The following is a 57,671-nucleotide window of genomic DNA, read 5'->3' as shown; positions in this document are numbered from 1 at the left end:
GGCTCTGTTTCCAGTCGCTGACCTGCGACGCAGGCAACCAACCATCGCTGCGGCCATCGGTGGCGGCACCGACACGCACCCACGGGCTGCCGTCGACATCCTTGCGCTGGTAAACGTAGAGCACGGAAAACGCCGGCAGGGCTTTGCCCGGCGCGCTGCCGGCGTCAGCGGAAAACTTGGCGCCCGGTTTGCTCAACACGCGCTGAAACAGGGTCTTCTTGCCCGCCATCAGCAACGGACGCTGGCCGCCATCAACTTCGGCTACCGCGGGTGGCGGCGTGACTTGCGGCACCACCGCAGCCGGCGGCTTGGCAACAGGCTCATCGCTGCCACTCAACCACCAGTAACTGGCACCACCGATGGCCAAGGCAACCGCCACCGCAACCGCCGCCAGCGCCAACACCGGGCCACGGCGCTGTTCGGAGACGGCGTTGTGTTGCGTTGGGGTCACCACCGGCTGGCGCACGACAGGTTGCGGCTGCGGCTTATCGGTCGGAATATCGATGGAGACCGGGGTCATGCCCGCCAGGTCGAAGCTCAACGGGATAGGCAGCGGTCGCACCAGGGTGGCCTCCGGCGACTCTGCCGGCAGGTTATCCAGCGCCGCCAGCAACGCCGCCGCATCCGGGAAACGTTCCGCCGGGTCCTTGGCCAACAGCTTGCGCAGCACCTCCTGGTAGCGGCCATGGTGCACCGGCAGTTCCGGCAACGGCTCGGTCAAGTGCGCCAGCGCCGTGGACAGCGCGTCGGTGCCGTTGTACGGCAGTTTGCCGACCAGGATTTCATACAGCACCACACCCAACGCATACAGGTCGGCCCGGCCATCGATTTCCTGGCCGCGCGCCTGCTCCGGGCTCATGTAGCTCGGCGTGCCCACGGCGAACCCGGCCTGGGTGAACTGGGTGCGATCATCCAGCGACTTGGCGATACCAAAGTCGGATAGCACCGCCGTGCCATCGGCGCGGAACAGAATGTTCGCCGGTTTCACATCGCGGTGCACCAGGCCCTGGGCATGGGCATAGCCCAGCGCCGAGGCGATCTGGCGGATCAGCGTGACGCCCTGCTCCGGCGTCATGCCGGCCGCGATGCGCTCCTTGAGCGTACCGTTGGGCAGGTATTCCATGGCCATGTAATACAGCTCACCGACATTGCCGATGTCATGGATGGTCACCGTGTGCGGGTGCGACAAGCGCGCCAGGGTCTTGCCCTCGCGCAGGAAACGCTCGCAAAAACTCGGGTCGGCCGCCAGCGCCGCCGCCATCACCTTCAATGCCACCTTGCGCTCCAGCGAGCGCTGGGTTGCCAGGTACACGCTGGCCATGGCGCCTTCGCCAATCTCGCCTTCGATGTCATAACCGGGGATGACGATGTTCATGGCGATACCTTCACGACGATGGCGGTGATGTTGTCCGGCGCCCCCCGGTTGAGCCCCAGGTGCACCAGGCTGCGCACGATTTCATCTGGCGCGTCGTGGCTGAGCACTTCGCGGATCTCATGGTCTTCGACGGTCTTGTTCAGGCCGTCGCTGCACAGCAGGTAGCTGTCACCGGGGGCGATCAGCAGGTCGACCACCGCCAGGTCCAGGTGGGCTTCCACGCCAATGGCGCGGGTGACGATATTGGCGCGCGGATGGGTGCGGGCATCGGCTTCGCTGAGCAGGCCGCTGTCTTGCAGGTCCTGGACGTAGCTGTGGTCGCGGGAGATGCCTTCGAGCACGCCGTCGCGCAAGCGGTACAAGCGACTGTCGCCGGCCCACAGGCACACGCCGCGCAGGCCACGGGCGGCCAACAGCACCACCGTGCTGCCCATCATGGTCACGCCACGGTTGGCGGTTTCTTCGCGCACGGCCGTGTTAATGCGAAGCAAGTCGTTGCGCAGCGCCGCCGTGTATTCATCCAGGGAGCGCCCCACCGGCACGCTGCGCAGGCTGTCGACGATCAGGCTGCTCACGTAGTCCCCGGCCGCATGCCCGCCCATGCCGTCGGCGACCACCCACAGGCGGTTTTCCGGCAGGTCCAGGCAGGCGTCTTCGTTGACCTGGCGGACCATGCCCACATGGCTTTTGCTCGCGGATTTGTACGTCGACCCCATCTACACCACACCTTCTTGTCCGAGCAAAAACTGCGCAAAATCGCTGGCGGCAGGCAGGCCCTGACACCGCAACAAACCAGGGGAAATACGTTGTGAACCACGGCCCCACCACAGGCTGGCGCCTTCGCAGGCCTGTTCGGCCAGTGCGCTCATACGCCCGTGGGACACAGTGGCGGCCACCCGCTGCAAGCCGGCGAAACGGCTGCCCACGGCACGCGGCTCGCTCGGCGGGAAACCCAGGCCATCGAGGCCTTCATTGAAGCTTTCGAAGGTGGCACCGGAATCCAGGGTGCTGAGCAACAGTGCTTCGGCCTGTTCGAACCAGCTGTCCGGACCACCCACCAGCGAGGCAGGGTTGGTGTCGTGATCGAGTAACGCCACCACCGCCAGCGGGAAATAGCGCCCCACCCGATCGATGCTCGGCATCACCACGCCTGCCGCCGCGTCCGGACCGCACACGCCCGGTGCCAACACAAAGCGCCACAGCGGGCTGACCAGGTAGGTGTTGAGCCAGTCTGCGCCGAGGCTGTTCTGACTGGCGAGCAAACCCGCCGCCAGCCAACTGTCCCACGGGCCGACAAAACTCTGAGGCAAGGCGCGGCTGACAAAGTCACCGCGGCTGGCCAACTTGCCGTAGAAGCCCAGGGTCGTCATAGCCGCTCCGGCAGGCTGAAGCCACTGAGCACGCGGCTCTTGAACGGGTTGAAGGCGCTGTTGGCGCGCAGTTCGTAGGCGATGCTCGCACCGTCGACGCGCAGGCGCAGGTTGAAACGGTCCGGCGAATTACCGGCGGTGAGGTCCGACTGTTCCAGCAAGCGGAACCAGGCCCACGGTCCGTCCAGCGTCACACCCGAACGGCCACTGGCCGACGGCGGCATGATGGAGATACGCACCACGCCAATGCTGCCGGGGTTCGGCCATTGCATCGCCACTGGGCGGCTGGGGCCGTGGTCGTAGCTCAATTGCTGGCCGTCGAGGTCAAGCAGGAACTGAGTGATGGTCGGGTCCATCGACACCGGCTTGAGTTCGAAACGCACGATGGGCTGGGTACCACCCGAGCGGAAGAACGCATCGCGGATCGTCGCTGCGCGCTGGAAGGTTTGCAGCACGCCCGGAGCAATGCCGAGCTTCTGCGCCGCGCCCGGCTGCCAGCGCCAGGTCTGCGCCGAGGTGTCCACGTAAGGTTGCAGGTATTTGCGGAAGTAATTGTCCATCACCCCGCCCACGCCGAAGAACTGCCCGAAGTCATCCAGGGTGGCATCCCGCGCGCTGCCGGGCGACATCGGGTAGCGGCCGGCCAGGGACTGGCGATACACGTTGACCACTTCGCTGACCCAGGCCGCGTTCAGCTGGTTACGCACGCCGCCCATCATGCTGTTGGTGGTGGAGTTGACCACCGACTTGACCATGCCCTGCACCAACGGTGGCTGGCGCTCTGCGTTCAGGCTGACCCGCGTGGCCGCAGCCGCCGCCTGGTTCTTCGCCTCGCCGAGCAACGCATCGCCGCTGGCGCCGACCATGGCGCTGACCTGCACATACAGTGCATTCATATCGGTGAGCAGGCCATCGATGGCCGCCGGCTCGCCTTCGTTCTTGCTGACGATGCTGTTGAGCTCGGCAAAATGCGCGGTCACCGGATCATCCGCCGCAGCAGGTGCATTGGCGGTCGGTTGCTCCTGGCCGAGCAAGCTGCCCAGGCGCTCCTTGAGCTTGTCGACGCCACCTTCTACCGGCACGCCTTTGGCGGCCAGTTGGCGCTCTTCGGCTTGCAGGTCGGTTTCCTTGGCCACGGCCACCAGCAGTTTTTTCAGCGGCGAGCTCGGGCCGGAAATCACCCGCAGTACGTCGGCCGCCTGGGCCACGCTGGTGATCGGCACGAAGTCGATGTCCGCCAGCAACGCATCCCACTGGCGCTGGTAATCCTGGAAATACAGGCGACGCACATCGGCAGCCAGGCTCACCACGTTCTGCTGGTCGGCCTGTGCATTGCCCAGCACCCATTGCTCTTCGGCGAGGGTGCCGGTCTGGTTCAGGCTGCTCAGCAAAAACGCCTGGCGATAGCCCTTGGCGGTGAAGAACCCACTCAACGGCTCGCCAAGCGGTTTGCCACTTTTGCGGCTGAACACCAGCGCCGCGTCACGGCCGGCAGCTTCGTTGAGGCGGAAGTCCGGGATGCCTTCGGGCAGTTTCTGGCGCTTGACCCGGTCATACACACGCTGGGCTACCGGCAGTTGTTGCAACTGACGACGCAGGTCATCGATCAGGCGTGGGTCGAGGCGAGCACTCGGTGGGTGGCGTTCGAACAGCGCCTGCAAGTGCCCGGCCAGTGCCTGGCGCTGATCGGCCGGCAGGTCGCGGGGCAGGTTGCGGTCCCAGTCGAGAGCGATCCAGGCCTTGATGAAATCCGGGTCGTAATGCTCGGTATCCGCCAGCATCAAGTAAGCCTTGAGGCCTTCGTAGAGGAAGTCGGAATTGCCGCCGCCGTGCAGTTGCTCTTCGATGCGCGTCACCAGGCGTGGCGCGAACACGGCGATCAGCAGCTTGCGGTAGACACTGGCAGACTCGGCTTCGAGCATATCGCCCTGGTACAGCCCCAGGCCCTCGGACCAGCTCGGCGAGTCGCCCGCCAGGTTCTTCACGGCGTTGAGCAACGGCAATACGGCGAGCACTTCACGCTGCGCCGGGCTCAGGTTCTGCACGGTCTGGCCCAGCGGTGCGACCTTCTGGTCGACCTGGGCGATATAGGCCTGGTTGGCGCGGTAACTCACCCACCACAGGCCGCTGACCACCACGACCAGTGCCACGGTGGCGGCCAGCACCCCGCGTGCAATCCACTTGCGCCGACGCTCGACCTTCGGGTTCACTCCCACCAAGCCACGCTCGGCAAACGCCACCGCAGTGAAGAGTTTTTCGATGAAGTAACTGCGCCCGGTGCCGCTCTGGCGCGCCAGGTGCTGGCGGTCCAGGTTCATGCTTTGAGCCATGGCGCCGATCAGGCGGTCGATCGGGCTGCCTTCCTGGGTACCGCTGGTGAAATACACACCACGCAGCAACACGCGCTCTTCAAAGGCATTGGGCTTGAACACGCCTTCGAGGAAGCTTTGCAGGCAATCCTTCAATGCACCGAACTGCTGCGGGAAGCCGTAGATCAGGTCGCGCCGCGCCGGGTCGCGTTCCTGTTGCAGGCGTTCGACCAGACGTTCGTTGAGGCGCTGTTCCAGCCCGGCGAACTCGCTTTGCAGGTGTGCCAGCGGGCTGTCGCTGTTCTTGCCGTCGTCCAGGGCAAAGGTCATGCCCCACACCTGGGCGCGCTCTTCCTTGCTCAGGTTGTCGAAGAACTCCATGAAGCCTGGCACCAGGTCGAGCTTGGTCAGCATCAGGTAGATCGGGAAGCGCACGCCCAGTTGGGTATACAGCTCCTGGATGCGCAGGCGGATGGCGGCGGCATGGGCGGCGCGCTCGGCGTCGGTGCCGAGCAACAGGTCCGACAGGCTGATGGCGATGAAGGCACCGTCGATAGGCCGGCGCGAGCGCTGCTTTTTCAGCAGGTCGAGGAAGCCCAGCCACGCGGCTTTATCCACCGTGGAGTTGCTGTCCTGGGTGGTGTAGCGGCCTGCGGTGTCGAGCAATACCGCCTGATCGGTAAACCACCAGTCGCAGTTGCGCGTACCGCCGACGCCGCGCACGGCACCGGCGCCCAACTGTGCCGCCAGCGGGAAGTGCAGGCCGGAGTTGACCAGCGCCGTGGTCTTGCCCGAACCCGGCGGGCCGATGATCACGTACCACGGCAGCTCGTAGAGGTTGCGGCGTTCATCGCCACCCAGCTTGGCCTTCTTCAGCAGCGCCAGGGCCTCGTCCATGCGCTGGCGCAGGGTGCTGAGTTCTTCGGCGGTGGCGACGCTGTTGGGGTCTGCCGGGGTTTCGGCGGCCAGGCTGCGCATCACTTCGGCGGCCTGGCGACGGGCCTGGATAATGCGGAACACGCGGTAGGCAATCCACACCGCGAACACCAGGATGATCAGCGCCCAGCGGCGCCCTTCCGGCACCAGCACGTCGAGCAACGGCCCGACAAACCAGATGATCAGGCTCAGGGCGATCAGGCCCAGCACGGGAATCACCCAGCGAATCATGAAACTGAAAAACGCCTTCACTCGACGCCCTCCGCCAATACGGTGATTTCAACCCGACGATTGCGGGCGCGGCCTTCTGCGGTGGCGTTGGTCGCCACCGGCTCGGTGTCGCTTCGGCCCTCGGCGCTGAAGCGATCTGCCTGGCCAGTCTTGGCCGCGAGGATTTCCAGCACCGACTTGGCCCGTGCTTCCGACAGCGCCCAGTTGGACGGGAAGCGCAGCGTGGCAATCGGGCGGTTGTCGCTGTGCCCGGTCACCCGCACCTGGCCCTTGACCTTGCGAATGGCGTCGGCGATGCGCAGCATCAGCGGTTGGTAGTCATCGACAATGCTGGAGCTGGCGGACGCAAACAGCTCGTCGCCACGGATGGTCACCACTGAACGGTCGACCGCATCTTCCACGGCAACGCGCCCGGCCTTGATGTCTTCCACCAGGAAACCGGCCAGGCGTGGGCGCTCGATGACTTTGGGCTGCGCCACCGGACGGTCGATGGCCTGCACCGGGATTTCGCCCAACGCGTGAATATTCTTGAACACCGGCTCGGCATCCGACGCCAGCTTGAGGCGCAAGCCAAACAGCAGCGCCAGCAACAACGCCACGCCGATGGCCACGGCGATCCATGGCGGCATGAATTGCGCCAGGCGATCCCGCGCCACGGTCACGCCGCGCCAGTGCGGCGACAGTTCACGTTCGTGTTCGCCACGGGCGCTGCGAATGGCGGCAGCCGTGCGTTCACGCAGGGTTTCCAACTGACTGCGGCCGTCGTTCATTACGCGATAACGGCCTTCAAAACCCAGGCACATGCACAGGTACAACAGCTCCAGCAGGTACAGGCGTTCCCGTGGGCTTTGCAGGCAGTGGTCGAGCAACTGGAAGACTTTTTCGCCGCCCCAGGCTTCGTTGTGTACGGTGATCAGCAGGCTCTGCTTACCCCAGTCACTGGTGCTGCCCCAGGGCGTGCTCAACACCGCTTCATCCAGCGCGGTGCACAGCGCGTAACGAGCCAGCAGCACTTCATTACGTGCAATACCGGCCGCTTCGGCACGCTCTTCGAACTGGCGCAGGTAGGCCAACAACTGCGCGCGCAGGCTGGCCGGCGCCGGGTGGGCGATGGTATTGCGCAGGCGCGTCAGCAGGGCCAGCAAGGGGCCGGCGGCACTTTCCAGCGGGTTGAGGCCCTGGCTTTTGCCGGTGAGCATTGGCGCGGCTGGCATGGCCAGCGGCGACGGTTCGGCACGCACAGGTTCCGGCGCCCGGCCACCCGGACGCGGCATGAACTGGGTGCGGTCATCATCATTGGGATGCATCGCGGATTATCCTCGGATCGCCCAGAAGGCCAGGTTCAAGCCCGGGAACTGCCCGGCGATATGGAAGGCGAAGCCACCGGAGTTGCCCAGCTGTTGCCAAGCCTCGCTGCCGCGATCCAGCTCGTAATAGGTCGAGCCTGCGTGGTACGGCAATTGGCGCGGCGCCACGGGCAGAGGCAACAGGGTGATGCCCGGCAGTTGCAGGTTGACCAGGTCGCGGATGTGCTCCACCGAACCAACCTTGCTCTGCTGGCCGAAGCGCGCGCGCAGGGTTTCGCCGGGGACATCGGCACGCACCACCAGGATGAAACTGGCGTTGTCGAGCAGGGTCTTGTCGGCCAGCATCGCCACGTGGACGCCGTAGGCTTTCTCGACAATCGGGATTGGCGTGGCCTTGCTGTCGATCAGCATCGACAGCGCTTCACGCAGCGCGGCCATCACCGGGGCAAAGCTCAGGGCCAGGTCGTCGTGCTGGTATTGCGGGTATTCCTGGGGACGGCGGCCCGAGGTCGAGAAGGTCGAGAACTCACCGGCCAAGCTCACCAATTCACTGAAGAAGCGCTCCGGGTGCAGCGGGCTCAACTGGCTCAAATGCTGGATCAGCGGTTGGGCACGGTTGACCAGTTGCAGCAGCATGAAGTCGGCAATCTCCGACGCGCCACCGGCGCCTGACGCGACTACCCGCCCCGCCAAGGCTTCGCCACGCTGGTGCAGCAAGCCGAGCAATTCACTGCGGAACGCGGCCAGCGGCTTGCTCGCGGCGACGTCCAGGACCGGCGGGATGTAGGTGTCGTCGAGCACCAGCGCACGGTCGGCGCGCTTTTCCTTGATGCGTACCAGGCCGATGGCGGCGTAATCGCTGATGCCATCCTGGGCGGTCAGCAGGCGCAGGGCGCGGGAGCCCACGGCCACCGGAGCGCGGTTTTCGAACGGTGCGTTGTCGTCACGCACTTCACGGACCTGGCTCACGTAACGCGCGGCTTCCAGGGCTTCGCCTTCCTCCACGGTATCGCGGGCGCCAGCACGCTTGAGCGGCAGGGCCAGGTACACCAGGCCGTCGCGCAGGTTGTCGTCAATGTTCAGCGGGCTCGGCGCCAGGTCGTCCTGGGGGATGTTGAACGGCGTACCGTCTGGCAGCAGGCCGCGTGCCGACACGATTGCCAGCTTGCCCTGGGCCAGCAGGCCCTGGTCGATCAGCAACTCGGAAAAACCCCAGGCGCCGGCGGATAACGGACGGCTACGGGCGTCGATCAGGTTTTCCAGGTAACGGTCATGCTGCTGGAAGTGCTGCGTTCCGATGAACATGCCTTCCGACCAGACCACGCGATTGTTCCAGGACATGGGGGCTCCGATTGCTTCTTATTGGGCAGGGCTGGATGGGGTGACCACGACGTCAGCGCGCACGGCACGTACATCGAGGCTGATCTGATATTCGGTGTATTGGCGCGCGGGCACGTTGATCACCGTGCGCCATTGCGCGCGGTCCAACTCGCGATAGCCCACTAGCAAACCGATCTGGCGCGTGGACGGGTCGAGGTCGCGCTGGATGCTCAGTTGCTCGCCGGGTTGCACCATCACTTCGTCCTGGTCCAGCAGGTCCAGGCCCAGGGTCGATTGCGCCCGATCAGCCAGGGCGAAGTAATCGGAGCGGGCAAAGGTGGCGGCGTTTTTCAGCTCGAAGATACGCACCCGCACCGGGGCGGCCTGGCCGTTGGCGCCGGGGTTAAGCCCGCTGATCGCATGAAAGTGCAGCTCGACGGCGGCGGTATCCGCGTCGGCCTCGGCGGCTGTTTCGGGTTTGGCGGCGTCTTTGGCACACGCCGTCAGCAGCAGCAAGGTGGCGGCTGCGAGTAAAAATCTGGGAATCATCCTGCGTCCTCAATGACGTACTTAGCTATCCGTTAATCCATGTGTTGCGGCGCGGTTTTACCGACGCTGTCGTGCGCTGTGCTCTTCGTAGGCCCGGCTGAATTCGCGGCCGAACAGGTCCTGGAAATCTTCCTGGGCCTCGCGGGAAATATTGCTGTAGAGCTCGGTGAACTGCTGCCAGTACTGCGCCTGGCGTGAGCCGTTGAAAATACTTGAGAGCCCGCCGGGCTTGCCCATGCGTTCTTCCAATTGCGCCGGTTCGAAGCGGCTGAGCAAGTGTTTGATCGCCGCTTCCACGCCGGCCATCACTGCCAGCTGGTGGGCACGCAGGTCGTTGAAACTGTCGCGCACGGCGAGGTCCGGTGCCATAAACGCCTGGTTGCCGTGACGAAGCAAAAGCAGTAACGCTTCGTCAGCATTGGGGGCGAATTTCAACGGATTGTTTTCCGCGGGCTGGATCATCGTTTGCTGCATGCGGAACTCGCCTTTGAGGCTGGCACGGGCACGCAACACGTCGATCAGGCCTTCGACCATCAGGCGGTAGCTGCGACCGATGCTTTCCATCTGGGCCTCGGCCTGGGCTTTGTCCAGACGCAATTGGTCCAGGCCCGCGCCGCGCAGGAAGGCTTGCAACAGATCGGGTTGTTGGCTGTCTGCCACGGGGAGCACAGGCTCGACCACGGGTGGCGACGGGATGACTGGCTGTGGAGTCGGCGGTGGTGGAGAGAGCGGTGGTGGAGCACTGACAACAGGTGCAGGCGCATCGCCAAACAGGTCCCAGTCTTCGGGGATCACCGCGCCCGACGCCACAGGCGGCTCGGCCACAGGCATGGCGACTGGCGTCGGCGGGCGGAAGTCGTGCTGCTCGGAAGGTACGTGGTCCGGCGCGGTGGGCGGTGGCACGGCAGTGGGGCTGAGGAAATCAAACAGGTCCGGCAGCGTGTCCATCGAGGACGCCCCCTGGAACTGCGGCGCAATCACCGGCGTGGCGACTGGCGTGGGCGTGTTCACCACAGCGCCCATCAGCGCTTCAAAACTGTTCGGTGCATCGCCGGCAAACGGCTGGCTGTCGATGGCTTGCACATTGAAGTCGATGCGCGCCTGGATCTCGTAATCGCCGATGCGGATCAGTTCACCATCTTGCAACAGCTCACTATTACCCCGGCGCATACGAATACCGGCTTTAACCAACTCCACACCATTTGTGCTGTTATCGGTTAAATAATAACGGCCATCTTTGTATTGAATAACGCAATGCTGCGAGGACACCAGGCGCTCTGGATCAGGCAATACCCAGTCATTATCCGAGCTGCGGCCGATAGCCATCGCGCCCTGATTCATGGACTTTTCGGAGCACTGCCCAGGGGTAATCTTGTGATAACTAGTGATAGTCAAACACAGCGACATCTTGCCTCCTTGCTGATACTTCGCGCGCGGTCGATTCCCGGGACAGCGCTTCCCGGGATATCCCCATCAGGTCGAGCAATCGACCATCTAAAACCTGCCAATGCCAGCATGATCGCTGATCTTAACTGGGCTCTATGACAAAAATCCTGTCCCGGTGCGTCGTTCGACCCACCAGTCGCACAGGTTGTTAAGCACCGCACATCTGTCACAGAGGGCGAATAGCTTACCTTGACAAGCCCTAAGTACTACACCAAAAATGCACAACTTCTTGAATACCAGTGATGGCACATTAGTGGCATCTTGCTTATATGACCAAGAAAACATGCAAAGTTCCTCGCGCAACTAATGCATGAATTGCCCGCCTTCTAACGGGCTGATAGGGAGATCAAATTCAGTGGATGTGCCGTTGCTGCTCACCGCCGTTTCCGCGACTTCGCCCTGTGGCGAAGACATGGAATATGACGCGCAATTTCTGCAATTGGAGCGTGATGCCAAGGGCCAACCCGAGCGCAGCATGGGCGACTCCATCCTGCCCGCTGAACCGCCGGAATGGCGCAGCATCCAGCAGCAAAGCCTCGACTTGCTCGCACGCAGCAAAGACCTGCGCATCACTCATTTCCTGTTGCAAAGCGCCCTCGCCCTCCAGGGTGTGGCCGGCCTGGCCGAAGCCCTGACGCTGATCGACGCCCTGCTGCGCGACTACTGGGCCGACCTGCACCCGCGCCTGGACGCTGACGACGATAACGACCCCACCGTGCGCATCAACGCCCTCACCGGCCTGACCTGCGACACCAACATCCGCCTGCTGCGCGAAAGCATCCTCACGCGCTCACGCACCTTCGGCCCGGTAACCCTGCGCGCGGCGCTCAACGCCAGCGGCCTGTTGAGCTTCCCCGATGAACAACTCGGCGCCCAGCAGCTCAATGCCGCGTTCCTCGACAGCGACCCCGAGCAATTGCAAGCCACTCGCGACGCCCTGGTTGCAGCGCGTGCAGCGTGCGAAGCGATCGAACAACAGGTCAACGATCAGGTCGGTTCCGCCCAGGGCGTGGACCTCAGTGCCTTGAAGCAACCGCTCAAGCAGGCGTTGCAGATACTCAACCAAGCGGTGCCAGGCACCGCCGGCAGCAGCGAACCCGAGGCCGTCAGTGACGACAATGCCCCCTCGGTCGACTTCGCCGCCGCCCCCGCAGCACCGCGCCCCGTTGGCGATATCGCCAGCCGCGACGATGTGCTGCGCAGCCTCGACAAGATCCTTGCGTACTACACCCGGCACGAGCCTTCGAGCCCGCTGCCGGTGCTGTTGAACCGGGCCAAGAATCTGGTACACGCCGACTTCGCGGCCATCGTGCGCAATCTGATTCCCGACGGCATGTCCCAATTTGAAAACCTGCGTGGCCCGGACGGCGAGTAAGCCGCCCGATTGCGCAGTAACAACACCGTCGCTCAAGCGACCAGGAGCAGCAACGTGGCGAAGCAAAGTTCTCAGAAATTCATCGCGCGCAACCGCGCGCCTCGAGTGCAGATCGAGTACGACGTCGAGCTCTACGGCGCCGAGAAAAAGGTCCAGCTGCCCTTCGTGATGGGTGTGATGGCCGACCTCGCCGGCAAGCCCGCCGAGCCTTTGGCGCCGGTGGCCGACCGCAAGTTCCTTGAAGTGGACGTCGACAACTTCGACTCGCGCCTCAAGGCCATGCAGCCGCGCGTGGCGTTCCACGTGCCCAACGAACTGACCGGCGAAGGCAACCTGAGCCTGGACATCACCTTCGAAAGCATGGACGACTTCAGCCCGGCCGCCGTGGCGCGCAAAGTCGACTCGCTGAACCAACTGCTCGAAGCCCGCACCCAGCTGGCCAACCTGCTGACCTACATGGACGGCAAGACGGGCGCTGAAGAAATCATCATGAAGGCGATCAAGGACCCGGCACTGCTCCAGGCACTTGCCAGCGCGCCCAAGCCTGCAGGGGACCAGTAATCATGACTGACAATACCGCCCGCGAAGGCACCCAGATCCTGGGGACCCAGACCGAAGAAGCCAGCGAGTTCGCCAACCTGCTGCTGCAGGAATTCAAGCCAAAGACCGAGCGCGCCCGCGAAGCCGTGGAAACCGCTGTGCGCACCTTGGCCGAACAGGCCCTGGCGCAAACCGATTTGGTGTCCAATGACGCGATCAAGTCGATCGAATCGATCATCGCCGCCATCGACGCCAAACTGACCGCCCAGGTCAACCAGATCATCCACCACCAGGATTTCCAGCAGTTGGAAAGCGCCTGGCGCGGCCTGCACTACCTGGTCAACAACACCGAGAGCGATGAGCAGCTGAAGATTCGCGTGCTCAACATCTCCAAACCGGACCTGCACAAGACCCTGAAGAAATTCAAGGGCACTGCGTGGGACCAGAGCCCGATCTTCAAGAAGATGTACGAAGAAGAATACGGCCAGTTCGGCGGCGAGCCGTACGGCTGCCTGGTAGGCGACTACTACTTCGACCAGTCGCCACCCGATGTCGAACTGCTGGGCGAGCTGTCGAAAGTCTGCGCCGCCATGCACTCTCCGTTCATCGCTGCCGCTTCGCCGACTGTGATGGGCATGGGCTCGTGGCAGGAACTGTCGAACCCGCGCGACCTGACCAAGATCTTCACCACCCCGGAATACGCGGGCTGGCGTTCGCTGCGTGAATCGGAAGACTCGCGCTACATCGGCCTGACCATGCCGCGCTTCCTGGCGCGCCTGCCGTACGGCGCCAAGACCGACCCGGTGGAAGCCTTCGCCTTCGAAGAAAACACCGACGGTGCCGACAGCTCCAAGTACACCTGGGCCAACGCCGCGTACGCGATGGCGGTGAACATCAACCGTTCGTTCAAGCACTACGGCTGGTGCTCGCGCATCCGTGGCATCGAGTCCGGCGGCGAAGTGGAAAACCTGCCGGCCCACACGTTCCCTACCGATGACGGTGGCGTGGACATGAAGTGCCCGACCGAAATCGCCATCAGCGACCGCCGTGAAGCGGAACTGGCGAAGAACGGTTTCATGCCGCTGCTGCACAAGAAAAACACCGACTTCGCCGCGTTCATTGGCGCGCAGTCGTTGCAGAAACCGGCCGAATACGATGACCCGGACGCCACCGCCAACGCCAACCTGGCCGCGCGCCTGCCGTACCTGTTCGCCACCTGCCGTTTCGCCCACTACTTGAAGTGCATCGTGCGCGACAAGATCGGCTCCTTCAAAGAGAAGGACGAGATGCAGCGCTGGTTGCAGGACTGGATCCTCAACTACGTGGACGGTGACCCAGCGCACTCCACCGAAACCACCAAGGCCCAGCACCCATTGGCTGCCGCCGAAGTGATCGTGGAAGAAGTGGAAGGCAACCCGGGTTACTACAACTCCAAGTTCTACCTGCGCCCGCACTACCAGCTCGAAGGGCTGACCGTGTCGCTGCGCCTGGTATCGAAGCTGCCTTCGGCGAAAAGCGCATAACCACGAATGAGCCGGCTCTTCTGTGGGAGCCGGGCTTGCCCGCGATGCACACGACGCGGTCTGCCAGTCAGACCGCGGCGAAGCAATCGTAGGCAAGCCAGCTCCCACAGAACAGCATTGCCCATTGGGCTTAAACAAATATCGTGGCTGAGTCCACACAGGGAGAAAACATGGCTGTTGATATTTTCATCAAGATCGGCGACATCAAGGGCGAGTCCATGGACAAGGCCCACAAGGACGAAATCGACGTGCTGAACTGGAGCTGGGGCATGGCCCAGTCCGGCAACATGCACGTGGGCGGTGGCGGCGGCGCGGGCAAGGTGAATATCCAAGACCTGTCGCTGACCAAGTACGTCGACAAGGCCTCGCCGAACCTGATGATGCACTGTGCCAGCGGCAAGCACATCGACAAGGTCAAGCTGACCGTGCGCAAGGCCGGTGGCGAAAGCCAGGTCGAGTACATGGTGATCAACCTGGAAGAAGTGTTGGTCACCTCGCTGAGCACGGGCGGTTCGGGCACCGATGACCGCTTGACCGAGAACGTCACCCTGAACTTTGCCCAAGTGATGGTCGACTACCAGCCACAGAAAGCCGACGGCACCAAAGACGGCGGCGCGATCAAGTTTGGCTGGAACATCCGTTCCAACACCAAGCGCTGATAGCCCTGGCGGCCGTGGCTCCCCGCCACGGCCCCAGGCCTCCCCGCTCAACAACCGTCCCCCTCACACCCCGTCCGTGGAGCTGCTTTGGTGGTAACTGAAATCGCTTCCCGCGACCGTCTGCAACCGTCCCTGCTGGACCGGCTGACTGACGACGACCCGACCAACCCCAAGGAAAGCGCCGACAAACGCGTGCTGTCCCTGACCCAATTGAAAGCCTCGGTGCTGCGCGACCTGGCGTGGCTGCTCAACACCACGTCGTTGCTCGATGCCGATGCCACGCTGCACACCCCGGCCGGCACTTCGGTGGTCAATTACGGCCTGCCGGCGCTGGCAGGCAACAGTGTTTCAAGCGTGGATATCAAGGCCCTGGAAGCCCTGATCTACCAGGCCATCGCCACCTTTGAACCGCGCATCCTGCGCCATACCTTGCGGGTCAAAGCCCGTGTCGGCCATGGCGAGATGAATCACAACGCCCTGAGTTTCGAAATCGAAGGCGACCTGTGGGCCCAGCCGGTGCCGCTGCGCCTGTTGCTGCAAACCGACCTCGACCTGGAATCCGGCCATGTGCGTGTGGTCAACGCCGACCAGCGGAGACGCCCATGAACCCGCGCCTGCTGGAGCTGTACAACCAGGAACTGCACCACGTGCGCGAAAGCGCCGCGGAGTTTGCCAAGGAATACCCGAAGATCGCCAGTCGGCTGACCCTGTCCGGTATGGACTGCGCCGACCCGTACGTCGAACGCTTGCTCGAAGGCTTTGCCTACCTCTCCGCCCGCGTGCAACTCAAGCTCGACGCCGAGTACCCGACCTTCACCCATAACCTGCTGGAAATCGCCTACCCGCACTACCTGGCGCCGACGCCGTCGATGACCGTGGTGCAATTGCAGACCGATCCCGATGAGGGCTCCCTGACCAGCGGTTTCCCACTGCCCCGCGACACGGTATTGCGTGCCGCCCTGGGCCGTGAAACCCAGACGTGCTGCGAGTACCGCACTGCACACCCGGTGACGTTGTGGCCGCTGCAGGTCAGCAGTGCCGAATACTTCGGCAACCCCGCCGCCGTGTTGGGACGCCTGGCCGCCAGTGAGCCGAAAGCCAAGGCTGGCCTGCGCCTGACCCTGCGTACCGGCGCCGAATTGCCCTTCAACAGCCTCGACCTGGATAACCTGCCGCTGTACCTCAGCGGGGCCGACGAGCAACCCTTCCGCCTTTACGAGCAACTGCTGGGCAATGCCTGTGCGGTGTTTGCACGCAAGCCGGGTGGCGATTGGGTCGAGCGCCTGCCGCAGGATGCGTTGCGTTCCCGGGGTTTTGACGACGCTGACGCCGCCATGCCGGTGGTCGCGCGTGCCTTCCAGGGCTATCGCCTGCTGCAGGAATACTTCGCCCTGCCCCACCGCTACCTGTTCGTCGAGTTCGCCGAGCTGAGTCGCGCAGTCAAACGCTGCGACGGCCAGGAGCTGGAACTGATCGTGCTGTTCGATCGCCACGAACCGAGCCTGGAAGGCAGCGTTGGCGCGGCGCAGTTCCTGCCGTTCTGCACCCCGGCGATCAACCTGTTCCCGAAGCGCGTAGACCGCATCCACTTGTCCGACCGGGTCAACGAACACCATGTGATCGCCGACCGCACGCGGCCGATGGACTTCGAGATTCACTCGCTGAGTGGCATCACCGGCCATGGCACCGGGCCGGAGCAGCCGTTCTTGCCGTTCTATGCGGTGCGCGACCCGTCGCGCTATGGCCGCGACCAGGCCTATTACACCGTGCGCCGCGAGCCGCGCGTGCTGTCCAGCGACCAGCGTCGCAACGGCCCACGCTCCACGTACGTGGGCAGTGAAACCTTTGTCAGCCTGGTGGACAGCGGGCAAGCGCCCTACCGCCACGACCTGCGCCAACTCGGCGTGACGGCGCTGTGCACCAACCGCGACCTGCCGCTGTTCATGAGTGTTGGCAACGGCAAGACCGACTTCACCCTGGCCGACAGCGCACCGGTATTGGCCGTGCGCTGTGTCGCAGGCCCGAGCCGTCCCCGCGCCAGCCACGCCCATGACGCCAAGGCCTGGCGCCTGATCAGCCAGTTGTCGCTCAATTATCTGTCTTTGAGCGAACAGGGCCAGGGCGCTGCGGCCTTGCGCGAACTGCTGCGCCTGTATGGCGACAGCAACGATGCAGCGCTGCAATTGCAGATCGAAGGCCTGCGCGACGTCAGCAGCAAAGCGGTGACCCGCCGCCTGCCGATGCCCGGCCCGATCGTGTTTGGGCGCGGGTTGGAGATCACCCTCGAATTCGATGAAAACGCGTTTCGCGGCACCGGCGTGTTCCTGCTCGGTGCGGTGCTGGAACGCTTCCTGGCACGCTACGTGTCGATCAACAGTTTTACCGAGACGGTGATCCGTACCACCGAACGCGGCGAGATCATGCGATGGAAAGCCAAGCCCGGACGTCGTCCGACCCTGTGAGTACCCTGGATGCGATGCATCAGGAGCCCTGGGAATACGATTTCTTCCAGGCGCTGCGCCGTATCGAGTGCGAATCGCCAGACCTGCCGCGCCTGGGCCATTCCCTGCGCCTGGCGGATGACCCGTTGCGCCTGGGTCAGCAGGCGGATTGCACCTTCGCCCCGGCCACGCTGGCGTCGGTCGACCCCGGTGGCGACGGCAAGCCGGCGCGGCTGGAGCAATTCTTCTTCGGCCTTGGCGGCCCCAATGGCCCGCTGCCGCTGCACATCACCGAGTACGTGCGCGAGCGTCAGCGCAACAATGCCGACAGCACCAGCAAACAGTTCCTGGATGTGTTCCACCATCGCCTGCTGAGCCTGTTCTACCGGGCCTGGGCTGAAGCAAGGCCGACGGTCAGCCACGACCGCCCGGACGATGACTACTGGTCTGCACGCCTCGCCGCACTAAGTGGCCGTGGCATGCCAAGCCTGCTGAATCAGGGGCTAATCCCGGATACCGCGAAGCTGCACTACAGCGGCCACCTCTCGGCGCAAACCCGCTACCCGGACGGCTTGAAAGCCATTCTCGGCGAGTACTTCGGCCTGCCGGTGGAGATTGAAGAGTACGTCGGCCAATGGCTGGAGCTGCCCGAGCGCAGCCGCGTGAGCGTAAGTGCCAACCGCCTGGGCGTGGACTTTTGCCTGGGCAGCTTTGTGTGGGACCGCCAACACAAATTCCGCATTCGCCTGGGCCCGCTCACGCTGGATGACTACATGGGCATGCTACCCGGCCACCAGCCGTTCAACGAGCTGGTGGCCTGGGTGGCGGAGTACCTGGGCCACGAACTGGACTGGGACCTCAACCTGGTCCTGCAACAACCCGAAGTCCCGGCGCTGCAACTCAATGGTCAGTTCCGCCTGGGCTTCAATACTTGGCTCGGCAAGCCCGAGCATGACGCCAACGACCTAATCCTGGCCCGGCATTACGCCGATCACGCCACCACCTCAAGGAATCCAGAGCATGGGTGAAATCAGTCGCGCCGCACTGTTCGGCAAACTCAACAGCGTGGCCTACAAGGCCATCGAAGCCGCCACCGTATTCTGCAAACTGCGGGGCAACCCGTATGTGGAACTGGCCCACTGGTTCCACCAGTTGCTGCAATTGCAGGACTCGGACCTGCACCGCATCATCCGTCAGTTCAACGTGGAGCCGGCGCGCCTGGCCCGTGACCTGACCGAAGCGCTGGACCGTTTGCCGCGTGGCTCGACGTCGATCACCGACCTGTCCTCCCATGTGGAAGAAGCCGTGGAACGCGGTTGGGTCTACGGCAGCCTGATGTTTGGTGAAAGCCAGGTGCGTACCGGCTATCTGGTGCTCGGCATTCTCAAGACCCCGAGCCTGCGCCATGCGCTGCTGGGTTTGTCTGCCGAGTTCGACAAGATCAAGGCCGAGGCCCTGAGCGAGCGTTTCGACGAGTACGTCGGTGATTCGCCGGAGAACGCGCTGAGCGCCAGTGATGGTTTCAACGCCGGCGCCGTGCCAGGTGAAGCCAGCGGTGCCATGGCGCCGAGTGCGATGGGCAAGCAGGAAGCGCTCAAGCGTTTCACCGTGGACCTGACCGAACAGGCCCGCAGCGGCAAGCTCGACCCGATTGTTGGCCGTGATGAAGAGATCCGCCAACTGGTCGACATTCTTATGCGTCGTCGCCAGAACAACCCGATCCTCACCGGTGAAGCCGGGGTGGGCAAGACCGCCGTGGTCGAAGGTTTCGCCCTGCGTATCGTCGCCGGCGACGTGCCGCCAGCCTTGAAAGACGTGGAACTGCGCAGCCTCGATGTAGGCCTGCTGCAAGCCGGCGCGAGCATGAAAGGCGAGTTCGAACAGCGCCTGCGTCAGGTTATCGAAGACGTGCAGGCCTCGCCCAAGCCGATCATTCTATTTATCGACGAAGCCCACACACTGGTGGGTGCCGGTGGCGCCGCCGGCACCGGTGACGCAGCCAACCTGCTCAAGCCGGCCTTGGCCCGCGGCACCTTGCGTACCGTGGCCGCGACCACCTGGGCCGAGTACAAGAAACACATCGAGAAAGACCCGGCCCTGACCCGTCGTTTCCAAGTGGTGCAGGTGGCCGAACCGTCGGAAGACAAAGCGCTGCTGATGATGCGTGGCGTGGCGTCGACCATGGAAAAGCATCACCAGGTGCAGATTCTCGACGAAGCGCTGGAAGCCTCGGTGAAACTGTCCCACCGCTACATCCCGGCGCGCCAGCTGCCGGACAAGTCCGTGAGCCTGCTGGACACCGCCTGCGCTCGCGTCGCCATCAGCCTGCACGCGGTGCCGGCGGAGGTGGACGACAGTCGTCGTCGCATCGAAGCGCTGGAAACCGAGTTGCAAATCATCGCCCGTGAGCATGCCATCGGCATTGCGATTGGTGCGCGCCAAACCAACACCGAGGCGCTGTTGAGCGCTGAGCGTGAGCGTCTGGCGACCTTGGAAAGCCGCTGGGCCGAAGAGAAAACGCTGGTGGATGAACTGCTCGCCACCCGTGCAACCTTGCGCGAAAAAGCCGGTGTGGTGGACAGTGGCAACGATGAATTGCGCGCACAACTGGTCGACCTGCAACAGCGCCTGAGTACCCTGCAAGGCGAAACCCCGCTGATCCTGCCCACGGTGGATTACCAGGCCGTGGCCTCGGTGGTCGCCGACTGGACCGGCATCCCGGTGGGCCGCATGGCGCGCAATGAATTGGAGACGGTGCTCAACCTCGACCAGCACCTGAAAAAACGCATCATCGGCCAGGACCATGCCCTGCAGATGATCGCCAAGCGCATCCAGACCTCCCGCGCCGGCCTCGACAACCCGAGCAAGCCGATTGGCGTGTTCATGCTGGCCGGCACCTCCGGCGTGGGCAAGACCGAAACTGCCCTGGCCCTGGCCGAAGCCATGTACGGCGGTGAGCAGAACGTCATCACCATCAACATGAGTGAATTCCAGGAAGCCCACACGGTGGCGACCCTCAAGGGCGCGCCACCGGGTTATATCGGCTACGGCGAAGGCGGCGTGCTGACCGAAGCCGTACGACGCAAACCCTACAGCGTGGTGCTGCTGGACGAGGTGGAAAAAGCCCACCCGGACGTGCATGAGATCTTCTTCCAGGTGTTCGACAAGGGCGTGATGGAAGATGGCGAAGGCCGGGTGATCGACTTCAAGAACACCCTGATCCTGCTGACCACCAACGCCGGCACCGAGCTGATTTCCCATGTGTGCAAAGACCCGGCGAACATCCCTGAGCCGGAAGAAATCGCCAAGGCTTTGCGCCAGCCGCTGCTGGAAATCTTCCCGCCAGCTCTGCTCGGTCGCCTGGTGACGATCCCTTACTACCCGCTCAGCGACGAGATGCTCAAGGCGATCACCCGCCTGCAACTCAACCGCATCAAGAAGCGCGTAGAGACCACCCACAAGGTGACTTTCGATTACGACGACGCGGTGGTCGACCTGATCGTTTCGCGCTGCACCGAGACCGAAAGTGGCGGGCGCATGATCGACACCATTCTGACCAACAGCCTGCTGCCGGACATGAGCCGTGAGTTCCTCACGCGCATGCTTGAAGGCAAGGCGCTGGCGGGTGTACGTATCAGCAGCCGGGATAATGAATTGCACTACGACTTCAGCGATTGACCTGTCGAAATGTGATTAAAACTGTGGGAGGGGGCTTGCCCCCGATGGCGTCGGGTCAGCCAGAAATTTCTAACCTGATACACCGCTATCGGGGGCAAGCCCCCTCCCACACTTGATTCGGTTTCTTCAGTTATCAAGTCATTTACGGGTTAACCGATGCTATTCAACCAAGCCTCACGCCTGGCCAAAATCACCAGCCCCCTCGGGCCGGATGTGCTGTTGCTCAATGAAATGGGCGGTGGCGAGGAGCTGGGCAGGCTGTTCAACTACGAGCTGCAACTGACGTCCCTGGACGCCAACATCGACCTCAACCAGTTGCTCGGCAAACCCATGAGCGTGGGCCTGCAATTGGCGGACGGTGGCGAGCGGCACTTCCACGGCATCGTCGCACGGTGCAGCCAGAACATCGATCAGGGCCAGTTCGCCAGTTATCAGGTGACGCTGCGCCCTTGGCTGTGGTTGCTCAGCCGTACCTCCGATTGCCGGATTTTCCAGAACCTGAGCATCCCGCAGATCATCAAGCAGGTGTTCCGTGACCTGGGTTTTTCCGACTTCGAAGACGCCCTGAGCCGGCCATACCGCGAGTGGGAATACTGCGTGCAGTACCGCGAGACCAGCTTCGATTTCGTCAGCCGCTTGATGGAGCAGGAAGGTATTTACTACTTCTTCCGCCATGAGCAGGACCGCCATGTACTGGTGCTGGCCGATGCCTACGGTGCCCACACCACGGTGCCGGGCTACGCGTCGATCCCGTACTACCCCAAGGACGAGCAGCAACGCGAACGCGACCATATGCACAACTGGCACCTGGCGCAGGAGGTGCAGCCCGGCTCGCTGGAGCTCAACGACTACGATTTCCAGCGCCCCAGCGCCAGCATCGACGTACGCTCGGCCATGCCGCGCCCGCACACCGCCGGCGACTACCCGCTGTACGACTACCCCGGCACCTACGTGCAAAGCGAGGACGGCGAACACTATGCCCGCACCCGCATCGAAGCGCTGCAAACCCTGCATGAACAGATCGAGTTCAGCGGCAATGCCCGTGGCCTGGGTTCGGGCCATTTGTTCAGCCTCACCGGCTTCAGCCGCCAGGACCAGAACCGCGAATACCTGATCGTCGGCTGCCGCTACTACATCGTCCAGGAAAGCCTGGAAAGCGGCGGCGGTTCGGGCTCGGCACAGTTCGAAAGCAGCCTCACCTGCATCGACGCCCAGCAGAGCTTCCGCCCGTTGGCCAGCACCCACCGCCCTATCGTCAAAGGCCCGCAGACCGCGCTGGTGGTCGGCCCCAAAGGCGAGGAAATCTGGACCGACCAGTACGGCCGGGTGAAGGTGCATTTCTATTGGGACCGCCACGACCAGTCCAACGAAAACAGCTCGTGCTGGATTCGTGTGTCGCAATCCTGGGCCGGCAAGAACTGGGGCTCGATGCAGATCCCACGGATCGGCCAGGAAGTGATTGTGAGCTTCCTTGAGGGCGACCCCGACCGGCCGATCATCACCGGACGGGTCTACAACGCCGAGCAGACCGTGCCTTACGACCTGCCGGAAAACGCCACCCAGAGCGGCATGAAAAGCCGTTCGAGCAAGGGCGGCACGCCGGCCAACTTCAATGAAATCCGTATGGAGGACAAGAAGGGGTTGGAGCAGTTGTATATCCATGCCGAGCGTAATCAGGACATCGTGGTCGAGGTGGATGAAAGCCATTCGGTGGGGCATGACCGGAATAAGAGCATTGGGCATGACGAGGTAGTAACGGTCGGCAACGACCGCGTGCGTGCGGTCAAGCATGACGACATGCTCATGGTGGGGTTCAGCAAGACCGATGCCATCAGTAAAAGCTATCTGATCGAAGTGGGTGAAAACCTGCGTCTGGTCTGTGGCAAGAGCGTGCTGGAGCTCAACGCCAGCGGGCAGATCAACCTCACCGGCGTGCAGATTAACGTGTACTCCGAAGGCAGCTCCGAGATCAACACCGGGGGCAACTTGCACCTGAACATTGGCGGTAAGGGCGGCACTACGCCCATGGGCCAAGGGGTCAAAGGCGAAATCGACGCTGCCGTCAATTCCATGTTTCCAAAGCCGCCTTCCGGCCAATAACGAGATCCTAGTTTCATGACCTATCGACTCAATGAACTGCAATTCACACTGCCCAGCGATGAGGTGCAGGATGCGTCCGTCAATATCCTGAAGTTCGCCGCGCTAGGCACATCGTTGATCGTCAGCCGTAGCCTGCTCGGCGATGGTGAAACACTGCAAAGCAACTTCGAAGGCCAACTGGTCAAACTCGAGAAACAGGTGCAAGACTTGCGCTACCAACCGGCGCAGGTAGTTCGCGTGGGCGCGGCGCAGGATGTCGACGCCATCGAAGTACATAACCAGTTCAGCAAGGGCGCCGAGCGTATCTATCAATACCAGTTGGCGCTGGTTGTACCGGGCACCCAGCAGATGCTTGCCCTGAGCTATGTCAAAGCCCAGCCTCTGGGCGACGCTGAAAATGTCCACTGGGCAACGATCAAAAACACCCTGCTGCTGAATCCGAAGCCTTGAAGCCCTTCCTCCATGTCTGACGCACTCTGGGCGGCACGCCTCGGCGACAGCCTGCTACATACCTCGGTTATGGCCGACATCCTGGGCGGCGTGCTGGAAATCGCAGCCAATATCGCTATTACAGCGGTAGCCACTGCTGCGATCGTGGCCGCGACCGGTATTACCGTCGTTACCGGCGGCCTCGGCTGTTTTGTGCTCGGCGCGGTGGTGGGAATCATCGTCGGTATCGGCATGAGCAAGACGGGGGCGGACAAGGGACTGACAAAGGTTTGCGACTGGATAGGCAACGCGTTATTTCCGCCGGTGGTGATGGCGACGATCGCCACCGGCTCACACAACACCTTCACCAACGGCATACCGTCTGCACGTGCCGCTGGTGCTATCGGTCCGGTTAGCTCGCAACTCGCCGAAGGTGGCAGTCCCGAAGAAGCCAGCTACCTGGACATGGCCAAGGGTTTTTTCTCGCAGATGTGGCGCCCCACAGTAGCGGTTCCTGCGCCAGGCGCAGTACCCAAGCCGCTGGATATCGTGATCTGCACCAAGCATCCGCCGATGCCGCCGCAGTTTATTGCCGAAGGCTCCAGCAAGGTCACTATCAACGGTCAGCCAGCCGCCCGTAGCGGTGACCGCAGCACCTGCGATGCTTCGATTGTCGAATCGGGGATGATCTCCAGCAACGTGCGCATTGGCGGTAGTCCGGTGGTGGTCCGCGAGATTCGCAGCGGCAAGACGCCGGGTGTTGGGTTGGCGGTGACAGCACTGTTGATGCTGCGCGGCGGTGGTTCGAAGTTCTTCAGCAAGCTGCCGTGCATGGTGGTGGGCGGACTGGTGTCGTGGGGCACCAGCCAGGTTACCAACGCCATTTCCTCTGCAGTGGTTGGCTCGCCCAACCCGGTGCATAGCTCGACGGGCGCGAAAATACTTGATGGCGAGGACGACCTGGACTTCGCCTTGCCCGGCCTTCTCCCTATCGAATGGCAGCGCTACTACAGCAGCCGAGACGAACGTCGAAATGGCCTGTTCGGCGCCAGCTGGAGCGTGATCTACGAAGTGTTTGTCGAGATTGGCGCACACCCCGAAGGTGGCGAGCGACTGGTCTATACCGATGAGCAAGCGCGCCAGATCGACATGGGCGTGATCCCGCTGGGTGGAGCTGTATTCAGCGCCGGTGAAGGCTTGAGCGTGCGGCGCAATACCAATGGCCAACTACTGATTGAAAGCGTTGATGGACTCTATCGACTGTTCGAGCCAACGCCAGACACCCCTTCGCAACTGCGCCTCAGCCAGTTAGGGGATCGCAATGACAACCGCATTTTTCTCGATTATGACGCCCAGGGTCGGCTGAACCAATTACGAGATACTTTCGATCATGTGCGCGTCGAGTTGGGCTATAGCCAACAATGGCCGGCGCGGGTAGAGCGAGTCGATCGCGTGTACCCCGATCACAGTCGAGAAACCCTCGTCAGCTATGCCTACGACACTCGCGGCGACCTGGCCGAAGTTCGCGACGCCGCCACAAACGTGCAACGTCGCTTCGCCTATGACGCTGGCCAGCGCATGGTCGAGCACCAACTACCCGCCGGGCTACGTTGCTACTACCAGTGGGAATGCGTGGACGATAGCGAATGGCGTGTGGTGCGGCACTGGACCGACGAAGGTGACGAGTACCGATTCGACTATGACCTGTCGGCCGGTGTGACCCATATTACAGACGGCTTGCAACGCGTCAGCACGCGCCGCTGGAACCCGCAGTACCAGATCACCGAGTACACCGACAATCTGGGGAAGACTTGGCAATTCGAGTGGAACGACGAGCGCCAGTTGCTCGGTGCAATTGATCCTCAAGGCGGTAAATGGCAGTTCGGCTACGATGAATCCGGCAACCTGTGCAGCACTCAGGATCCGTTGGGGCGTATCGAATCCACATTGTGGCTGGAGCATTGGTCGCTGCCCTTAGTGGAGACCGATGCGGCAGGCCACGCGTGGCAATATCAGTACGACCAACGGGGTAATTGCGTCAGTGAAATCGACCCCTTGGGACATGTCACACGGTATCGCTACGATAAGTTTGGTCAGGTGGTGGAGATCATCGACGCCACGGGCAAAAGCAAAACTCTGCGTTGGAATGAAACCGGACAGTTAATTCAGCATGTCGATTGTTCGGGGTACCCCACAGCGTTTGAGTACGATCGCCAGGGCCACTTGCAGGTAGTCATCGACGCCTTGGGCGAACGGCAACGTTATCAACACGATTGCCAAGGCCGCTTGCTGCAAACTGAATTGCCGGACGGTCGCACCGAGCTGTACCTGCGCGACACCAGCGGTCTGTTGATCGGCTGGACCGACGCTGCGGGTCACACCACTCGCTACCAATACGGCCGTCGCGGGCAAGTGCGCCAACGAATAGATGCCCACGGCAGGCAAATTGAGTTCCGCTACGACGCCTATGGTCGGTTACAAACCCTGACCAATGAAAACGCGGAAAGCTACCGTTTTGCCTGGGACGAGGGAGACCGCCTCACGGAACAGCAAGACTTGGACGGCAGTGCTCGACGTTATGACTATGATGCGTTGGATAATCTGGCTGCCTTAGAGTACGTTCCCTCGAATGAAGGACTGGCAGTGCCGTCCCCTATCGTGCATCGCCTGGAACGCGATGCGGTTGGTCGCTTGCTGGTGAAAGTTACCGATGATGGCCGTACCGAATACGCCTACGATCCGGTGGACCAGCTCACCGCCGTCACTTTCACAGGTAATGATGAAACCACCCAGGCTTTGGCCTTTGCCTACGATCCGCTTGGTCAACTGATTACCGAACAAAGCGCCGCCGGCAGCCTGAACCATCACTACGATGAACTCGGCAACCTGATCCAGACCCAACTGCCCGATGGCCGCTGGCTCAATCGCCTGTACTACGGCAGCGGTCACCTCCACCAGATCAACCTCGACGGCCGCGTCATCAGCGACTTCGAGCGCGACCGCCTGCACCGCGAAGTGCTGCGTACCCAAGGCCAGATCACCACGCGCAGCGAATACGATCGCAGCGGCCGCCTGCGCTCACGGATACGCCGCCCCAATGGCCAGCCCACGCAACTGCCGGCCGCCCAGCAAAAACACTTCGACTACGACCCGGCCGATAACCTGATCGGTCGCCTGGAACGCGACCGCGACAAGCATCGGGACCAGCGTCAACTGCTGCACTACGACGCGACCGGTCGCATCATCGCCAGCCAGGACAACGCTCAAGGCCAGCAGGAAACCTTCGCCTACGACGCCGCCGCCAACTTGCTGGACGGGCCGCCATCCAGTGCAGGGCTGGTCGTGCATAACAAGCTGCTGACTTATCAGGACAAGCGCTACCGTTATGACGGTTTTGGTCGAATGATCGAAAAACGCAGCGCTGCACGTGGCTTGCAACGCTTCGCCTACGACGCCGAGCACCGGTTGATCGAAGTGCGGAGCCAGAAGGAAGGACGGGAAACGGTTGTGAAAATGACCTATGACCCGCTTGGCCGGCGCATCGCTAAAACCGAACATGACAACAACGGCTACGCGCTGGGTGAAACCCGATTCGATTGGGAAGGTTTGCGCCTGTTGCAGGAGCATCGGCATAGCCAGACCAGCCTCTACATCTATGAAGAAGACAGCTATGCGCCGCTAGCCCGAGTGGATGGGACGGGCGAGCATCAAAGTGTGCGCTACTACCACAACGACCTGAACGGGTTGCCGGAGCAACTGACTGAAGCCGACGGGAAGACAGTGTGGCAGGCGCGGTATCGGGTGTGGGGGAATACGGTTGGGGAGATGCGTGAACCGTACTTTATCGAAGAGCAAAATCTACGGTTTCAGGGGCAGTATCTGGATCGAGAGATCGGACTGCACTACAACACGTTTCGGTTTTATGATCCGGATGTGGGGCGGTTTACGACGCCGGATCCGATTGGGTTGGCGGGTGGCTATAACCTTTACCAATACGCACCCAATACCTCCGGGTGGATCGATCCGCTTGGCCTGCTCAAAGAAGGCGAAGTGGCAGGTTACGGTGCAAAGGCCCACAAGAATGATGGACTGGAAGCACACGAGATTGTCCGCAATAAATTTCTGGAAGAAAAAGGTATCGCCAAAGGTCGGCGTTATAAAGGCAACCCGTCGATTGCCCTCTCTCCCGAGCATCACGACATGGTGCATGCCGAGGAGAATCGTTTGCGGCGCGCTCGTGGGATGGGACCCAATCAGATGCTTAAGCGCGGGAAGCTGGAGATTCGCCTCATGTCCCAAGCCATACACAACTCACTGGTCAAAACCGGCATCATCACGCAACAACAAGCCAGGACCGCGAGGCGCTCTGCCGCGTCATTCGCCAAACGAAAAGGTTGTTTCTAAAGGATCACGGGCTATGGGTATCAATCAAATTATTCTCTCAGAGCAAGACCATAACCTTGGACAAATAGGCGGAGGTGCGTGGCTTACAGACCTTGATCTGTGGCCTAAAGACCCGCAATCCGGTCAGCTTATGCTGCCGGTGATTACGATGACCTCAACGTTCTTGGACGTTCCATTCATACCCTCCGGGATGGCGCTTACGGTGTTCGTCTCCGTTGAGCGAGTTGACGAAACGTACACACGGTCATCTATACGCAAGTTGACTGTCCATCAACAAAGCGAGATGGAGAAACTTCAACTTGGCCATAGCAAAGTTCTGCTTCACGCACTAGCGACTTCCGAACTCACACCCGTTACGTTGGTTGATCCGATTCCGCGAACGTACATTGCCCAGCAGCCACTGACTTCCAAACAAATGGAGGAAGAACTGGAAGACTTGGACTGTGGCGCCGGTATCAGCAAGGCTCTCGGGCGCCCCGCGTGGTTGCAAGACCCTTTGTATGAAAGCCCTCGCTACTATTTTTTGGCTCAGCTAATCGACGCTGACATCGCGAAAATAAGTCCTAACCACGAAGGGATATTCGGTGGTGGTATCGGCTATATATTTGCCGATAATCGAGCGAAAAAGATGAAAGAGGGAGATGTGGGTGGCTATTTCCTCGTTCAATTTACTTGAGTACACAGCACATGAAACCATCAACAGCCCTCGGATGCTTCCTGTAGTCATGTTCACTACGCTAGCAAAAAACGAGCACCGATCAAGGCTCGTTTACCGAAAGACAAGATCATATTGTGCTCAATCCCAATCTTCAGTTAACGGGGCTGGCCCTAGCTTACGCCTTCGCCTAGCGTCCATCGGCTGGAACGTGATGCGGTTGGCCGGCTCGTCGCCAAGACCACCGACGATGGCCGCACCGACTACCACTACGACGCGGTGGGCCAGCTCACGGCTGTCACCTTCACCGATTCGCAGGGCAATGCCCAAGCCCTGGGCTTTGCCTACGACGCCCTCGGCCAACTGCTTTGCGAGCAGAGTTCGGCGGGCAACCTGCAACACCACTACGACGAACTCGGCAACCTGATAGGCAAACTCGACCAACAATCCGCTGCGCAACACCGCCAGTTGCTGCACTACGACGCCACCGGCCGCATCATCGCCAGCCAGGACAGCCTGCACGGCCAGCGTGAAACCTTCGCCTACGACGCCGAGCACCGGCTGATCGAAGTGCGCAGCCAGAAGGACGGACGGGAAACGGTTGTGAAAATGACCTATGACCCGCTTGGCCGGCGCATCGCTAAAACCGAACATGACAACAACGGCTACCCGCTGGGTGAAACCCGATTCGATTGGGAAGGTTTGCGCCTGTTGCAGGAGCATCGGCATAGCCAGACCAGCCTCTACATCTATGAAGAAGACAGCTATGCGCCGCTGGCCCGAGTGGATGGGACGGGCGAGCATCAAAGTGTGCGCTACTACCACAACGACCTGAACGGGTTGCCGGAGCAACTGACTGAAGCCGACGGGAAGACGGTGTGGCAGGCGCGGTATCGGGTGTGGGGGAATACGGTTGAGGAGGTGCGTGAACCGTACTTTATCGAAGAGCAAAATCTACGGTTTCAGGGGCAGTATCTGGATCGAGAGATCGGACTGCACTACAACACGTTTCGGTTTTATGATCCGGATGTGGGACGGTTTACGACGCCGGATCCGATTGGGTTGGCGGGTGGCATCAATCTCTATCAATACTCACCGAATCCCATCACGTGGATCGATCCACTGGGCTGGGCACCGGCAAAACCGGGTGACATTATAGATTATGGAAAAAGCGCACCTGGCTTCGAGAAACATCACGGGATACTCGATGCGTGGTCCAAGCACAACATCAAGGACTACGTATCTCGAAACGGCCAGACACCAACCGTAGTGATGACTGTAGATCAACACAATGCGACCAAAGAGGTTGCTAAAGACTGGGTTCAGAAGAAAACCGGGAAACGGGGCTTTAAAGGTTTCGATTGGAAGAAGGTATCGAAATTCGAAATACTCAGACTTTCCAACAAAATGTTTAAGGCCGCCGAAGCTAAAGGTTTCCCGAAGGCTTCACGCGGTTTGTACAACAAAGCAATGAAAAACTACCTGCGGAAGGGATGCGGAAGATGAGCCTGAGTAAAATCGTTGATTTGATAGAGAATTCTGACTGCACGACAGCACCTTCTACTGGGTTGCCGAGTAATCTCGTCCCCGATGACTTGGCCGATTTTTATAAGCATTACAGCAGCGCTGTTTTCTATCCAAAGGCACAGTACAGCTTTACGATTCAGGCGCCAGAGCTTGAACGTTCCGACTTTGTCGTCATGAACGAAGACTTGGAGGACCCAGACTCCGCTAACTGGTACGCGCTGGTTAAATGTGAAGATCAAATAATTTCAATTGATCTGACACCCGGCCCGCAATTTGGCTATTGCTACGACTCATTCTGGGACAGTTACCCGACGGCCGATGAGAGCACACTGATCGCAAAATCATTTACTGAACTGGTTGAGAAAATCATTAAATCCGGAGGTAAAAATCTATTCTGGATACCAGGCCACACTTGATAGTGAGCCCAAACAATAAAGGGGACGGATCTATTTAATCCGGATAGAGACTGTAAATAAATCTGACCCCTTAGGTCGCAACTCAAGCAGGTCGCTGCGGGAAATAATATGTACCTATTAGAAATCAGTGAAAATTATTCAGAAATTTACTGGTTCAAATACGACCAGAAAAAATCTCCCGACCACCTATTGTTTATTAGTGGAGAAGAGCAATCATCAATTGCTACCACCCCAACCTTTAGAAATAAAAATAAGATCAGCGCATCTCGCTTAATGTCCTTCGATCTTCTTCAAAGTGACACGCTTGAATTTGTAAGCGAGGCAATGGCCAACGTACTGCGCAAATTCCCGAAAGACGCTCAGCTTTTTCCTGCCAGCGTTTATCTAAAAGAAGAAAAGCTGGAAGGTTACTATGTATTCAATGTGATCCAGGTACTTCCTTGTATTGATTTGAATAACTCTCTATATGGTCCCATGTTCAGCTTTATGCCGGATGGTCCTCTGAAATTCACCACGCTTCAAAGTCTGCCACCTGCTACCTTAGGCAATCACCATATCGTGAGAGCTAAGGAAAGTTCACAACGCATCTTTGTTTCCCAGCAGTTCAAGCAGCAATGCGAAGCATCCCAGCTTAAAGGTCTTCGATTCGTAGACTGCTCCAAAGGTATCCAAGTCTGAACAATAAAGGGGACAACAATAAATGGGACGGATCTATTTAATCCGGATAGGGACTATAAATAAATCTGACCCCTTTATCTTTATGACCCCGATATCGGCAGATTCACTACAGAAGACCCGGTTGGATTGCTGGGCGGCATTAACCTCTATCAGTACGCCACCAACCCTCTGGGCTGGAGTGACCCACTGGGCTGGTGCTCGACGAAGCTAGGCAAGAACATGGGGCTCGCAAAGGTGACGGTATGGCCAACCATCACCTGATACCCGAGGAGCTGATCAAACACAAAGAGTTCGGCAAAATGTTCTCCAGGCTGAAAAAGATAGGTTGGGACCCGGATGGCGCCTCCAACGGTGCTTTCCTGCCAGGATCAAAGGACCTTGCCGCTAAAACGCAGCTTCCTGGACATTGGTCGAACCATAACAAGTACACCGATGCTGTCAGGGACAGGCTCAGGAGCTTGAACAAACAACAAGCCGGGTTATCTGATATGGACCTCGCACTGGAAGTCTCGAACATCCAAAAATGGGCGAGCGGCGGGCTGCAGAATGGCCTCTTCAAAACTGATGCAGTTACAGGACGACTTTTATGACCGGCGCCAGCGCTGATTTCTTCATCGTGAACTACCACACCAACGGGACGGATGCGCCCAGCTTCTTTGAGTCGGACTGGACTCCTGGCGTCCCGGAGTTTCATTACCCTTCAGAAACACCGGATGAGAGTCAGTTTGCTAGCGCTTATAAAGTCAAGGCCAAGATCAAGGAGTTGAAAGCGGACCTCATGATTGAGGAGTTGCTGGCGACAGATGCCGTCTTGAACATCTGCGCAACGCTCGAAATTCCTCATATCACGCGTCAGGTCGAGATAGAGTTAAAAGGAAAAAAAACACCTGAAAAACGCTACAACCTTTTCGTTCCGACCGCCCGACTCAGCCTGCTTGATCTTGAGCATTCGGTATTCACCATCGACCGCGACAAATACACCGGCAAACTCAAGACACCAGAAGAAAGTGATGTACCCGCTATCGTTTTTGAGTCCATCGAATCATTCAAGATAAAACCGGGTATTCATCAACACCTGTTTCTATGCACGGATATTAACGAAACGGTCTGTTCGGCTGAATTCAAGGCGATGTTCGAATCCAAGGCGCTCTTTGGGCTAGCGTTCACACCGTTGGATGCCACTTATAAATTTGATCCTTGGGGGGAGTTGTAACCGGGAGGTTACTACTGGCCAGACATTCTCCAGCCTACAAAAAATGGGCACCCGACCCAGTCGGCGTGCCCATCTCTCCTACCACCCCGCCCCCTTCGAGACGGTAACGCTCTTACGCGTTAACAGTGTCTTTCAGCGATTTGCCTGGCTTGAACGCAACCGTGTTGCTGGCCTTGATTTTCACCGGCTCACCGGTTTGAGGGTTTTTGCCAGTGCGGGCGCCGCGATGGCGTTGCAGGAAGGTGCCGAAGCCAACCAGGGTGACGCTGTCCTTGCGGTGCAGGGCGCCGGTGATTTCTTCGAGAACGGCGTTGAGGACGCGGTTGGCCTGTTCTTTGGTGAGATCGGCTTTTTCAGCGATGGCGGCTGCGAGTTCTGGTTTACGCATAAGTGAAGCCTCTTTGACGGTTTTTTGTTGTTATGTCCGTGCTGCTCTCTTCTGGAGCAGCGCCCAAAGCGCCGCAGGCTCTACTCTGCGGCAGACGGGAGTGAGGATGGCATGCCATCGGACGCCGCGCCAGTCTAGCGGCGACCTTTCTAGTGGGAAAAACGTGCTTAATCCGACAGAACGACCGGTATTTACGCCAGCAACGGCGGAAGTTCTTTATTGAGGGCCAGTTTTTCCATCACCGCAGTGCCGGTCAGTGCGTAACCCAGCAGACGGCCACTGGCATCGCGGCACAGGGCCTTGATGTCGGCGCCCTCGCCTTCCACGCTCCAGACGCCTTCGGTTCCGCGTGGCGGTGGCGAGACCACCAGCGGGCAGACCGGCGTCTTGACGGTCACCGGCATCGGGCCGTAGCTGACGGCGGTGGCGTTGCCTGCCAGAGTCTGGGCCAGGGCGCGGGCGCAGCTCATCAGTGGCATTACGTACAGCAGATTAAGGCCGTCAACCTCGGCGCAGTCGCCCAGGGCGTAGATATTGGCGTGGGAGGTCTTGAGGTGGCGGTCCACCATGATCCCGCGGTTGGTCTGCAGGCCGGCGGCGGCGGCCAGGTCGACACGCGGGCGCAGCCCGATGGCGGAGACCACCAGGTCGCAGGCGATCACTTCACCGTCCGACAGATGGGCTTCCAGGCCGTCAGCAGTGCGCTGCAGCCGATTGAGCACCGGGCCCAGGTGGAAGCGTGCGCCGAGGCCTTCAAGGCCAGCCTGTACCGCTGCGGCGGCGGCCGGGTGCAGCAAGGTTGGCATGACCTGCTCGCACGGCGCTACCAGGTCGATCTCATAGCCGCCAAGGATCAGGTCGTTGGCGAACTCGCAGCCGATCAGGCCGGCGCCGAGCAGCAGTACGCGGCGCTTGCCGGCAGCAGCGGCACGAAAGCGTGCGTAGTCTTCGAGGTCGTTGATCGGGAAAATCAGTTCAGCCGCATCGCCCTCAACCGGCACACGCACGGTTTCTGCGCCCCAGGCCAGGATCAGGTCGCGGTAAGCCACCGCTTCCTCACCAATCCACAAGCGCTTGTGGCCGGGGTCGATGCCGCTGACGCGGGTGTGAGTGCGCACTTCGGCCTTGAGTTGCTCAGCCATGGCGCCGGGTTCAGCCATGCTCAGGCCATCGGCTTCCTTGTTCTTGCCAAAGCCGGTGGAGAGCATGGGCTTGGAGTAGGAGCGCCCGTCATCCGCGGTGATCAGCAGCAATGGGGTCTCGCTGTCGAGCTTGCGAAACTCCCGGGCCACGTTGTAGCCGGCCAACCCTGTGCCGATGATCACGACAGGTGCGTTCATTCCTTTCTCCTTGTAGTACGTATCTGAAAACCAAAAATCAGCCGATTTCGATCATTTCGAAATCCATTTTGCCTACGCCGCAGTCCGGGCACAGCCAGTCTTCCGGGACGTCTTCCCAACGGGTGCCAGGCAGAATTCCGTCATCCGGCCAGCCGTCTTTCTCGTCATAGATCAGGCCACAGACTACACATTGCCACTTCTTCATCACTTGCTTCCTCAGGGTCAGGCATCTTGGCCGACGGTCGATAGACCCACGTTGCCGTGCGGCTCAGGGCGTTTTGTACTGATCGGGGCCGGCAGATGCAAGCACGATCGACGCAAACAGCCGGTTCAGACCGGCAAAAACCCGGGACGCCATGGTAAGCTCGCCGCCTCTTTTGCTGCCAATACTGACTCACCGTGCCGCACTCAATCGACCCTCCCGATGCTTGCCAATGGCTGATCCAGAGCCGTCTGCTCCCTGCGCCCGCGCCCCTGACCCTCAATTGGCTGTTCAACGAAGACTCGCTGACGCGGCGGCTGACGTGGCTGTCCAACGATGGTTTCAGCGTGACGCCGCTGTTCGAGGGCTGGCAGCCGCTGCGCGACGATGAATGCGCCGCCCTGGCACTGCCACCGGCCAGTATCGGCTGGGTGCGCGAGGTGTATTTGCGTGGCCACGGCCAGCCTTGGGTGTTCGCGCGCAGTGTGGCGGCACGCAGCGCTTTACAGGGTGACGGCTTGCATATGGATGAATTGGGCAGTCGCTCGCTGGGCGAATTGCTGTTCTGCGACCAGGCATTCACTCGCCAGGCAATCGAGGTGTGCCATTACCCACAACAATGGCTGCCTGTGGCGGATCAGGTCGACGGTCTGTGGGCACGCCGTTCACGCTTTGATCGCGGCCCCTTGAGCGTGTTGGTCGCGGAGATCTTTCTGCCCAGCTTCTGGCACGCGTTGCACGCCCATCCGGAGAACTGCTGATGTACCAACGTCTGCTCAAGTCCCTGAATCACCTGAACCCCAGGGCTTGGGATTTCATCCAACTGACCCGTATGGACAAGCCCATCGGCATCTACCTGCTGCTGTGGCCGACGCTGTGGGCGCTGTGGATCGCCGGCAAAGGCTCGCCCTCTTTGATCAATATCGTGATTTTCGTTTTGGGCGTGGTGCTGACCCGCGCCGGTGGCTGCGTGATCAACGACTGGGCCGACCGCAAGGTCGACGGCCATGTAAAGCGCACGGAACAGCGGCCGCTGGTGAGCGGCAAGATCAGTTCGAAAGAGGCGCTGGTGTTTTTCGCGGTGCTGATGGGCATCAGTTTCCTGCTGGTGCTGCTGACCAACGCCACCACCATCCTGCTGTCCCTTGGCGGCCTGGCGCTGGCGGCGAGCTACCCATTCATGAAGCGTTACACCTACTATCCACAGGTGGTGCTGGGGGCGGCGTTCTCGTGGGGCATGCCGATGGCGTTCACCGCCGAGACCGGCAGCCTGCCCGCCACCGCGTGGCTGCTGTATATCGCCAACCTGCTGTGGACGGTGGGCTACGACACTTATTATGCGATGACCGACCGCGATGACGACTTGAAGATCGGCGTGAAATCCACGGCCATTCTGTTCGGTGAAGCTGATCGCGTGATCATCCTGACCCTGCAGGGCCTTTCGCTGGCGTGCCTGCTGCTGGCGGGCGCACGGTTCGAACTGGGGGGCTGGTTCCACCTGGGCTTGCTGGCGGCGGCCGGCTGTTTTGCCTGGGAATTCTGGTACACCCAGGACAAGGATCGGATGAAGTGCTTCAAGGCGTTCCTGCACAACCACTGGGCGGGGTTGGCGATATTTATCGGGATTGTGCTGGATTACGCGTTGCGCTGAGGTTTTTGTGGCGGCCGGGCTTACGTCTTCGCGGGCAAGTCGAATCGTCGCACCGCCGCTCCCACATTTGGAATGCGTTCCACTGTGAGAGCGGGCTTGCCCGCGATGTTTTCAACGGTACCCTGTGATCAGGGTTTGATGATGTGCCACGCCCCACCCTTGCCATCACCGGTCTTATCGCCCGCCTTGTGGTCATCCTTGTAGGTGTAGACCGGCTTACCCTCATAGGCCCACTGGCTGGTCTGGTCGTCGCGAGTGATGACGGTCCATTTGCCCATCGACGTGTCGGTGGACTCCGCCTTCAGCGGCGGCCAATTGGTCGCACATTGGTCTTTGCACACTGACTTGCCGTCGGCATCCTTGTCGAAGGTGTAGAGGGTCATGCCCTTGTGGTCGACCAGCATTCCGTCTTTAGTCATCGCTGGCTCCGCCGCAAATGCCAGGGTCGGCAGCGTCAACGCGGCCGTTACCAGCAGGGCTTTCCAGGAAATCGTGCTGTAAGTCATCGGAACCTTCCTTTTTCGGTTGTCAGGATTCGGACCCAAAGCGTAGCCCAGAGAGGCGGGAATTGCCCGAGCGACTAAATTACTGTCACACGACTGCAATAATTCCGTTATCTAATGCGGCGCAAGACAGTTAAATGACAAGAGGATTTTTGAGCATGGTTGGCAGGAGCATTCTGATTGTTGACGACGAAGCGCCCATCCGCGAGATGATCGCCGTTGCGTTGGAAATGGCCGGCTACGACTGCCTGGAGGCGGAGAACTCTCAGCAGGCCCATGCCATTATCGTCGACCGCAAGCCGGACCTGATCCTGCTGGACTGGATGCTGCCCGGCACCTCCGGCATCGAACTGGCCCGCCGCCTCAAGCGTGACGAGCTGACCGGGGACATACCGATCATCATGCTCACCGCCAAGGGCGAAGAGGACAACAAGATCCAGGGCCTGGAAGTCGGTGCCGACGACTACATCACCAAGCCGTTTTCCCCACGCGAGTTGGTCGCTCGTCTGAAAGCCGTATTGCGCCGCGCCGGCCCAACCGATGGCGAGGCGCCTATCGAAGTCGGCGGCCTGCTGCTGGATCCGATCAGCCACCGCGTGACCATCGACGGCAAGCCGGCCGAGATGGGCCCGACCGAATACCGCCTGCTGCAATTCTTCATGACCCACCAGGAACGCGCCTACACCCGTGGCCAATTGCTGGACCAGGTGTGGGGCGGCAATGTGTATGTGGAAGAGCGCACCGTGGACGTGCATATCCGGCGCCTGCGCAAAGCCTTGGGCGATGCCTACGAGAATCTGGTACAAACCGTGCGCGGCACGGGCTACCGCTTTTCAACCAAAGGTTGAATTCAGCTGCAAGCTCTCAGCTACAAGCGGCAAGTAGAAGCTGATCTGCTCTGACTTGAAGCTTGCAGCTTGAAACTTTTCACTGTCCGAAGGACCGATCGTGAACCAAAACTGGCATGGCACCCTGATCCGCCACATGCTTTTGCTGATCACCGGCTGCCTGTTGGTGGGTCTGGTCAGCGGTTACTACGGCTGGAGCCTGGCAGCCGGCATCGCCTTGTACCTGGGCTGGACCCTCAAGCAACTGCTGCGCCTGCATGAATGGCTGCGCCAGCACAAACCCGATGAAGCACCGCCCGATGGCTACGGCCTGTGGGGCGAAGTGTTCGACAGCATCTATCACTTGCAGCGCCGCGACCAACGGGTGCGCGGGCGCCTGCAAGCCGTGATCGACCGGGTGCAGGAGTCCACCGCCGCGTTGAAAGACGCGGTGATCATGCTCGACAGCGACGGCAACCTGGAATGGTGGAACCGCGCCGCCGAGACCTTGCTGGGCCTCAAGACGCCCCAGGACAGCGGCCAGCCGGTGACCAATCTGGTGCGCCACCCGCGCTTCAAGGAGTACTTCGAACAGGAGAACTACGAAGAAGCCCTGGAAATCCCCTCGCCCACCAATGACCGCGTGCGCATCCAGCTGTACCTGACGCGCTATGGCAACAACGAGCACCTGATGCTGGTACGCGACGTCACCCGCATCCACCAGCTGGAACAGATGCGCAAAGACTTCGTCGCCAACGTCTCACACGAGTTGCGCACACCGCTGACGGTGATCTGTGGCTACCTGGAGACGCTGCTGGACAACGTCGACGAGATCAACCCGCGCTGGAGCCGTGCCCTGCAACAGATGCAGCAGCAAGGTTCACGCATGCAGACACTGCTCAACGACCTGCTGTTGCTGGCCAAGTTGGAGGCGACCGATTACCCGTCGGATAACCATCCTGTCGCCGTGCAGAGCCTGCTGCAGACCATCAAGAACGACGCCCAGGCCCTGTCCGGCCAACGCGGCCAGCAGATCACCCTGGAAGCCGACCCCGCCGTGCTGCTCAAAGGCAGCGAAGGCGAGTTGCGCAGCGCGTTTTCCAACCTGGTGTTCAACGCCGTGAAGTACACCCAGGACAAAGGCAACATCCGCATCCGCTGGTGGGCCGACGAACAGGGCGCGCACCTGAGCGTGCAGGACTCCGGCATCGGCATCGACGCCAAGCACTTGCCGCGCCTGACCGAGCGCTTCTACCGCGTCGACTCCAGCCGCAACTCCAACACTGGCGGCACCGGGCTTGGCCTGGCGATCGTCAAGCACGTGCTGCTGCGTCACCGCGCACGCCTGGAGATCAGCAGCGTGTTGGGCCATGGCAGCACGTTTACCTGCCATTTTCCGCCAGCACAGATGACACGATCGAAGGCAATTGATCAGGACACCTGACGGCCCGCTCGGCAGTGGGCACTAGGCAAGCGCCCCGTCAGCCGCTACATTGGCCGACTTGCGCCTGCCTTCCAGGCCCGCCTGCCACCCCTTATTGAACACACGGAACCTGCAAAACCCCATCATGGACCCTTCCCCTGGTATCACCCTCGCTACACTCTTCGCCGACTTCGGCATGATTCTTTTTGCACTGATCCTGGTACTGCTCAACGGTTTCTTCGTTGCGGCCGAATTTGCCATGGTCAAACTGCGCGCCACCCGGGTCGAGGCCATCGCCCACAAGAACGGCTGGCGCGGGCAGATCCTGCGCACCGTGCACAGCCAGCTCGACGCCTACCTGTCGGCCTGCCAGCTGGGCATCACCCTCGCCTCCCTGGGCTTGGGCTGGGTCGGTGAGCCGGCCTTCGCGCACATCCTTGAGCCGCTGCTGGGCGCCGTGGGCGTCGAGTCGCCGGAAGTGATCAAGGGCGTGTCGTTCTTTGCCGCCTTCTTCGTGATTTCCTACCTGCACATTGTGGTCGGTGAACTGGCGCCCAAGTCCTGGGCGATTCGCAAACCCGAACTGCTGTCGTTGTGGACGGCGGTGCCGCTGTACCTGTTCTACTGGGCCATGTACCCGGCGATCTACCTGCTCAACGCCAGCGCCAACGCCATCCTGCGCATCGCCGGCCAAGGCGAGCCCGGCCCGCACCACGAACACCATTACAGCCGTGAAGAACTCAAGCTGATCCTGCACTCCAGCCGTGGCCAGGACCCGAGCGACCAAGGCATGCGCGTGCTGGCCTCCGCCGTGGAAATGGGCGAGCTGGAAGTGGTGGACTGGGCCAACTCCCGAGAAGACCTGGTCACCCTGGACTTCAACGCCCCGCTCAAGGAAATCCTCGCGCTGTTCCGCCGCCACAAATTCAGCCGCTACCCGGTATATGACGCGGTGCGCAACGAATTCGTGGGCCTGCTGCACATCAAGGACCTGCTGCTGGAACTGGCGGCCCTGGACCACATTCCCGAGTCGTTCAACCTGGCCGAGCTGACCCGCCCGCTGGAGCGTGTGTCGCGGCACATGCCGCTGTCGCAACTGCTGGAACAGTTCCGCAAAGGCGGCGCGCACTTCGCCCTGGTGGAAGAAGCCGACGGCAAGATCATCGGCTACCTCACCATGGAAGACGTGCTGGAAGTGCTGGTGGGCGATATCCAGGACGAACACCGCAAGGCCGAGCGCGGCATCCTGGCCTACCAGCCGGGCAAGCTGCTGGTGCGTGGCGACACGCCGCTGTTCAAGGTCGAGCGCCTGCTGGGTGTCGATCTGGACCACATCGAAGCCGAAACCCTGGCCGGTCTGATCTACGACACCCTCAAGCGCGTGCCGGAAGAGGAAGAAGTGCTGGAGGTCGAAGGCTTGCGCATCATCATCAAGAAGATGAAAGGGCCGAAGATCGTACTGGCCAAGGTGCTGTTGCTGGATTGATCGTCAATTGCCCAATGCAAAATTGGGCAATGCGCCGACCGGCTGGTTGAACTCATACGGGATCGACACCAGCCCCGCCTCGGTGGCGCGCTGCACCACAAAATGCAGATGTGGCCCGCTGCTGTTGCCGGTATTGCCCGACAACGCCAGCGGGCTTCCTACCGCCACACGCTGCCCAACCCTGACACTGACCGAGCCTTGCTTGAGGTGCAGGTACACGCCCTCGGTGCCGTCATCGTGGCGCACCCTCACGAAATTCCCCGACGCATCACTGCCACGCCCGGTCTGCCCGTTCTCGGTTTTCACCACCACCCCGCTACGCGCCGCGATGATTGGCGTGCCTTCGGGCATGGCGATATCCATGGCGTAGCGGCTCTTACTATCGGTATGGCTGAAAGTGCCGTTGGGACCTTGGGTCAGGCGAAATGGGCCGCCACGCCAGGGCAAGGGATAGCGGTAGGCTTGTTGTGGACGATTGGGCTTGGGCACGACAAGCATCGGTCGCTCAACCTTGCGCTCCTGGATCACGAACGCCAGGGCACCCGGCGTATACCGGTCGCTGATAAACACCAGGCCATTGGCATCGACGGATTTGTAGAGGGTCATGGCCTGGGTCGAAGTGACGACCGCTGCCAGCCCGCAGCACAGTAGTAAGCGCATGAGCATAGCGTGAAACTGCCGGGATGACTGACCGGCAGGTTAGCAAGGAATCATGACAACTCTATGCGCCACACTGGAGATCCCAATGTGGGAGGGGGCTTGCCCCTTCCCACAATTGTACGGTGCCCCTCAGGATCACGCACCCGGCACAAAATGCTTCTGCGCCGTACCCCGTGCGATCAGACGGGAGATGTAATCGAGCTTCTGCGCGTCCTGGTCGATGAACCGGAAGGTCAGTTGCAGCCAATCGCTGTCAGGCTTGGGTTCGAAGGCGACGATAGCGTGCAAGTAGCCGTTGAGACGGGCCACTTCGGCGTTGTCGCCTTGTTCCAGGTCGAGCACGGCGCTTTCCAGTACCTGGGGCAGGACTTCGCTGCGACGTACTACCAGCAGCGCTTCCTTGATGCTCAGCGCCTTGATCACGCATTGCTGGGTGCCACTGGACAGACGCAATTGGCCCTGGCCACGACCGCCAGCCGGCGCAGCCGCTACCGGGGCCTGCACCGGAGGGCTGTTGAGCAAACCTTTGTTAGGCGCAGGAGCAGCAGCCGCAACAGGAGCCGCACGCGCCACTTCGGGTTTGCCGCCGGTCAGGGCGCTCAAGGAATCGTTGCCGAAAGCCGAGTTCATTTTGGTCGGCGCGCTGGCGACCAGGGCGTCGAGACGGCCGATCTTGTGCAGGGCCTGCTTGACCTTGTTCAGCAGCTGCTCGTTGGTGAACGGCTTGCTGACGTAGCCGGAAACACCGGCCTGGATGGCCTGGACCACGTTTTCCTTGTCGCCACGGCTGGTGACCATCACGAACGGCATGGCTTTGAGGTGAGGTTGCTCACGGCACCAGGTCAACAGTTCAAGGCCAGACATCTCCGGCATTTCCCAGTCGCACAGCACCAGGTCGAAGGTCTCGCGCATCAGGATGGCCTGGGCCTTTTTGCCGTTCACCGCGTCTTCAAGCTTGATCCCGGGGAAGTAGTTGCGCAGGCACTTCTTCACCAGGTCGCGGATAAACGAGGCGTCATCCACCACCAATACACTGACTTTACTCATCGACCCTTCATCCTATAAAAACTTCGGCACGCAAGACGCCTGACTGATGGCATTTTGCCAAAACCCTGTAGTCACGTTCGGACTTTTTTCATCCGATCCGCAAAAAATTCAGCGGCCACAAACGAAAACGCCCGACCAAAGGCCGGGCGTTTATTTCTCGGGCAATCTTACTTATCGTCAGATTCGCCCGGAACATTAGGGATTAGATCGGCCGAACCTTCAACTTCGGCCTTCATGCGCTTGAGGCCCATGTGCCGTACGTCGGTCCCGCGCACCAGGTAAATCACCAGTTCCGAGATATTGCGCGCGTGGTCGCCGATACGCTCCAGGGAACGCAGGACCCAGATAATGCTCAAGACCCGCGAGATAGAGCGCGGGTCTTCCATCATGTAAGTCGCCAGCTCACGCAGCGCGGTCTTGTATTCGCGGTCGATGATCTTGTCGTACTGGGCCACCGACAACGCCAACTCGGCGTCGAAGCGCGCAAAGGCGTCGAGGGCATCGCGCACCATGTTGCGCACTTGGTCACCGATATGGCGCACTTCCACGTAACCACGTGGCGCTTCGCCTTCTTCGCACAGCTGGATGGCACGACGGGCGATCTTGGTGGCTTCATCGCCGATGCGCTCCAGATCGATCACCGACTTGGAGATGCTGATGATCAACCGCAGGTCGGACGCCGCCGGCTGGCGACGAGCGAGGATGCGCAGGCATTCTTCGTCGATGTTGCGTTCCATCTGGTTGATCTGGTCGTCGATCTCACGCACTTGCTGGGCCAGGCCCGAGTCGGCCTCGATCAGCGCGGTGACCGCATCGTTGACTTGCTTCTCCACCAGCCCGCCCATCGCCAGGAGGTGGCTGCGCACTTCCTCAAGCTCGGCGTTGAACTGCGCGGAGATGTGATGGGTAAGGCCTTCTTTGCTAATCATGCGTTTGCTCCGCAAAAGCTGTAAGCCGCAAGCTACAAGCTGCAAGCTGATGTGTGTCGTTCCGTTGAACTGCTTTTACTTACCGCTTGAAACTGGCGGCTTGCAGCTGCCCCAACTAGCCGTAGCGACCAGTGATGTAGTCTTCGGTCTGCTTCTTCGCCGGATTGGTGAACAGGGTATCGGTGTCGCCGAATTCCACCAGCTTGCCCATATACATGAACGCGGTGTAGTCGGAAACCCGAGCCGCCTGTTGCATGTTGTGGGTCACGATAACGATGGTGAACTTGGACTTGAGCTCGTAGATCAGCTCTTCGACTTTCAGCGTCGAGATCGGGTCGAGAGCCGAGCAAGGTTCGTCGAGCAGCAACACTTCCGGCTCCACGGCGATGGTCCGCGCGATCACCAGACGCTGCTGCTGGCCGCCGGACAGGCCGAGGGCCGAGTCGTGCAGGCGGTCTTTCACTTCGTCCCACAGCGCCGCGCCCTTGAGGGCCCACTCAACGGCTTCGTCAAGGATGCGCTTCTTGTTGATGCCCTGGATGCGCAGGCCGTAGACCACGTTTTCGTAAATGGTCTTGGGGAACGGGTTGGGCTTCTGGAACACCATGCCCACGCGGCGACGCAGCTCGGCCACGTCTTCGCCCTTGCGGTAGATGTTAGTGCCGTAGAGGTTGATCGCGCCCTCCACTCGGCAACCGTCCACCAGGTCGTTCATGCGGTTGAAGGTACGCAGCAGCGTGGACTTGCCGCAGCCCGACGGGCCGATGAAGGCGGTCACGCGCTGCTTGGGGATGTTCATGCTGACGTCAAACAGCGCCTGTTTTTCACCGTAGTACAGGCTCAGGCCCGGCACTTCGATGGCCACGGTTTCCTGGGCCAGGCTCAGGCTCTGCTTGTCGCGACCCAGGGCAGACATGTTGATGCCGTGGGTGTGGGTGTCTTGTTGCATGGGATGCTCCCTGTGCTACCAATTCGTTTCGTTGAACCGCCGGGGCGGTTTACTCAAAAATCTGTGTCTGGCGCTGCCCCCTGTGGGAGCTGGCTTGCCTGCGATGGCATCACCGCGGTGTACCTGCTAAACCGAGTCGCCTGCATCGCAGGCAAGCCAGCTCCCACATTGACCGTGTCCGGCCCGCTTAGCTGTCCAACGCTTTGTATTTTTCGCGCAGGTGGTTACGGATCCACACTGCCGACAAGTTAAGCGTGGCGATCACCAGCACCAGCAGCAAGGCAGTGGCGTACACCAGCGGCCGTGCGGCTTCGACGTTGGGGCTTTGGAAGCCGACGTCATAGATATGGAAGCCCAGGTGCATGATCTTCTGGTCCAAGTGCAGGTACGGGTAGTTGCCGTCCAACGGCAGCGACGGTGCCAGTTTCACCACGCCGACCAGCATCAGCGGCGCCACTTCACCGGCGGCGCGGGCCACGGCGAGGATCATGCCGGTCATCATCGCCGGGCTGGCCATCGGCAGCACGATCTTCCACAGCGTTTCCGCCTTGGTCGCGCCGAGTGCCAGGGAGCCTTCACGGACGGTGCGAGGAATCCGCGCCAGGCCTTCTTCGGTGGCCACGATCACCACCGGCACCGCCAGCAGCGCCAGGGTCAGCGAGGCCCAGAGCAAACCCGGGGTACCGAAGGTCGGGGCCGGCAGGGCCTCAGCGAAGAACAGACGGTCTACCGAGCCACCCAATACATACACGAAGAAGCCCAGGCCGAACACGCCGTAGACGATGGCCGGTACGCCCGCCAGGTTGTTCACGGCGATGCGGATAATCCGCGTCAGGGTGTTCTGCTTGGCGTATTCACGCAGGTACACCGCCGCCAACACGCCGAACGGGGTCACGATCATCGCCATGATCAGGGTCATCATCACGGTGCCGAAGATAGCCGGGAAAATCCCGCCCTCGGTGTTGGCTTCCCGTGGGTCATCGCTGAGGAATTCCCAGACCTTGCTGAAATAGAAGCCGACCTTGGTGATCGTGCCCATGGCATTCGGCTGGTAGGCGTGCACCACTTTGCCGATGCCGATTTCGACTTCCTTGCCGTTGCCGTCGCGGGCGGTCAGGGCGTCGCGGTTGAATTGGGCATGCAGGTCGGCCAGGCGTGCCTCGATGTCCTGGTAGCGGGCATTCAGCTCGGCGCGGTCGGCGTCCATGTCGGCCTGGGCGGCAGCGTCAAGCTTGCCTTCCAGCTCCAGCTTGCGACCGTGCAGGCGGATGCGCTCCAGCCCGGCGTTGATCGCGCCGATGTCGGATTTTTCCAGGGTTTTGAGTTGAGCGGCCAGCTTGTTGACGCGATCCACACGGGCCTGCAGCTCCGGCCATGCGGCCTCGCCTTCGGCGATGACTTTACCGTCCTGTTTAACGTTGACCAGGGTGCCGTAGAAATTACCCCACTCACGGCGCTCGATGGTCATCAGGTTCGCCGGCGTGGTCTGGTCCTTGAGCCACTCGCCGACGATCCAGGTGAAGTCATTGCCGTTCAGGTCGCGGTTACCGACCTTGATCAGCTCGCGGGTCATGAACTCCGGGCCTTGGTCCGGCACCGGCAGGCCAGCGCTTTTCAGGCGCTCGCGGGGGACTTCTTCTTTCTGCACCACTTCGCCGATGACGACATGGTTTGCCTGGCCCGGCACGTTGTAGTTGGCCTGGATCAGGTCGGCCGGCCAGAAGTGACCCAGGCCACGCACTGCAATCACGGCCAGCAAACCAATGGTCATGATGACCGCAATGGACACCGCGCCACCGCTGATCCAGACGCCAGGGGCGCCGCTCTTGAACCATCCATTCAGGGAGTTCTGTTTCACAGACTTCTACCTTTCTTAAAGCGACGAGTATTTCTTGCGCAGACGCTGACGGATCAGCTCGGCGAGGGTGTTCATGATGAAGGTGAACAACAGCAGCACCAGCGCCGAGAGGAACAGCACGCGGTAGTGACTGCCGCCCACTTCCGACTCCGGCATTTCCACCGCAACGTTGGCCGCGAGCGTTCGCAGGCCTTCGAACAGGTTCATCTCCATCACCGGGGTGTTACCGGTGGCCATCAACACGATCATGGTCTCGCCGACAGCACGGCCCATGCCGATCATCAGCGCCGAGAAGATGCCCGGGCTGGCGGTGAGGATCACCACGCGGGTCATGGTCTGCCACGGCGTGGCACCCAGGGCCAGCGAGCCCAGGGTCAGGCCGCGTGGCACACTGAACACGGCGTCTTCGGCGATGGAATAGATGTTCGGGATCACTGCGAAGCCCATGGCCAAACCCACTACCAGAGCGTTGCGCTGGTCGTAGGTGATGCCCAGGTCGTGAGAGATCCACATGCGCATGTCGCCGCCGAAGAACCAGGTTTCCAGGTACGGGCTCATGTACAGCGAGAGCCAGCCCACGAACAGGATCACCGGGATCAGGATCGCGCTTTCCCAGCCATCGGGAACCCGCAGGCGCAAGGATTCAGGCAGGCGACTGAAGACGAAACCGGCCACCAGAATGCCAATCGGCAGCAGCATCAGCAGACTGAAAATGCCCGGCAGATGCCCTTCCACATACGGCGCCAGGAACAGGCCGGCGAAGAAACCGAGGATCACCGTCGGCATCGCTTCCATCAATTCGATCACCGGCTTGACCTTGCGGCGCAGGCTCGGGGCCATGAAGTAGGCGGTGTAGATCGCTGCCGCAACAGCCAGTGGCGCAGCCAACAGCATGGCGTAGAACGCCGCCTTCAAGGTGCCGAAGGTCAGCGGGGCCAGGCTCATCTTGGGTTCGAAATCGGTGTTGGCAGCGGTCGATTGCCAGACGTACTTGGGCTCGTCGTAGTTTTCGTACCAGACCTTGCTCCACAGTGCACTCCAGGACACTTCCGGGTGCGGGTTGTCGAGCAGCAACGGTTGCAGCTTGCCGCCAGCTTCGACGATCACGCGGTTGGCGCGTGGCGACATGCCGTACATGCCTTGGCCATCGACCACCGGGTCCACCAGCAGTGTGCGGTGCGCGGTGCTGTGGAACACGCCGAATTTGCCGGAAGCGTCTAGGGCCGTGAAGCCTTTGCGGCGCTCTTCGGCGGAGATTTCTACGATAGGCGCAGCGCCCAGCTGGAAGGTACGGATCTGCTTGAAGCGCTGCTCGCCATCCGGGTCGCGGGCCATGAACCACTGGGCCAGGCCGCCCTTGGAGTTACCAATGATCAGCGAGATGCCGCCCACCAGTTGCGTGCTGGCGGTGACTTCAGCATTGCCGTCTTCCAGCAATTTGTAGCGACCATTGAGGCTCTTGTCGCGCAGGCTGAACACATCGGCGAGGGCACGGCCGTTGATCACATACAGCCATTGCTGGCGCGGGTCGATGAAGATCGCTTTCACCGGCTCGGTCATCTGCGGCAGTTCGATGCGCTTCTGCTCGCTGGTGACTTCGCCGGTCATCATGTTTTCTTCGCGGCTCAGGGACAGCACGTTCAAGTGCGAACCAGCGGAACCTGCAATCACCAAGGACGAGTCCGTGGCATTGAGGGCCACATGCTCCAGCGGGCGGCCGGCGTCATCCAGCACGATCGGCGTTTCACCGTAGGGGTATTCGATCGCGGGGGTAATGGTTTTCTTGCCGTCCGGGTAGGACACCTTATAGGTGTGGCGGAATACCAGGGACTGGCCATTGGACAGGCCGAGGATCACCAGCGGGCTACCGGGCTGGTCTTCACCGATAGACGCAACGCTGGTGCCGGCGGGCAGTGGCAGGTCGACACGCTTGAGTTCAGCGCCGGTTTCCACATTGAAGAACAGCGCCTGGCCCTTGTCGGAAACCCGCATGGCGACTTGGTTTTGTTCTTCGAGGGAGATCATCAGCGGCTTGCCGGCGTCCTGGATCCAGGCCGGGGTCAGGGCGTCTTCCTTGGTCAATGAGGCACCTTGGAACAGCGGCGCGACGACGTAAGCCAGGAAGAAGAAAATCAGGGTAATCGCGCCGAGGACGGCGAGGCCGCCGACCAGCACGTACCAACGGGTCAGGCGATCCTTGAGCGCGCGAATGCGGCGCTTGCGTTGCAACTCAGGCGTATTGAAGTCAATGCGCTTGGGGGGAGAAGTCGTCGTCATGGTGGAATTGGCCAGATCATTCATGCGCACACCCTAGCGATCCTGTATGACAGAAAGATGACAGTGCAGTGACGCAACAAATCCGCCGCGAAGCTAGGCTGGCAGCGGACTAGAAAATTCGGATGCGGAGCCGGCAGGCCGGCCCCGCAGAGGCAATCAGTTGCCTTCTTTCAGACCCAGGTCAGCCAGGGCCTTGGCGGCGACTTTGGCTGGCAGTGGGATGTAGCCGTCTTTCACCACAACTTCCTGGCCCTGCTTGGACAGCACCAGCTTCACGAACTCAGCTTCCAGCGGGGCCAGAGGCTTGTTCGGGGCTTTGTTGACGTACACGTAGAGGAAACGCGACAGCGGGTATTTGCCGTTCAGGGCGTTTTCTTCGGTGTCTTCGATGAAGTCAGTGCTGCCTTTCTTGGCCAGGGCCACGGTTTTCACGCTGGCGGTCTTGTAGCCAATGCCCGAGTAACCGATGCCGTTCAGCGACGAGCTGATCGACTGCACGACCGAAGCCGAGCCCGGTTGTTCGTTCACGTTTGGCTTGTAGTCGCCTTTGCACAGGGCTTCTTCTTTGAAGTAGCCGTAGGTGCCGGATACCGAGTTACGACCGAACAGTTGCACCGGCTTGTTGGCCAGGTCGCCGGTCACACCCAGGTCGCCCCAGGTTTTCACGTCAGCTTTGCCACCGCACAGACGCGTCGAGGAGAAGATCGCGTCGACTTGCTCCATGGTCAGGTGCTGGATCGGGTTGTCCTTGTGCACGAACACGGCCAGGGCATCCACGGCAACCGGAATAGCGGTGGGCTTGTAGCCGTACTTCTGCTCGAAGGCCGCCAGTTCGGTGTCCTTCATCTTGCGGCTCATCGGGCCCAGGTTGGAGGTGCCTTCAGTCAGCGCAGGTGGTGCGGTAGCGGAGCCAGCAGCTTGAATCTGGATGTTGACGTTCGGGTATTCCTTTTTGTAACCCTCGGCCCACAAGGTCATCAGGTTAGCCAGGGTATCGGAACCGACGCTGGACAAGTTGCCCGACACACCAGTGGTCTTAACGTAAGCCGGAATTGCCGGATCAACACCAGCGGCCACCGCGTTGGCGGTCGCAACGCCAGCAGCGACAAAAGTCATTGCCGCCATCAAACGTTTCAGTTTCATGCCTTGCTCCTAGCAGATAGGGATAGTTGGATCGGGGCCAAGTATCGGGAGGCCGTGTGAACACTCTATGTCTGCAATGTGACAGTTAGATGAAAGGCCACTATTGGCAAGGTGAAGGGGCGCAGCGAGGAGTTGCAATCGCTCCCACGCAGGGCGCGGGAGCGAGCATGTCAAGGAATCAGCGCGAACGCTTCCACAGATACCCGCCCACCAACATGCCCATCACACACAAGACGGCAACGTAGTAGGCCGGGCCCATCGGGCTTTCCTTCATCAGCAGCGACACTGCCAACGGCGTCAGGCCGCCGAAAATGGCGTAGGCCACGTTGTAGGAGAACGACAACCCGCTGAAACGCACCACCGGCGGGAAGGCCTTGACCATGACGTACGGCACTACGCCAATGGTGCCTACAAACAGACCGGTCAGCGTGTACAGCGGGAACAGCCAGTCCGGGTGAGCGATGAGGCTGTGATAGAGGGTCCAGGAGGTTGCCAGCAACAGCGCGCAACCGACGATCAGCACGCGGCCAGCACCGAAGCGGTCCGCCAGGGCACCCGAGGCTATGCAGCCCAGGCTCAAGGCGACGATGGCCAGGCTGTTGGCCTGCAGCGCAACGGTGGCGCTGAAGTGATAGACCGTTTGCAGCACGGTCGGGGTCATCAGGATGACAACGACGATACCGGCCGACAGCAGCCAGGTCAGCAGCATCGACAGCACGATCGCACCCCGGTGATCACGCAGTACCGCACGCAATGGCAGCTCGGCGGCCAGGGTCTTGCGTTGCTGCATCTCGGCGAAGATCGGTGTTTCATGCAACCAGCGGCGCAGGTACACCGACAACAGGCCGAATACGCCGCCGAGCAGGAACGGGATACGCCAGGCGTAATCCGAGACCTGCTCCGGGCTATAAATAGTGTTGATCGCCGTGGCCACCAGCGAGCCCAGCAGGATCCCGGCCGTCAGGCCGCTGGTGAGGGTGCCGCAGGCATAGCCGATATGGCGTGGCGGAACGTGCTCGGAGACAAACACCCAGGCGCCGGGTACTTCGCCGCCGATTGCCGCGCCCTGGATAATACGCATCAGCAGCAGCAGGACCGGCGCCCACAGGCCGATCTGCGCGTAAGTTGGCAGCAGGCCCATGATCAGGGTCGGCACGGCCATCATGAAGATGCTCAAGGTGAACATCTTCTTGCGGCCCAGCAGGTCACCGAAGTGCGCCATGATGATGCCGCCCAGGGGACGTGCCAGGTAGCCGGCGGCGAAGATGCCAAAGGTCTGCATCATGCGCAGCCATTCGGGCATGTCCACGGGGAAGAACAGTTTCCCGACCACGGTGGCGAAAAACACGAAAATGATGAAGTCATAAAACTCCAGCGCCCCGCCCAAGGCAGACAGCGACAGGGTTTTGTAGTCGTTGCGGGTCAGCGGGCGCGAAGGTTGCGCACTGCTTGCGGGCACGGAGGACATGGCAAGGCTTCTCTTATAGTAATCAGGACGGCAAGCGGGACTTGCGGCAGGTTTGGCAAGATAGCAAATCGCTAGAAAAAGCACAGCGTCGAGCGGATAACAGTTCCAGCCCGTGAAATATTCCACATTCCTGCTCTTTATCTGCACGCAGAAGCACAGTTGCCGGAAAAAGCCGCGATACAGCCGCCATTTGCCGACCAAATGAGCGCCCAGAGGTCGTCGTGGCGACAGGGTCTCGATATACTCGGCCCTTGCAAGCGCAAGAACCGCAGTCTTGAGGGGCTGCTGTGCCAAAACGTCGTTGGGTGCCATCCAGCCGATTTGGCAGAGTTTCCCTTTAGTACGCCTTACGAGAAACGCATCACGCGGTGTATGTTGGTGCTGAAACGTTTTTTTCGAAGACGGCTATCCACTTGAAATACCCATGAAGCGTTACGGGTCAGAGGCCCTCGGCATGATCGAACTCGAACAAGAAGATCCTATCCCGCAAGGCGATCTCGCCCTGCAAATCACCGCACTCCCGCGTGAAACCAACGGTTTTGGCGACATCTTCGGCGGCTGGCTGGTCGCGCAGATGGACCTGGCTGGCACCGCAATGGCCAGCAAGGTCGCAGGCGGCCGCGTGGCCACCGTGGCCATCGATCGCATGGCGTTCCTGGTGCCGGTTGCCGTGGGCGCGCAGCTGTCCTTCTATACCCAGGCCCTGGAGATCGGCCGTAGCTCGATCCAGATGATGGTCGAGGTGTGGAGCGATGACCCGCTGTCCAGCGAATGGCGCAAGGTTACCGAGGCGGTATTCGTGTTCGTCGCCATCGATGGCAGCGGTCGCACGCGTTCGGTTCCGTCGCGCGCACGTTAAACCTCACCGGGTTTTAACGGTCAATTGCCCCATTGCCTGCCATAAAGAGTGCTTTGTTATGCCGACGCCCCACGTTGAAACCGTGAAAATCGACGAGCTGGATTGCTGGCGCATCCGCCACAACGGCGCCGAGCTGATGGTGGCCCAACAGGGCGCGCATATCTTCAGTTACCAGCGCGCCGGGGAGCAGCCGCTGATCTGGCCGAATCCTCAAGCGGTGTTCAAACAGGGCAAGGGCATTCGTACCGGCGTACCGGTGTGCTGGCCGTGGTTTGGCGTGTTTGACCGTAACCCGCAGAGCGTGAAGGCGATGCGCCAGAGCGAGCAACCAGCCGGCGCCCACGGCTTTGTGCGCACCGCGTTGTGGGAATTGGCCGCGACCGAGCTTGAAGGTGAAGCGCTACGCGTGGACCTGGTACTGCCGGTGCCGGCAGGCGGCTTTCCTGGCTGGCCCCATCACGTTGACCTGACGCTGAGCCTGCTGCTGGATGAGCAACTGCATATCCGCCTGACCAGCCACAACCGTGGCACCGACACCGTCACCCTCAGCCAGGCGCTGCACACCTACTTCGCTGTAAGCGATGTGCGCAATGTGCAGGTCGAAGGACTGGACGGGCATGCCTATATCGACACCGCCGATGGCTGGACCGAAAAGACACAATCCGGCCTGCTGCACTTCACCGCCGAGACTGATCGCATCTACCTCGATACGCCGTCCCAGCTGAATATTGTCGACAAAGACTGGCACCGTTGCATTCAGCTCACTGCCGAGGGTTCGAAATCGACAGTGATCTGGAACCCATGGACCGAACGCGCCAAGGCGTTTGATGACATGGCCGATGATGGGTGGACAGGCATGTTGTGCATCGAAACGGCGAATGTACTCGACGATGTGGTGGTGTTGGCGCCAAGTGAAAGGCACACACTGCAGGTAAGCATCACTGCCAAACCCTCGTAAACGTCACGGCTGACGTCCGGGACACGGGGTACGATGACATTACTATGTAGGTCCGTATGCCAGAACAGCCTCGCTAAAGTGCGAAAACCGCATCTTATAGCAGAGGCAACACGATGGCCCCCTCTCCCCAGGAAGTACTGCAACAGCCCCCCGCCGACGTGGCCGAACTCATGGCCACGTGCAATAACACACTTATCGCGACACTTAACGCTCAGCCCTCACTGACCTTTTGCGCAAACAAGCAGGTATTGGAAGAGATCAACGGTTTGTTTGATCGTTACTCAACCCAACACATCTACCTGAAATCCCCAGAAGACACCTTGAGTGACCCGCCCACTGAGCACGACAGGGCATTGATAACCCTAGTAAATGACGCCTTGCATCAATGTCGAACTCCGGATTATTACAGCCCGCGTCATGACTTCTATATCTATAAAAAAAACACATTCACTCGGCTCGACGACACAAGCCAGCTAACCATCAGAACCCTGATAAATACCTTGCTGGAACCTGACTATTATCTGAATAGCCTCAATCGATACTGGAACGCCACTCGCAGCGCAACCGAGCAAACCAATCAAAGCTTCATCGCTAAAACCGTCGCGCGGCTGATTCAGTGCGAGGCATCATTGAGATTTGAAACAGCCTCACTTGAGCCCGCAAGCGTTGCACTGGTACGGCAACTGAATACAGCCACCTCGCCCGAAACTCTAAATATCTTTCACCTCAGCTTGCAAGATACAACGCAGACCGACGGCATTCCGCTGGTCGGGGCATTCGCCATCAGCACATGGCCACCGGTCGAACACTCAACCGTCAACCCCACGGTGCTCTACCTGCCAGGCCAACGTCTGGCTGAATTTTCCAGCCCGACGGCGCTGAAAACACATCTGAGGGAGCGGCTTAAAAACGTGAATGGGCGTCAGCAACTGCTGATCAGCGTTGCTCATCGTCAACATTCGGCATTCGAAAGCCTGACGCAAAGAGCCAGCCAGGATGGGAGCGTCAACCTGCTTCCTGTCACTGCCGTCGAGGATTTTTTCGAGCATCAGATCAGCCTGCTCATCACCAAGCAACGCCAGGATATCGAATATCACTGGTCCGTCAGCCGCAGCGCCCAGGGCAGCGTAGCTGAACGGATCAAGCAGTCGGCGAACCTTGCACCGTTGCTGGATTTCAGCGAGGCGATCGAACGACACGCCCGCCCACTCTTAGCCCTCAGCGCACAACGCAGGGAGGCGACGCGCGCCGCTCAGCAACGGCTGATACAGCAACAAACCGACCGATCAATTGATTTCACTGGCTTGATCGCACAGTTGAAAAGCCTCCAGGCACAGACTGCACCGCAGCCATTGCCACATCAGTTCTTTACACCTCATCGCCAATCTCCGCTGTACAAAGCCTGCGCGCAGGCCGTGACCGTCTTACAGAAGCTCAAGAATGACACCGACTTTACAACCTGGCTAAGCACATGGCCGAGCAAGACCGAGGCCGGTTTGGGCGCCTGGACCCTACTCGCAAAGCTCATCAGTAACCAGCCAGCTATTGTGGATTCGCCGCTGACTCGCTTTACCATTCAGGGCAAGCTGCTGCCCCTGAGCGAAGTGCCCACGTACTGGAGAAATGATGTTCACACTCTGATAGCGGCGCGGCGCGACATTGGTGATGGTATTCGAGAGGACGGTACTGTCCAGTTTGATCTTGCACTCAAGTTCTACGGTGTCCACATCGCCACCGATAGCCCGCTCCAACTGGTGATTGAGCGACTGCAGGAGCGCGCCGCCACGCTATCGCTAGAGATGGATGACGACAGGCTGCCGTTTGATGAACTCATTGACGAGCAAGGAGATGCCAGCCTGCAACAGCTGCTTATTCATCGTCAAACGACAGGTGAAAAACTGATATTCAAACAACTGATCGAAGCGTTCCTGACGCCACAACGCGAAGCACAGGCACTGAAGACACCAACGGTGGTACTCGAACAGTTGCTCAATACCCCGCAATGCCTTGAGCTGGGAAAACAACTGGTAAAGGCACTGGACTGGTATACAGCCCAAGATGAAACACCACCGGTAAAAGTGCTGCGCGGCTTGGTCTGGCGGGCACTTTGGCTGCATTTTGAACGCCCTGCAGACCCCGCGCGAGTGACCGTCGCCGGAGAAGAAATAGCAACGCCACGCCACTGGGGCCACAGCTATGACTATATTCGTGAACAAATTGAGCGGTCCCTGATCCGCAACCACAAACTCACGCCCGGCGGTGTACATCTGGCCCTGCGCCTGCTGCAACGGGGTTCTGCTGCAGAAATCTGGGTGAGAGGCATTCCCGACGATTTGCGTTACGCCAGCTCCATCGCCTGGGTGAATTTCAAGGCTGGCGTGATGCTTGCGCAAGCCATTGCACCCGACGCTGCGCAACACATGACCTTCCAACAATTGCTCGAGTTACTCGCAACAGCAAGCCGGGATGCGACGCCCGAGCAAAAAATGGTCATCTCGATAGCGAGATTGGGGCCAACGCTGGAATGGGCCCAAGCCAATGGCGTATTAACGTCGGCAAAAACTGACTTCACTCCTGAACAAATCCAATTGGCTGTAGAAGCCTTGGAGCAACACGAACAGGAAATGATTCAGGCAACCGAAACGATTTCTCAAGCACCACCTGGCCGCTGGCGCTTCACCTCGGATGACGCTTTCGACGTGGGGTTTAGAGATTACCTGAGCGGTGTCAAAGCAGCCTACCAAACCTTGATCAGGGCCTTGCTGCCCAACCTGCCATTGCTTGATCGCACCGCGATCGAAAACGGCGAGGTAACGTTGTATGCCCTGCGCCAAGAGATTCGTGGCCTGCAGGTTGGGCAAGAAAACGCGCAGAACATCGCTGCCGCCAGAGGCCGCCACGGCTTCATCATCCGGGCCCAAGTGAAGCACGGCACCACTCACCGTACCACCTATTATGAGGTGTTCCCTCGGGCGGCAATCATCCGCGCACGCCCGAAGATTAAAACGCTGACAATCAATGGCAATGTTGTCGTGGAAACAACAGGCGGCTCAAGCCGTTCGAGCAAAGGAACCTTTCGGCGCGCGACCTCCATGCCGTTCGACTGGGAAGCCTACCAACACGGCCGTCGTCCTCGAGACGGTGTGTCCAGCCTGGTGATCGCCGAGCAGATCGGCCAGGTGTTACCCGCCACCGCACCCGCCCCTTCGGAAACTATGAGGGAAGCACACTCATTGTCTTCAATGCGCAGTCGAGCACTGGCAGCCATCGTTGCCAATGATCTATTTCACACTGACGAATCTCAGCTCAAATTGACCGCCAAGCGTAACGTTGACGTGCTTGATACCGCGCAACAAACCGTCGACGACTTTCTCTACTACACCAAGATGCTGGTGCCCTTCTGGGGCGGCGTCGAGGACATCGCCTCGGGCGATCCGCAACGCGTGGAGAGAGGGGCGTTGTCATTGTTCACCGACTTGATCTCCTTCGCGGCTCCCATTGGTAAATACGTCGGCGGTTCGGCACGCTTGATTACACAAGCCGGAAGAATCAGTTTTCAGGCGGCGCTACCGAAATTCGCAACCCTCACCAAAACGTTTTTACTGGGCGCCATCAGAGAGCTAAACCCGCTGGAAGCGGTGCCAGCTCTGCTCAAACTCGCAGGCTTAGGTGTGTTGCGGCTCAGCGCTGCAGTTGGGCGCCAGGTAGATGCAGGCCTGGCGTTGTTCAGAAAAGCGCTGGGCAAACCAACGATCGCACCCACTGGCCGAACGCTACAGTCGGTAGACCCGCGAGTCTGGAAACCCCTCGAACCGCAGGACAGCCTGTTCACCGTGGCCGGCGTGGACCGTGTTCCCCTACGCAGTGTCGGCACCGACCTGTTGCCCGAGTATCGTCTGATCGACCCACTGACCAATACCGTGTTCGGCCCCCGGTACATTCCAATGGGGGCAGAGGGCCTGCAACGAATTCCGGATCTTGACGACTACATCGCGCCCCTCTCGTATGAACAAACTGCGGAATTGAGCCGTCGGGCCAACGGTGTCTATGATGGAAAAAATCAGCAGAGCTATGTTCGCGCACGCGGCCAATGGTACGTCGTCAACACTCGCTACAGCCTCACAGGTGACGCTGAGTTCCATATTGTTCACCCGCACAATAAAACTCGCCCAACTTACCGCGTCGTCAATAAGGACGGGAGTTGGCTGCCGGTCGACGAGAGTGGGTATGCCGGGATGAAAAGGATAGACAAGATTAAAAAAGCGAATGCTGAAAAAGCCGCCTACTACAAGAAAGCGCGCGATAAGATGGATATCGCTACAGCCCGGCTGGAAGAGGCGGCCAAATCGACCGTATTCGAAACGACAAACCAGCTGCTTGATAGATCTCTGTTGCACTGGGATGCCACTCAAGAACTGTTCACGCTACACACGAAGAACAACGCCTTACCCATATTCGAACCGAAAAATTTCGTTTCCACACCTGACCTCGGCAGGGCGCGACTGCTCAGTACCATTGAGACGGCTGACAACCTCAGCCCGCGCTATGCGGCAGTCGTTGATAGGCTGGAAGGCTACTTGCAGGCTCAGCAAAACCACATTCAACGGCTGGAGCAGACCGGCCGCATAAGTCAACAAGACGCAAATTCTGAAATGTTCACCGTTTATTTTGCCAATAAACGTAAGGCCGTTAACACCATAATCGAACAGACCACGGTGTTTAAGTCGTTACTGGACGAAGACTTGGAACACATGCTGGATACCCTGGAAAAGCTCCCAGTGAATAAAGCCGGGCCCTCACGCGCGCCCTCCGCACCGTTTGGCACAGCGAAACCACTGCCCTCCGCCCCCCTGCTAGAGCCGCACCTAAACCCTGTGCCGAAAGATCAAGTATCAATAATGATCGCCGGCCATCAGCCCCGCACTCCTGTCACCGTATTCGCCAAGCCCAGAGCCGGGTATAACGATGTCGCAGACGTCCTCGACCCCGATGGCAAACGCATCTTCGCCTATATCAGGGTCGGCGAAGACAATCTCTGGATCAGATCGACCATCCAAATCGAAGAACCGAGTGGGTTAGCCTCTTCCAGCCAGGCGACTATTACCCTGCAGCTGGAAGGTGCTGCCAGGAAAATGCAAAACCTGATTGAGGAGCATGATGACCTCATCGTTTTTTTCAGAACCAAAGGGTCAGCCGAACCAGCGGGTGCCGAAGCCCTGATC

Annotated in this window: 44 protein-coding genes and 2 pseudogenes (2 of these 46 cut by a window edge); 26 read left to right on the top strand and 20 right to left on the bottom strand. The window is 60.4% G+C overall.

Annotated features, from left to right (window positions below; translation table 11 throughout):
• The 8 genes in view from KHP07_RS10395 to tagH are tightly spaced (at most 57 nt apart) and all read right to left on the bottom strand, a layout consistent with a single transcriptional unit that may run on beyond the window.
• Positions 1–1,375, bottom strand: partial view of a serine/threonine-protein kinase gene (locus KHP07_RS10395; protein ID WP_214497162.1) — the 5' end (the start) only. Its footprint begins 1,607 nt before the window's first position; the window shows 1,375 of its 2,982 coding nt (coding positions 1–1,375); the start codon lies at positions 1,373–1,375; its stop codon lies off the left edge, out of view.
• On the bottom strand, positions 1,372–2,091 hold the full coding sequence (locus tag KHP07_RS10390) for a PP2C family protein-serine/threonine phosphatase (RefSeq protein WP_078050748.1): 720 nt from the start codon (positions 2,089–2,091) through the stop codon (positions 1,372–1,374). Before KHP07_RS10390 ends, KHP07_RS10395 begins: the two co-directional genes overlap by 4 nt.
• Positions 2,092–2,745, bottom strand: coding sequence for a type VI secretion system-associated protein TagF (gene tagF / locus KHP07_RS10385; protein ID WP_214497161.1), 654 nt, complete (start codon positions 2,743–2,745; stop codon positions 2,092–2,094).
• Positions 2,742–6,242: a type VI secretion system membrane subunit TssM gene (gene tssM / locus KHP07_RS10380; protein WP_214497160.1), complete on the bottom strand. Its 3,501-nt coding sequence runs from the start codon at positions 6,240–6,242 to the stop codon at positions 2,742–2,744. Before tssM ends, tagF begins: the two co-directional genes overlap by 4 nt.
• Positions 6,239–7,528 carry a DotU family type VI secretion system protein gene (locus KHP07_RS10375; protein WP_214497159.1) on the bottom strand — a complete coding sequence of 430 codons (1,290 nt, stop codon included), beginning with the start codon at positions 7,526–7,528 and terminating at the stop codon, positions 6,239–6,241. The genes tssM and KHP07_RS10375 overlap by 4 nt, the downstream gene beginning before the upstream one ends.
• A 6-nt stretch (positions 7,529–7,534) precedes the next feature.
• On the bottom strand, positions 7,535–8,869 hold the full coding sequence (gene tssK, locus KHP07_RS10370; RefSeq protein WP_214497158.1) for a type VI secretion system baseplate subunit TssK: 1,335 nt from the start codon (positions 8,867–8,869) through the stop codon (positions 7,535–7,537).
• Between the two features lie 18 nt (positions 8,870–8,887).
• Positions 8,888–9,397 (bottom strand): type VI secretion system lipoprotein TssJ, encoded by a 510-nt coding sequence (tssJ, locus tag KHP07_RS10365; RefSeq protein WP_078050753.1) that lies wholly within the window; start codon positions 9,395–9,397, stop codon positions 8,888–8,890.
• A gap of 57 nt (positions 9,398–9,454) precedes the next feature.
• Positions 9,455–10,804 carry a type VI secretion system-associated FHA domain protein TagH gene (tagH, locus tag KHP07_RS10360; protein ID WP_214497157.1) on the bottom strand — a complete coding sequence of 450 codons (1,350 nt, stop codon included), beginning with the start codon at positions 10,802–10,804 and terminating at the stop codon, positions 9,455–9,457.
• Between the two features lie 394 nt (positions 10,805–11,198).
• Here tagH and tssA point away from each other — a divergent pair, with 394 nt between their 5' ends.
• The 18 genes and pseudogenes from tssA to KHP07_RS10270 all read left to right on the top strand — a co-directional run bounded on the left by tssA (position 11,199) and on the right by KHP07_RS10270 (position 32,481).
• Positions 11,199–12,218 carry a type VI secretion system protein TssA gene (gene tssA, locus KHP07_RS10355; RefSeq protein ID WP_078050755.1) on the top strand — a complete coding sequence of 340 codons (1,020 nt, stop codon included), beginning with the start codon at positions 11,199–11,201 and terminating at the stop codon, positions 12,216–12,218.
• Positions 12,219–12,272: 54 nt separating this feature from the next.
• Positions 12,273–12,779, top strand: coding sequence for a type VI secretion system contractile sheath small subunit (tssB, locus tag KHP07_RS10350; RefSeq protein ID WP_010207547.1), 507 nt, complete (start codon positions 12,273–12,275; stop codon positions 12,777–12,779).
• Between the two features lie 2 nt (positions 12,780–12,781).
• On the top strand, positions 12,782–14,281 hold the full coding sequence (gene tssC, locus KHP07_RS10345) for a type VI secretion system contractile sheath large subunit (protein WP_078050756.1): 1,500 nt from the start codon (positions 12,782–12,784) through the stop codon (positions 14,279–14,281).
• 170 nt (positions 14,282–14,451) lie between these two features.
• Entirely contained in the window at positions 14,452–14,940 is a 489-nt protein-coding gene (locus KHP07_RS10340) for an Hcp family type VI secretion system effector (RefSeq protein WP_005792512.1), read from the top strand.
• Positions 14,941–15,030: 90 nt separating this feature from the next.
• Complete coding sequence (gene tssE / locus KHP07_RS10335) at positions 15,031–15,546, top strand: type VI secretion system baseplate subunit TssE (RefSeq protein WP_005792513.1); 516 nt, start codon at positions 15,031–15,033, stop codon at positions 15,544–15,546.
• Positions 15,543–17,402: a type VI secretion system baseplate subunit TssF gene (gene tssF / locus KHP07_RS10330; RefSeq protein ID WP_078050757.1), complete on the top strand. Its 1,860-nt coding sequence runs from the start codon at positions 15,543–15,545 to the stop codon at positions 17,400–17,402. Before tssE ends, tssF begins: the two co-directional genes overlap by 4 nt.
• The gene (gene tssG, locus KHP07_RS10325) at positions 17,366–18,409 is read left to right on the top strand and encodes a type VI secretion system baseplate subunit TssG (protein WP_078050758.1); all 1,044 of its coding nucleotides are present in this window, start codon (positions 17,366–17,368) and stop codon (positions 18,407–18,409) included. Before tssF ends, tssG begins: the two co-directional genes overlap by 37 nt.
• A complete protein-coding gene (gene tssH, locus KHP07_RS10320; protein ID WP_214497156.1) occupies positions 18,402–21,059 on the top strand; it encodes a type VI secretion system ATPase TssH in 2,658 nt (885 codons plus the stop codon). Before tssG ends, tssH begins: the two co-directional genes overlap by 8 nt.
• Before the next feature lie 156 nt (positions 21,060–21,215).
• A complete protein-coding gene (locus tag KHP07_RS10315; RefSeq protein WP_214497155.1) occupies positions 21,216–23,159 on the top strand; it encodes a type VI secretion system Vgr family protein in 1,944 nt (647 codons plus the stop codon).
• A gap of 15 nt (positions 23,160–23,174) precedes the next feature.
• Positions 23,175–23,609, top strand: coding sequence for a DcrB-related protein (locus KHP07_RS10310; protein ID WP_122729910.1), 435 nt, complete (start codon positions 23,175–23,177; stop codon positions 23,607–23,609).
• A gap of 12 nt (positions 23,610–23,621) precedes the next feature.
• Positions 23,622–27,992 (top strand): RHS repeat-associated core domain-containing protein, encoded by a 4,371-nt coding sequence (locus tag KHP07_RS10305; protein ID WP_250883521.1) that lies wholly within the window; start codon positions 23,622–23,624, stop codon positions 27,990–27,992.
• Between the two features lie 13 nt (positions 27,993–28,005).
• The gene (locus KHP07_RS10300) at positions 28,006–28,668 is read left to right on the top strand and encodes a hypothetical protein (protein ID WP_214497154.1); all 663 of its coding nucleotides are present in this window, start codon (positions 28,006–28,008) and stop codon (positions 28,666–28,668) included.
• Between the two features lie 162 nt (positions 28,669–28,830).
• Positions 28,831–30,153 (top strand): annotated as a pseudogene (locus KHP07_RS10295) (RHS repeat-associated core domain-containing protein); the annotation flags it as partial.
• On the top strand, positions 30,150–30,590 hold the full coding sequence (locus KHP07_RS10290; protein ID WP_214497153.1) for a hypothetical protein: 441 nt from the start codon (positions 30,150–30,152) through the stop codon (positions 30,588–30,590). The pseudogene KHP07_RS10295 and the gene KHP07_RS10290, both read left to right, overlap by 4 nt.
• Before the next feature lie 108 nt (positions 30,591–30,698).
• Positions 30,699–31,268 (top strand): imm11 family protein, encoded by a 570-nt coding sequence (locus tag KHP07_RS10285; RefSeq protein ID WP_214497152.1) that lies wholly within the window; start codon positions 30,699–30,701, stop codon positions 31,266–31,268.
• 81 nt (positions 31,269–31,349) lie between these two features.
• Positions 31,350–31,502, top strand: a pseudogene (locus KHP07_RS10280) (RHS repeat-associated core domain-containing protein); the annotation flags it as partial.
• An 8-nt stretch (positions 31,503–31,510) separates the two neighbouring features.
• Entirely contained in the window at positions 31,511–31,858 is a 348-nt protein-coding gene (locus tag KHP07_RS10275; RefSeq protein WP_214497151.1) for an AHH domain-containing protein, read from the top strand.
• A complete protein-coding gene (locus KHP07_RS10270) occupies positions 31,855–32,481 on the top strand; it encodes a hypothetical protein (RefSeq protein ID WP_100491872.1) in 627 nt (208 codons plus the stop codon). The genes KHP07_RS10275 and KHP07_RS10270 overlap by 4 nt, the downstream gene beginning before the upstream one ends.
• Positions 32,482–32,593: 112 nt before the next feature.
• Here the strand turns inward: KHP07_RS10270 and KHP07_RS10265 are convergent, their stop codons facing one another.
• The 3 genes from KHP07_RS10265 to KHP07_RS10255 form a co-directional block, all read right to left on the bottom strand.
• Positions 32,594–32,869 carry an HU family DNA-binding protein gene (locus tag KHP07_RS10265; RefSeq protein ID WP_003176958.1) on the bottom strand — a complete coding sequence of 92 codons (276 nt, stop codon included), beginning with the start codon at positions 32,867–32,869 and terminating at the stop codon, positions 32,594–32,596.
• A 191-nt stretch (positions 32,870–33,060) separates the two neighbouring features.
• Complete coding sequence (locus KHP07_RS10260) at positions 33,061–34,209, bottom strand: NAD(P)/FAD-dependent oxidoreductase (RefSeq protein ID WP_078050763.1); 1,149 nt, start codon at positions 34,207–34,209, stop codon at positions 33,061–33,063.
• 37 nt (positions 34,210–34,246) lie between these two features.
• Positions 34,247–34,414 carry a rubredoxin gene (locus KHP07_RS10255; RefSeq protein ID WP_015886569.1) on the bottom strand — a complete coding sequence of 56 codons (168 nt, stop codon included), beginning with the start codon at positions 34,412–34,414 and terminating at the stop codon, positions 34,247–34,249.
• Positions 34,415–34,608: 194 nt separating this feature from the next.
• Here KHP07_RS10255 and KHP07_RS10250 point away from each other — a divergent pair, with 194 nt between their 5' ends.
• Both KHP07_RS10250 and ubiA read left to right on the top strand, forming a co-directional pair.
• A complete protein-coding gene (locus KHP07_RS10250; RefSeq protein ID WP_214497150.1) occupies positions 34,609–35,172 on the top strand; it encodes a chorismate--pyruvate lyase family protein in 564 nt (187 codons plus the stop codon).
• Entirely contained in the window at positions 35,172–36,062 is an 891-nt protein-coding gene (gene ubiA, locus KHP07_RS10245; protein WP_214497149.1) for a 4-hydroxybenzoate octaprenyltransferase, read from the top strand. The genes KHP07_RS10250 and ubiA overlap by 1 nt, the downstream gene beginning before the upstream one ends.
• A gap of 128 nt (positions 36,063–36,190) precedes the next feature.
• Here the strand turns inward: ubiA and KHP07_RS10240 are convergent, their stop codons facing one another.
• Positions 36,191–36,568, bottom strand: coding sequence for a COG4315 family predicted lipoprotein (locus tag KHP07_RS10240; RefSeq protein WP_100491870.1), 378 nt, complete (start codon positions 36,566–36,568; stop codon positions 36,191–36,193).
• Positions 36,569–36,723: 155 nt separating this feature from the next.
• Here KHP07_RS10240 and phoB point away from each other — a divergent pair, with 155 nt between their 5' ends.
• The 3 genes from phoB (at position 36,724) to KHP07_RS10225 (ending at position 40,301) form a co-directional block, all read left to right on the top strand.
• On the top strand, positions 36,724–37,413 hold the full coding sequence (gene phoB, locus KHP07_RS10235) for a phosphate regulon transcriptional regulator PhoB (protein ID WP_003176964.1): 690 nt from the start codon (positions 36,724–36,726) through the stop codon (positions 37,411–37,413).
• Between the two features lie 136 nt (positions 37,414–37,549).
• Positions 37,550–38,836, top strand: coding sequence for a phosphate regulon sensor histidine kinase PhoR (gene phoR, locus KHP07_RS10230; protein ID WP_218170090.1), 1,287 nt, complete (start codon positions 37,550–37,552; stop codon positions 38,834–38,836).
• Between the two features lie 124 nt (positions 38,837–38,960).
• Positions 38,961–40,301, top strand: a complete 1,341-nt coding sequence (locus KHP07_RS10225; protein WP_010207573.1) for a hemolysin family protein — start codon at positions 38,961–38,963, stop codon at positions 40,299–40,301.
• Positions 40,302–40,304: 3 nt separating this feature from the next.
• Here the strand turns inward: KHP07_RS10225 and KHP07_RS10220 are convergent, their stop codons facing one another.
• The 8 genes from KHP07_RS10220 to KHP07_RS10185 all read right to left on the bottom strand — a co-directional run bounded on the left by KHP07_RS10220 (position 40,305) and on the right by KHP07_RS10185 (position 50,632).
• Positions 40,305–40,967, bottom strand: a complete 663-nt coding sequence (locus tag KHP07_RS10220) for a M23 family metallopeptidase (RefSeq protein ID WP_214497148.1) — start codon at positions 40,965–40,967, stop codon at positions 40,305–40,307.
• Positions 40,968–41,096: 129 nt separating this feature from the next.
• On the bottom strand, positions 41,097–42,008 hold the full coding sequence (locus KHP07_RS10215) for a response regulator (protein ID WP_078050769.1): 912 nt from the start codon (positions 42,006–42,008) through the stop codon (positions 41,097–41,099).
• 167 nt (positions 42,009–42,175) lie between these two features.
• Entirely contained in the window at positions 42,176–42,937 is a 762-nt protein-coding gene (gene phoU, locus KHP07_RS10210) for a phosphate signaling complex protein PhoU (protein WP_010207581.1), read from the bottom strand.
• A gap of 115 nt (positions 42,938–43,052) precedes the next feature.
• Complete coding sequence (gene pstB, locus KHP07_RS10205; protein WP_078050770.1) at positions 43,053–43,886, bottom strand: phosphate ABC transporter ATP-binding protein PstB; 834 nt, start codon at positions 43,884–43,886, stop codon at positions 43,053–43,055.
• A gap of 187 nt (positions 43,887–44,073) precedes the next feature.
• Complete coding sequence (gene pstA / locus KHP07_RS10200; RefSeq protein ID WP_078050771.1) at positions 44,074–45,744, bottom strand: phosphate ABC transporter permease PstA; 1,671 nt, start codon at positions 45,742–45,744, stop codon at positions 44,074–44,076.
• 15 nt (positions 45,745–45,759) lie between these two features.
• On the bottom strand, positions 45,760–47,793 hold the full coding sequence (locus tag KHP07_RS10195) for an ABC transporter permease subunit (protein WP_214497282.1): 2,034 nt from the start codon (positions 47,791–47,793) through the stop codon (positions 45,760–45,762).
• Between the two features lie 384 nt (positions 47,794–48,177).
• On the bottom strand, positions 48,178–49,164 hold the full coding sequence (locus tag KHP07_RS10190) for a phosphate ABC transporter substrate-binding protein PstS (protein WP_032884460.1): 987 nt from the start codon (positions 49,162–49,164) through the stop codon (positions 48,178–48,180).
• Positions 49,165–49,342: 178 nt separating this feature from the next.
• A complete protein-coding gene (locus KHP07_RS10185; RefSeq protein WP_214497147.1) occupies positions 49,343–50,632 on the bottom strand; it encodes an MFS transporter in 1,290 nt (429 codons plus the stop codon).
• 454 nt (positions 50,633–51,086) lie between these two features.
• Here KHP07_RS10185 and KHP07_RS10180 point away from each other — a divergent pair, with 454 nt between their 5' ends.
• The 3 genes from KHP07_RS10180 to KHP07_RS10170 all read left to right on the top strand — a co-directional run.
• On the top strand, positions 51,087–51,491 hold the full coding sequence (locus tag KHP07_RS10180; RefSeq protein ID WP_003176975.1) for an acyl-CoA thioesterase: 405 nt from the start codon (positions 51,087–51,089) through the stop codon (positions 51,489–51,491).
• Positions 51,492–51,549: 58 nt separating this feature from the next.
• Positions 51,550–52,449 (top strand): D-hexose-6-phosphate mutarotase, encoded by a 900-nt coding sequence (locus KHP07_RS10175; RefSeq protein ID WP_078050774.1) that lies wholly within the window; start codon positions 51,550–51,552, stop codon positions 52,447–52,449.
• Between the two features lie 113 nt (positions 52,450–52,562).
• Positions 52,563–57,671, top strand: partial view of a hypothetical protein gene (locus KHP07_RS10170; protein ID WP_214497146.1) — the 5' portion only. 552 nt of this gene lie beyond the right edge of the window; the window shows 5,109 of its 5,661 coding nt (coding positions 1–5,109); the start codon lies at positions 52,563–52,565; the stop codon falls past the right edge of the window.

The organism is Pseudomonas sp. VS40, assembly GCF_018587885.1.
Lineage (GTDB): Bacteria > Pseudomonadota > Gammaproteobacteria > Pseudomonadales > Pseudomonadaceae > Aquipseudomonas > Aquipseudomonas pergaminensis.
This window is presented reverse-complemented; position numbering and strand designations above follow the sequence as displayed.

Coding starts and splice junctions, on each gene's coding strand:
- KHP07_RS10285 (WP_214497152.1), top strand. CDS start 30,699: ATGTACCTATTAGAAATCAGTGAAAATTATTCAGAAATTTACTGGTTC.
- KHP07_RS10265 (WP_003176958.1), bottom strand. CDS start 32,869: ATGCGTAAACCAGAACTCGCAGCCGCCATCGCTGAAAAAGCCGATCTC.
- KHP07_RS10180 (WP_003176975.1), top strand. CDS start 51,087: ATGATCGAACTCGAACAAGAAGATCCTATCCCGCAAGGCGATCTCGCC.
- KHP07_RS10340 (WP_005792512.1), top strand. CDS start 14,452: ATGGCTGTTGATATTTTCATCAAGATCGGCGACATCAAGGGCGAGTCC.
- ubiA (WP_214497149.1), top strand. CDS start 35,172: ATGTACCAACGTCTGCTCAAGTCCCTGAATCACCTGAACCCCAGGGCT.
- KHP07_RS10275 (WP_214497151.1), top strand. CDS start 31,511: ATGGCCAACCATCACCTGATACCCGAGGAGCTGATCAAACACAAAGAG.
- tagH (WP_214497157.1), bottom strand. CDS start 10,804: ATGTCGCTGTGTTTGACTATCACTAGTTATCACAAGATTACCCCTGGG.
- tagF (WP_214497161.1), bottom strand. CDS start 2,745: ATGACGACCCTGGGCTTCTACGGCAAGTTGGCCAGCCGCGGTGACTTT.
- KHP07_RS10300 (WP_214497154.1), top strand. CDS start 28,006: ATGGGTATCAATCAAATTATTCTCTCAGAGCAAGACCATAACCTTGGA.
- KHP07_RS10260 (WP_078050763.1), bottom strand. CDS start 34,209: ATGAACGCACCTGTCGTGATCATCGGCACAGGGTTGGCCGGCTACAAC.
- KHP07_RS10375 (WP_214497159.1), bottom strand. CDS start 7,528: ATGCATCCCAATGATGATGACCGCACCCAGTTCATGCCGCGTCCGGGT.
- KHP07_RS10310 (WP_122729910.1), top strand. CDS start 23,175: ATGACCTATCGACTCAATGAACTGCAATTCACACTGCCCAGCGATGAG.
- KHP07_RS10190 (WP_032884460.1), bottom strand. CDS start 49,164: ATGAAACTGAAACGTTTGATGGCGGCAATGACTTTTGTCGCTGCTGGC.
- tssH (WP_214497156.1), top strand. CDS start 18,402: ATGGGTGAAATCAGTCGCGCCGCACTGTTCGGCAAACTCAACAGCGTG.
- KHP07_RS10240 (WP_100491870.1), bottom strand. CDS start 36,568: ATGACTTACAGCACGATTTCCTGGAAAGCCCTGCTGGTAACGGCCGCG.
- KHP07_RS10225 (WP_010207573.1), top strand. CDS start 38,961: ATGGACCCTTCCCCTGGTATCACCCTCGCTACACTCTTCGCCGACTTC.
- tssF (WP_078050757.1), top strand. CDS start 15,543: ATGAACCCGCGCCTGCTGGAGCTGTACAACCAGGAACTGCACCACGTG.
- KHP07_RS10305 (WP_250883521.1), top strand. CDS start 23,622: ATGTCTGACGCACTCTGGGCGGCACGCCTCGGCGACAGCCTGCTACAT.
- tssC (WP_078050756.1), top strand. CDS start 12,782: ATGACTGACAATACCGCCCGCGAAGGCACCCAGATCCTGGGGACCCAG.
- phoB (WP_003176964.1), top strand. CDS start 36,724: ATGGTTGGCAGGAGCATTCTGATTGTTGACGACGAAGCGCCCATCCGC.
- tssK (WP_214497158.1), bottom strand. CDS start 8,869: ATGTCCTGGAACAATCGCGTGGTCTGGTCGGAAGGCATGTTCATCGGA.
- tssG (WP_078050758.1), top strand. CDS start 17,366: ATGGAAAGCCAAGCCCGGACGTCGTCCGACCCTGTGAGTACCCTGGAT.
- KHP07_RS10255 (WP_015886569.1), bottom strand. CDS start 34,414: ATGAAGAAGTGGCAATGTGTAGTCTGTGGCCTGATCTATGACGAGAAA.
- KHP07_RS10270 (WP_100491872.1), top strand. CDS start 31,855: ATGACCGGCGCCAGCGCTGATTTCTTCATCGTGAACTACCACACCAAC.
- KHP07_RS10220 (WP_214497148.1), bottom strand. CDS start 40,967: ATGCTCATGCGCTTACTACTGTGCTGCGGGCTGGCAGCGGTCGTCACT.
- KHP07_RS10390 (WP_078050748.1), bottom strand. CDS start 2,091: ATGGGGTCGACGTACAAATCCGCGAGCAAAAGCCATGTGGGCATGGTC.
- KHP07_RS10215 (WP_078050769.1), bottom strand. CDS start 42,008: ATGAGTAAAGTCAGTGTATTGGTGGTGGATGACGCCTCGTTTATCCGC.
- tssJ (WP_078050753.1), bottom strand. CDS start 9,397: ATGATTCCCAGATTTTTACTCGCAGCCGCCACCTTGCTGCTGCTGACG.
- KHP07_RS10175 (WP_078050774.1), top strand. CDS start 51,550: ATGCCGACGCCCCACGTTGAAACCGTGAAAATCGACGAGCTGGATTGC.
- KHP07_RS10185 (WP_214497147.1), bottom strand. CDS start 50,632: ATGTCCTCCGTGCCCGCAAGCAGTGCGCAACCTTCGCGCCCGCTGACC.
- pstB (WP_078050770.1), bottom strand. CDS start 43,886: ATGCAACAAGACACCCACACCCACGGCATCAACATGTCTGCCCTGGGT.
- KHP07_RS10290 (WP_214497153.1), top strand. CDS start 30,150: ATGAGCCTGAGTAAAATCGTTGATTTGATAGAGAATTCTGACTGCACG.
- KHP07_RS10315 (WP_214497155.1), top strand. CDS start 21,216: ATGCTATTCAACCAAGCCTCACGCCTGGCCAAAATCACCAGCCCCCTC.
- phoR (WP_218170090.1), top strand. CDS start 37,550: ATGCTTTTGCTGATCACCGGCTGCCTGTTGGTGGGTCTGGTCAGCGGT.
- phoU (WP_010207581.1), bottom strand. CDS start 42,937: ATGATTAGCAAAGAAGGCCTTACCCATCACATCTCCGCGCAGTTCAAC.